Origin of the sequence: Streptomyces sp. NPDC048255 (assembly GCF_040652415.1) — a bacterium.
Taxonomy (GTDB): domain Bacteria; phylum Actinomycetota; class Actinomycetes; order Streptomycetales; family Streptomycetaceae; genus Streptomyces.
The window spans coordinates 1-57,671 of the sequence record NZ_JBEZMA010000046.1 but is presented as its reverse complement, the minus strand read 5'-3'; the positions used below and the strand labels follow the sequence as shown (position 1 = coordinate 57,671).

General features: G+C 72.4%; 45 protein-coding genes and 1 pseudogene (1 of these 46 running past the window's edge). 33 read left to right on the top strand and 13 right to left on the bottom strand.

Annotation, left to right across the window (positions count from 1 at the left end; translation table 11 throughout):
• Positions 1-2,073 carry the 5' portion of a hypothetical protein gene (locus tag AB0D94_RS28350; RefSeq protein ID WP_362057091.1) on the bottom strand. 372 nt of this gene lie to the left of the window's left edge, so the window shows 2,073 of its 2,445 coding nt (coding positions 1-2,073); it begins with the start codon at positions 2,071-2,073; its stop codon lies beyond the left edge, outside the window.
• 39 nt (positions 2,074-2,112) lie between these two features.
• Positions 2,113-2,838, bottom strand: a complete 726-nt coding sequence (locus AB0D94_RS28345) for a PQQ-binding-like beta-propeller repeat protein (RefSeq protein ID WP_362057088.1) — start codon at positions 2,836-2,838, stop codon at positions 2,113-2,115.
• Between the two features lie 232 nt (positions 2,839-3,070).
• On the opposite strand from AB0D94_RS28345, the gene AB0D94_RS28340 reads away from it, so the two are divergent.
• The 10 genes from AB0D94_RS28340 to AB0D94_RS28295 all read left to right on the top strand — a co-directional run bounded on the left by AB0D94_RS28340 (position 3,071) and on the right by AB0D94_RS28295 (position 15,213).
• Entirely contained in the window at positions 3,071-3,208 is a 138-nt protein-coding gene (locus AB0D94_RS28340) for a hypothetical protein (protein ID WP_362057085.1), read from the top strand.
• Positions 3,209-3,480: 272 nt separating this feature from the next.
• Positions 3,481-3,819: a hypothetical protein gene (locus AB0D94_RS28335; protein WP_362057082.1), complete on the top strand. Its 339-nt coding sequence runs from the start codon at positions 3,481-3,483 to the stop codon at positions 3,817-3,819.
• A gap of 747 nt (positions 3,820-4,566) precedes the next feature.
• Positions 4,567-6,534, top strand: coding sequence for an acyl-CoA dehydrogenase family protein (locus AB0D94_RS28330; RefSeq protein ID WP_362057079.1), 1,968 nt, complete (start codon positions 4,567-4,569; stop codon positions 6,532-6,534).
• A gap of 67 nt (positions 6,535-6,601) precedes the next feature.
• Positions 6,602-7,948: a hypothetical protein gene (locus AB0D94_RS28325; protein WP_362057076.1), complete on the top strand. Its 1,347-nt coding sequence runs from the start codon at positions 6,602-6,604 to the stop codon at positions 7,946-7,948.
• A gap of 20 nt (positions 7,949-7,968) precedes the next feature.
• Positions 7,969-9,222 carry a 1-deoxy-D-xylulose-5-phosphate reductoisomerase gene (gene dxr / locus AB0D94_RS28320; RefSeq protein WP_362057073.1) on the top strand — a complete coding sequence of 418 codons (1,254 nt, stop codon included), beginning with the start codon at positions 7,969-7,971 and terminating at the stop codon, positions 9,220-9,222.
• The gene (locus tag AB0D94_RS28315) at positions 9,219-10,520 is read left to right on the top strand and encodes a site-2 protease family protein (protein WP_362057070.1); all 1,302 of its coding nucleotides are present in this window, start codon (positions 9,219-9,221) and stop codon (positions 10,518-10,520) included. Before dxr ends, AB0D94_RS28315 begins: the two co-directional genes overlap by 4 nt.
• A gap of 175 nt (positions 10,521-10,695) precedes the next feature.
• A complete protein-coding gene (gene ispG / locus AB0D94_RS28310; RefSeq protein WP_362057067.1) occupies positions 10,696-11,853 on the top strand; it encodes a flavodoxin-dependent (E)-4-hydroxy-3-methylbut-2-enyl-diphosphate synthase in 1,158 nt (385 codons plus the stop codon).
• 142 nt (positions 11,854-11,995) lie between these two features.
• On the top strand, positions 11,996-12,841 hold the full coding sequence (locus AB0D94_RS28305; RefSeq protein WP_362057064.1) for a GNAT family N-acetyltransferase: 846 nt from the start codon (positions 11,996-11,998) through the stop codon (positions 12,839-12,841).
• Positions 12,842-12,900: 59 nt separating this feature from the next.
• Complete coding sequence (locus tag AB0D94_RS28300) at positions 12,901-13,473, top strand: GNAT family N-acetyltransferase (RefSeq protein WP_362057061.1); 573 nt, start codon at positions 12,901-12,903, stop codon at positions 13,471-13,473.
• Between the two features lie 42 nt (positions 13,474-13,515).
• On the top strand, positions 13,516-15,213 hold the full coding sequence (locus AB0D94_RS28295; protein ID WP_362057058.1) for a proline--tRNA ligase: 1,698 nt from the start codon (positions 13,516-13,518) through the stop codon (positions 15,211-15,213).
• A gap of 79 nt (positions 15,214-15,292) precedes the next feature.
• Here AB0D94_RS28295 and AB0D94_RS28290 read toward each other — a convergent pair whose 3' ends face one another.
• The 4 genes from AB0D94_RS28290 to AB0D94_RS28275 form a co-directional block, all read right to left on the bottom strand.
• Complete coding sequence (locus AB0D94_RS28290) at positions 15,293-16,297, bottom strand: SPFH domain-containing protein (RefSeq protein ID WP_362057055.1); 1,005 nt, start codon at positions 16,295-16,297, stop codon at positions 15,293-15,295.
• A gap of 98 nt (positions 16,298-16,395) precedes the next feature.
• Positions 16,396-17,298 carry an aminoglycoside phosphotransferase family protein gene (locus AB0D94_RS28285; RefSeq protein ID WP_362057052.1) on the bottom strand — a complete coding sequence of 301 codons (903 nt, stop codon included), beginning with the start codon at positions 17,296-17,298 and terminating at the stop codon, positions 16,396-16,398.
• Positions 17,299-17,378: 80 nt separating this feature from the next.
• Positions 17,379-17,822 (bottom strand): ferritin-like domain-containing protein, encoded by a 444-nt coding sequence (locus AB0D94_RS28280; protein ID WP_362057050.1) that lies wholly within the window; start codon positions 17,820-17,822, stop codon positions 17,379-17,381.
• On the bottom strand, positions 17,819-18,385 hold the full coding sequence (locus AB0D94_RS28275; RefSeq protein WP_362057047.1) for a hypothetical protein: 567 nt from the start codon (positions 18,383-18,385) through the stop codon (positions 17,819-17,821). Before AB0D94_RS28275 ends, AB0D94_RS28280 begins: the two co-directional genes overlap by 4 nt.
• A 157-nt stretch (positions 18,386-18,542) precedes the next feature.
• Here AB0D94_RS28275 and rimP point away from each other — a divergent pair, with 157 nt between their 5' ends.
• From rimP to AB0D94_RS28225, 10 genes and pseudogenes are all read left to right on the top strand, one after another.
• Positions 18,543-19,040 (top strand): ribosome maturation factor RimP, encoded by a 498-nt coding sequence (gene rimP / locus AB0D94_RS28270; protein WP_362057044.1) that lies wholly within the window; start codon positions 18,543-18,545, stop codon positions 19,038-19,040.
• Between the two features lie 2 nt (positions 19,041-19,042).
• A complete protein-coding gene (nusA, locus tag AB0D94_RS28265; protein ID WP_362057041.1) occupies positions 19,043-20,041 on the top strand; it encodes a transcription termination factor NusA in 999 nt (332 codons plus the stop codon).
• A gap of 179 nt (positions 20,042-20,220) precedes the next feature.
• Complete coding sequence (locus AB0D94_RS28260) at positions 20,221-20,508, top strand: YlxR family protein (protein WP_362057038.1); 288 nt, start codon at positions 20,221-20,223, stop codon at positions 20,506-20,508.
• A gap of 151 nt (positions 20,509-20,659) precedes the next feature.
• Positions 20,660-23,776, top strand: coding sequence for a translation initiation factor IF-2 (gene infB / locus AB0D94_RS28255; RefSeq protein ID WP_362057035.1), 3,117 nt, complete (start codon positions 20,660-20,662; stop codon positions 23,774-23,776).
• 185 nt (positions 23,777-23,961) lie between these two features.
• Complete coding sequence (locus AB0D94_RS28250) at positions 23,962-24,255, top strand: DUF503 domain-containing protein (RefSeq protein ID WP_030651158.1); 294 nt, start codon at positions 23,962-23,964, stop codon at positions 24,253-24,255.
• A gap of 28 nt (positions 24,256-24,283) precedes the next feature.
• Positions 24,284-24,733: a 30S ribosome-binding factor RbfA gene (gene rbfA / locus AB0D94_RS28245; protein WP_362057031.1), complete on the top strand. Its 450-nt coding sequence runs from the start codon at positions 24,284-24,286 to the stop codon at positions 24,731-24,733.
• A complete protein-coding gene (gene truB / locus AB0D94_RS28240; RefSeq protein ID WP_362057028.1) occupies positions 24,730-25,638 on the top strand; it encodes a tRNA pseudouridine(55) synthase TruB in 909 nt (302 codons plus the stop codon). The genes rbfA and truB overlap by 4 nt, the downstream gene beginning before the upstream one ends.
• A 420-nt stretch (positions 25,639-26,058) precedes the next feature.
• Positions 26,059-27,033: pseudogene (locus AB0D94_RS28235) on the top strand (serine protease); the annotation flags it as partial.
• A gap of 1,032 nt (positions 27,034-28,065) precedes the next feature.
• Entirely contained in the window at positions 28,066-30,471 is a 2,406-nt protein-coding gene (locus AB0D94_RS28230) for a hypothetical protein (RefSeq protein ID WP_362057106.1), read from the top strand.
• Between the two features lie 133 nt (positions 30,472-30,604).
• Positions 30,605-31,561: a bifunctional riboflavin kinase/FAD synthetase gene (locus tag AB0D94_RS28225; RefSeq protein ID WP_362057025.1), complete on the top strand. Its 957-nt coding sequence runs from the start codon at positions 30,605-30,607 to the stop codon at positions 31,559-31,561.
• A 99-nt stretch (positions 31,562-31,660) separates the two neighbouring features.
• Here the strand turns inward: AB0D94_RS28225 and AB0D94_RS28220 are convergent, their stop codons facing one another.
• The 3 genes from AB0D94_RS28220 to eccE all read right to left on the bottom strand — a co-directional run bounded on the left by AB0D94_RS28220 (position 31,661) and on the right by eccE (position 36,591).
• The gene (locus AB0D94_RS28220) at positions 31,661-34,492 is read right to left on the bottom strand and encodes an SCO5717 family growth-regulating ATPase (RefSeq protein ID WP_362057022.1); all 2,832 of its coding nucleotides are present in this window, start codon (positions 34,490-34,492) and stop codon (positions 31,661-31,663) included.
• 132 nt (positions 34,493-34,624) lie between these two features.
• Positions 34,625-35,323 carry a hypothetical protein gene (locus AB0D94_RS28215; protein ID WP_362057019.1) on the bottom strand — a complete coding sequence of 233 codons (699 nt, stop codon included), beginning with the start codon at positions 35,321-35,323 and terminating at the stop codon, positions 34,625-34,627.
• Positions 35,320-36,591 (bottom strand): type VII secretion protein EccE, encoded by a 1,272-nt coding sequence (gene eccE / locus AB0D94_RS28210; protein WP_362057016.1) that lies wholly within the window; start codon positions 36,589-36,591, stop codon positions 35,320-35,322. Before eccE ends, AB0D94_RS28215 begins: the two co-directional genes overlap by 4 nt.
• A 258-nt stretch (positions 36,592-36,849) precedes the next feature.
• Between eccE and eccB the strand changes: the two genes are divergently transcribed.
• From eccB to AB0D94_RS28190, 4 genes are all read left to right on the top strand, one after another.
• Positions 36,850-38,430, top strand: a complete 1,581-nt coding sequence (gene eccB / locus AB0D94_RS28205) for a type VII secretion protein EccB (protein ID WP_362057013.1) — start codon at positions 36,850-36,852, stop codon at positions 38,428-38,430.
• 212 nt (positions 38,431-38,642) lie between these two features.
• Positions 38,643-39,740, top strand: coding sequence for a type VII secretion-associated serine protease mycosin (gene mycP, locus AB0D94_RS28200; RefSeq protein ID WP_362057103.1), 1,098 nt, complete (start codon positions 38,643-38,645; stop codon positions 39,738-39,740).
• Between the two features lie 214 nt (positions 39,741-39,954).
• The gene (locus tag AB0D94_RS28195) at positions 39,955-40,302 is read left to right on the top strand and encodes a hypothetical protein (protein ID WP_362057010.1); all 348 of its coding nucleotides are present in this window, start codon (positions 39,955-39,957) and stop codon (positions 40,300-40,302) included.
• Positions 40,303-40,344: 42 nt separating this feature from the next.
• The gene (locus AB0D94_RS28190; RefSeq protein WP_362057007.1) at positions 40,345-40,653 is read left to right on the top strand and encodes a WXG100 family type VII secretion target; all 309 of its coding nucleotides are present in this window, start codon (positions 40,345-40,347) and stop codon (positions 40,651-40,653) included.
• 76 nt (positions 40,654-40,729) lie between these two features.
• Here AB0D94_RS28190 and AB0D94_RS28185 read toward each other — a convergent pair whose 3' ends face one another.
• Positions 40,730-40,975 (bottom strand): DUF397 domain-containing protein, encoded by a 246-nt coding sequence (locus AB0D94_RS28185; protein ID WP_362057004.1) that lies wholly within the window; start codon positions 40,973-40,975, stop codon positions 40,730-40,732.
• A 129-nt stretch (positions 40,976-41,104) separates the two neighbouring features.
• Entirely contained in the window at positions 41,105-45,058 is a 3,954-nt protein-coding gene (eccCa, locus tag AB0D94_RS28180) for a type VII secretion protein EccCa (RefSeq protein ID WP_362057001.1), read from the bottom strand.
• Between the two features lie 219 nt (positions 45,059-45,277).
• On the opposite strand from eccCa, the gene eccD reads away from it, so the two are divergent.
• The 6 genes from eccD to AB0D94_RS28150 all read left to right on the top strand — a co-directional run bounded on the left by eccD (position 45,278) and on the right by AB0D94_RS28150 (position 52,416).
• A complete protein-coding gene (eccD, locus tag AB0D94_RS28175; protein WP_362056998.1) occupies positions 45,278-46,783 on the top strand; it encodes a type VII secretion integral membrane protein EccD in 1,506 nt (501 codons plus the stop codon).
• Between the two features lie 182 nt (positions 46,784-46,965).
• Positions 46,966-47,253, top strand: a complete 288-nt coding sequence (gene rpsO / locus AB0D94_RS28170) for a 30S ribosomal protein S15 (protein WP_031143997.1) — start codon at positions 46,966-46,968, stop codon at positions 47,251-47,253.
• Between the two features lie 304 nt (positions 47,254-47,557).
• Positions 47,558-49,789 (top strand): polyribonucleotide nucleotidyltransferase, encoded by a 2,232-nt coding sequence (locus tag AB0D94_RS28165; protein ID WP_362057100.1) that lies wholly within the window; start codon positions 47,558-47,560, stop codon positions 49,787-49,789.
• Positions 49,786-51,165 carry a pitrilysin family protein gene (locus AB0D94_RS28160; RefSeq protein ID WP_362056994.1) on the top strand — a complete coding sequence of 460 codons (1,380 nt, stop codon included), beginning with the start codon at positions 49,786-49,788 and terminating at the stop codon, positions 51,163-51,165. The genes AB0D94_RS28165 and AB0D94_RS28160 overlap by 4 nt, the downstream gene beginning before the upstream one ends.
• A 42-nt stretch (positions 51,166-51,207) precedes the next feature.
• Complete coding sequence (gene dapB / locus AB0D94_RS28155) at positions 51,208-51,960, top strand: 4-hydroxy-tetrahydrodipicolinate reductase (RefSeq protein ID WP_362056991.1); 753 nt, start codon at positions 51,208-51,210, stop codon at positions 51,958-51,960.
• A gap of 3 nt (positions 51,961-51,963) precedes the next feature.
• A complete protein-coding gene (locus AB0D94_RS28150; RefSeq protein ID WP_362056988.1) occupies positions 51,964-52,416 on the top strand; it encodes a hypothetical protein in 453 nt (150 codons plus the stop codon).
• A 46-nt stretch (positions 52,417-52,462) separates the two neighbouring features.
• Here AB0D94_RS28150 and AB0D94_RS28145 read toward each other — a convergent pair whose 3' ends face one another.
• Positions 52,463-53,023, bottom strand: coding sequence for a PH domain-containing protein (locus AB0D94_RS28145; protein WP_362056985.1), 561 nt, complete (start codon positions 53,021-53,023; stop codon positions 52,463-52,465).
• A gap of 48 nt (positions 53,024-53,071) precedes the next feature.
• Positions 53,072-53,311: a hypothetical protein gene (locus AB0D94_RS28140; protein WP_266940725.1), complete on the bottom strand. Its 240-nt coding sequence runs from the start codon at positions 53,309-53,311 to the stop codon at positions 53,072-53,074.
• Positions 53,312-53,590: 279 nt separating this feature from the next.
• Here AB0D94_RS28140 and thyX point away from each other — a divergent pair, with 279 nt between their 5' ends.
• The 3 genes from thyX to AB0D94_RS28125 all read left to right on the top strand — a co-directional run bounded on the left by thyX (position 53,591) and on the right by AB0D94_RS28125 (position 57,231).
• Complete coding sequence (gene thyX / locus AB0D94_RS28135) at positions 53,591-54,331, top strand: FAD-dependent thymidylate synthase (protein WP_362056980.1); 741 nt, start codon at positions 53,591-53,593, stop codon at positions 54,329-54,331.
• Positions 54,332-54,531: 200 nt separating this feature from the next.
• Positions 54,532-55,431: a 4-hydroxy-tetrahydrodipicolinate synthase gene (dapA, locus tag AB0D94_RS28130; RefSeq protein ID WP_362056977.1), complete on the top strand. Its 900-nt coding sequence runs from the start codon at positions 54,532-54,534 to the stop codon at positions 55,429-55,431.
• A gap of 114 nt (positions 55,432-55,545) precedes the next feature.
• Complete coding sequence (locus tag AB0D94_RS28125) at positions 55,546-57,231, top strand: ribonuclease J (protein WP_362056974.1); 1,686 nt, start codon at positions 55,546-55,548, stop codon at positions 57,229-57,231.
• Positions 57,232-57,671: the final 440 nt, after the last annotated feature.

Genomic DNA, 57,671 nt, shown 5'->3' with positions numbered 1-57,671 from the left:
GGTCAGCGGGCTGGGACCGGTGATCCCGACGCGTTCCCAGGCGGGGGTCGTCGCGGTGCCGTCGGTGGTACGGAAGACCATGCCGTTCATGTGGCCCACCCACACATGGTTGGAGTCGCCGGGGGCCACCGCGATCGCGCTGATCTTCGATCCCGTGCTGGGTTTGATCGCGTCCCAGCGGGGACCGGAGGTGAAGGTGGTCGGCTGCTTGGCGTTGTTCGTCCGCCACAGCGACAGACCGCCCGCGAGAATCCGGTTCTCGTTGTTCGGGTCGAGGACGAACGGTGCGATGAAGAGGGCGCCGGCGTTGCCGTTCATGGCGTCCGTGATGCGGAACGGCACCGGCTTCCAGACCCATCCCTGCCCGGGGACGAACACGTTCCCACTGATGAAAGTGGCACCGAACTCGTCGTTGGAGGTGGCGCCGTCCGTATTGCGATGGAGCTGCAGATTGGTGTACTCGCCGTAGAAGACCTTCGGGTTCGTGGGGTCGGCGGCGCACCAGCCCCCGTCGCCGCCGAAGAACTGCTGCCAGCCCTGGGGGCCGAGCGCGGGGTCGAAGACGAGCGAGCCGTTGTCCTGCGCACCACCGATGATCTTGCCGCTTCCCAGGTGTCCCGCGCCGCCGTAGAACTGGGTGACGCCGTAGTTGTTGACCAGCTCCGTCCAGCCGGTGATGAACGGGGGCCGCGGCTCACTTCCCACCACGGCCAGGTCGGCCGCCTTGTAGACCCCGCCGTCGTTGGCGAAGAACACGGTCCTGTTGGTGACACCGTCGTACGACGGGTGGGAGACGATGGCGTGCTGATCCGCGTGGACCGAGCGGGGCTCGGACCAGGTGCTGATCTCGGCCAGATGATCACCGCCGTCCGTGCTGCGCCACAGGTTGATACCGCCGACCAGCACCAGATCCGAGTCGGTGGGGTCCCCCGCCCAGATGGTGTTGTCGTACCACCCCTGGTCATTGGCGAGATAGTCCGCCACCACACCGTCCGGGGACAGGTTTCGCTGACGCCGGTAGGTCGCGCCGCCGTCCTGCGACCGCCATATCTGGCCCGTGGTCATCTGCACGGACGCGTACACGATGTCGGAGTCCTGGGCGGCGTAGGCGAGCTCGACGCGCCCCATCCACGGGCCGCCGGACGCGAGCTGCCAGCTCATGCCACCGTCCCGGCTGAACCAGGCGGCTCCGTCCTGCAGCGCCCCCGCGACCGCCTTCTTGCTGTCGGACGGGTCGAAGCGGACGTCGCCGAGGGGGACGTCGAGGACCTGGGTCCATGTCGCCCGCGCCGGGTCGGCGCACCGGAAGAGCCCGGTCGAGGTGGCCGCGAGGAGGACCTTCCCGGACTGCGACACCGCGATCCGGCTGACGAACTGGAAGTCCGGGGTCTGCGTCGCAAGGATCGGCGTCCAGTCGACGGCGTTCGTCGTGACGAAGATGCCGTTGCCCCGGATGGCGTCGATGTTCCGGAACGCCTCGCCCGTGCCCACGTACATCGTGGCGGGAGCGGAGGGGTCCATCGCGATGCAGCCGCAGGCGAGGTTCTCCAGGAAGTCGTCCACGGGCTGCCAATCGGTGCCGCCGTTCTTGGTGTGCCACACGCCGCCGCCGGCGCTGACGGCCCACATCTTGAGCGGTTGCTGAGGATGGATCACCAGTCCGCGGGTGCGTCCACCGATGTTGCCGGGGCCGATCCACTCCCAGGCGGCCAGCTGCATCCCCGCCGTGGGGGCCGGGCCCCCACGGGTCCGGTGGCCGTTGGGACCGGTGGGCACGCCGGCGGTCACCGCCCCGGTGGACACACGCGCCAGCAGCGTCTCGGCCTGCCGGAACGCCTGGGCCAGCGCATGAGGTTTGACTGTGCCGTCGTCGCCGCGCTCCTGATCGACCCGGAACAGCCCACGCGCCGTCGGCATGTCGGGCTGGTCGAGACGGCGCAGGCACTTGCGCACCGCGCCGTCCGACAGGGTCTCCAGTGTGGCGTTGGTCGTTCCCCGGGCCTCGCGCAGCAACTGCACCTGCGCCACGGTGATGTGCTTGGTCTCTGCGAGCTCTTCGTCCGAGATGGTCATGGCATGCCCCTGGTAGGGATGGTTCGTGCGGGGGTCGGGCTAGGGCCGGAGCTTGGGCGCCCGCCGTGTCGTCGTGTGGTCCACCTCCACCGCCCATCGCACCGCGGCCGTCGGCGGGTCCACCGCCCGCAGGACGACTGCCCCGGAGTCCGGCTCGAAGGCGAGCTCGAGCCACTGGTCGCCGACCTGGCTGCGGTCCAGGACATCGGCGGCGGCCGGCGGTACGGGCGCCTGGGCCCCGGCGTCCAGCGCCTCGGCCTCCGGCGCGCTCAGGGACCCGGCGGCCTCGGCCTCCGGCAGGGCGTCCACGGAAGGGGCCGCGACATCGACGCGCAGGACGCCGCGCGCCTCGCGCGCGGCTGCGGCCAGGACCTGCGGGCTGGGCGCGGCGCCGCCGCGGTACGAGCCGCGGGCGTGCCAGTGGATCAGCACCGCGTCCGCGGCCTCGTCCGTCTCGGTGCGCAGAGTGAAATCAGGTGTGTCGTCGAGGGTGCACCGCACCCAGGACTCCAACGAGATTGGCTCCGATTCCCAGCGGTCCTGCCCGGTCACGGCGTCGAGCAGTACGACGGCCAGCGCCGGGGACGGTGTGATCCGCACCGCGACGACCGTGCCGGCCAGCAGTGCGCAGGGCCGCAGGCTCGGCGCGTGGTGCCACAGCACGGCGCCGTTCGTCAGGTCCAGTGCCACCAGAGCACCTTCCTGATCGTGTACGACGGCTTGCCTGCCATCCGCGTCGACGACGCCGCGCGGGACTCTCGCCATCCGGCCCCCAGGTGGGACATCGTCGGAATCAGCCAGGGCTCTTTTTCATGGTCCCTCCGGGCGGGGCGCGCGGCAAATGGGATCACGGCCGTTCGCCCCGGATCCCCCCGCCCCGCTTGATGGTTGACGCTTGTACGGCTGGCGCCTGTTGGGCGAGGCGGTTCCCGGTCGGGCCCCCAGGGAACGGACCGCTCCTTCGGGTCATATGACGGTTCGTCAAGGTGCGCAGCGAGTGCGGCGAGGCAACGTCGCCCTGCTCTCGTGCGGCACGCTGTTCTCGGCGGTACGCATCCCGGCCGCGCTCGTCGAGGCGGCGGCCAAGAGCAGTGACGCCGCGGTCATCGACCGTACCTGGCCGGCGCCTTGTTGAACGGACCGGTCATCTGCGACCGCTACGTGAGCTGGTACTACGCCCTCGTTCGGGGACCACGGGCGGAACGTGAAGCCGTGGGATGCCGATTGCGCCGCCACCGACCTCCATGTGACGGAGAGCAGCGACTCCGGCAAGGGCCGGCCGCTCGGATCGACCGCAGATCGGTGAGCGGTACCAGCGAGATGGCCGACCGGGAGGCAGAGGGCTCACCGCACGCCCCTCCGGGCAGCTCTGCCGTTGCCCGCCCGATGACTGCCTGGCTAGACGCTATGGCGTTACGAGAGACCCGGCGCGAGAGCAGGTGCGCCGGGGTGGCCTTGATGGAGCGGTACCTCGAAGCCCTTGGGCTGGGCCCGACGTACACGACGAGAGCCGGCATCGAGTACCGCACGCTCCCTGAAGGGCTGGGCTGGTGTCAGGTGCTCTACGCACCGGAGGAGGCCTGGCCACCCGGTGCGGACTTCTGCGTCGTCGTGCGCTGGCACCCGGGCAAGGCGTTCCGCCGGGACAGCCGGACCGGAGCCGTCCCAGCCGGCGCCGAAACGCACTGGAAGGAGCGCACGCAGGCGACGGTGTCGGCCCCTGGGTGGGGTTTGTGGCGGCGGTGACCGCCGCGAGCACCGCGTCTGCACGCACAAGAGGACATCCTCGTGTGGCACCTGGAGCAGGGCGAAGTGCGGCAGTGGCGGCCGCCGTTCGGCGCCTGGGCAGGTGCGGCCGCTGCCCGACCCCACTGCGATCAGCTGGGCTACCGATATCCGGCGCGCGACCCTGTCCGGCTCGTCGCCGCCGCCCTCGACGCCGCCTGTAGCCAGCGCGACGTCCACGCGGTAGGGACGGTGACCACGACGGACGCCCTGCCGGTCCTGTGGCCCCCGTTCGCGGAAATGTGCGTACGCGTGCTGTGGCAGCCGGACGCGCGCTTTCAGCGCCTTCCTGACGGCACGGTCCCTGCCGGGGCCGAAGACCACTGGTCCGACGGCCTCCGATACGTCCGGCAGGACCTGGAGGCCGCTGGACAACGTCCGCCAGGCCGAGCGACCTACGTCTCCGGCCTTGGACGACGACGCCGGCCTCCGCAGCTGTTCCCGGCCGCGTTCCCGTCCGTGTTCCCACGGGAACACGCTCGGCTGAGTGAGCGGGAAGATGCGGACGGGTGAGGGAGGATTCGGCCAGATGCGCGAATCGTCCGCGCAGGTCAGAGCAACATCGCAGGTCAGAGACGGTCTGAGTAACGCACTGTGCGGGGGCTCCGGCCGTCCCCTTTTCCCCGTCGCCCAGAACGGGTACGACTCACAGGTAGCACCGGCCGGTAGGCCGGTACCACCGACTCCGGCGGCGAGGTGAGCCCCCTCATGTCCGCAACACAGCCCGCACAGCCCGTACAGCCCAGCGGCACGCAGCCCAAGGTGACCGAGCGCGAGGCACGACAGGTCGCGGAAGCGGCCCGGGAACAGGACTGGCGCAAGCCCAGCTTCGCCAAGGAACTCTTCCTGGGACGGTTCCGGCTCGACCTGATCCACCCCCATCCGCTCCCCGCCGACGAGGACGTCCGGCGGGGCGAGGCCTTCCTGGCCCGGCTGCGGGAGTTCTGCGAGACCTCGATCGACGGGGCCCGCATCGAGCGCGAGGCGAAGATCCCCGACGAGACCGTGCGCGGGCTCAAGGAGCTCGGTGCGCTCGGCATGAAGATCGACCCCAAGTACGGGGGCCTCGGCCTCACGCAGGTCTACTACAACAAGGCGCTCGCCCTCGTCGGCTCCGTCAGCCCCGCCATCGGCGCCCTGCTCTCCGCCCACCAGTCGATCGGCGTGCCCCAGCCGCTGAAGATGTTCGGCACCCAGGAGCAGAAGGACGCCTACCTGCCCCGCTGCGCCACCACCGCCATCAGCGCCTTCCTGCTCACCGAGCCGGACGTGGGCTCCGACCCCGCGCGCCTGGCCACCACGGCCGTTCCCGACGGGGACGACGCGTACGTCCTCGACGGCGTGAAGCTGTGGACCACCAACGGGGTCGTCGCCGACCTCCTCGTCGTCATGGCCCGGGTGCCCAGGAGCGAGAACCACCGGGGCGGGATCACCGCCTTCGTCGTGGAGGCCGACTCCCCGGGGATCACCGTCGAACACCGCAACGCCTTCATGGGGCTGCGCGGCCTGGAGAACGGCGTCACCCGCTTCCACCAGGTCAGGGTCCCCGCCGGCCAGCGGATCGGCGCCGAGGGCGCCGGCCTGAAGATCGCCCTGACCACCCTCAACACCGGCCGGCTCTCGCTCCCCGCCATGTGCGTCGGCGCCGGGAAGTGGTGCCTGAAGATCGCCCGCGAGTGGTCGGGCGTCCGCGAGCAGTGGGGGCGGCCCGTCGCGCGGCACGAGGCGGTCGGCGCCAAGATCTCCTTCATCGCCGCCACCACCTTCGCCCTCGAAGCCGTCGTCGACCTCGCCTCCCAGATGGCCGACGAGGACCGCAACGACATCCGCATCGAAGCGGCCCTCGCCAAGCTCTACGGCTCCGAGATGGCCTGCCTGATGGCCGACGAACTCGTCCAGATCCGCGGCGGCCGCGGCTTCGAGACCGCCGAGTCCCTCGCGGCCCGCGGCGAGCGCGCCGTCCCCGCCGAACAGATGCTCCGCGACCTGCGCATCAACCGGATCTTCGAGGGCTCGACGGAGATCATGCACCTGCTGATCGCCCGCGAGGCCGTCGACGCCCACCTGTCGGTCGCGGGCGACCTCATCGACCCCGAGAAGCCCCTGGGCGACAAGGCGAAGGCGGGCGCCCGCGCGGCCGGCTTCTACGCCCGCTGGCTGCCCAAACTGGCCACCGGAGCCGGACAGGTCCCCGGCACCTACCGGGAGTTCCACCCCGGCGGCCACCCCGACCTCGCCACCCACCTGCGCTACGTGGAGCGCAACGCCCGCAAACTGGCCCGGTCCACCTTCTACGCCATGTCGCGCTGGCAGGGCCGCATGGAGACCAAACAGGGCTTCCTCGGCCGGATCGTCGACATCGGCGCCGAACTCTTCGCGATGAGCGCCGCCTGCGTCCGCGCCGAGCACCTGCGGGCCAAGGGCGAGCACGGCCGCGAGGCCTACCAGCTGGCCGACGCCTTCTGCCGGCAGTCCCGGATCCGCGTCGAGGAGCTCTTCGGGCGGCTCTGGACCAACACCGACGACCTCGACCGCACCGTGGTCCAGGGCGTCCTGTCCGGCACCTACACCTGGCTGGAGGAAGGCGTACTCGACCCCTCGGGCGACGGCCCGTGGATCGCCGACGCCACCCCCGGCCCCTCCACCCGGAAAAACGTCCACCGCCCCCTTCGCTGAACCGTCCCTGACCTGCGATCATCGCCGCACGCCGGACAGGCGTAGGCGCGCGGCGACGGGGAATCGGATGCATGTGGACGCGGACCGGGAGAGCAGGCGGCTGGCCTGGTGCGTGGCGCTGCTGCTGCGCCACGCACCGGACACCGTCGCGACAGGGCTGCTCGGCCGCCTCGACGCGGCCACCCGCCGCTACCTCTGCCGCGACGAGTACCTACCGGCCCCCGTCGTCACCCTGCTGCTGCGCCACGGCAGCGACGAGGACCGCCGCACCATCGCCCGCAACCCGCAGGTGCTCGGCCGCCCGCTGCCGGGCCTGCCCGGCCCCGCGCGGTACGCCGCCCGGCCCGGCCCCGCGCCCGCGCTGCTCGCCACCCTCGGCGCCGAGCTGGGCCGCGAGGCCGGGCCGGGGACTCCGCCGCTGACCGGCGCGGAGCTGATCGCCCTGCTGCGGCGGCACGGCAGCCGCCGTCCCCGCGTGCCGCTCGACGTGCTCGCCCTCCCGCACGCGCTCGACCCCGAGGTCCTGCTCCGCGAGCACGCCCGCTGCCCGCTGCCGCCCGGCTCGGTCGAGGCCCTGCTGCTGGTGGCCGGACTGGACCGGCGGGTCTGCCTGGCGCTGCTCGACACGCGCGCGCAGGACTCGTACGGCCCCCACTGGCACCGGCCCGCGGTGCGCGCGGTCCGGACCGGCGCCCTCACCTTCGACGAGCTCGCGGCGTCCGTGGCCCCGGCCCACCGGACCCTGCTGCTCGGCCAGGCGCACGGCACCGGCCGGCTCGCCTGGAACCTGGCCGAGTGGGCCGGGATGCGCTCGGCGCTGTACCGGGTGCTGCGGCCCGCGCTGGGCGACGACCCGCGGCTGTGGGCCGAGCTGCAACGGCACGCCCCCGGCTTCTCCGGAACCCTGCCCGAACTGGCGGCCGCGGTGGCGGCCGGGACCGTGCCCGCGGCCGGGCCGCCACCGGACGGGGACGGCCAGGACCTCGCCCGGGCCGTCGAGGCGCTGGCCCCCGGCTCCCCGGAGCCCGTCGGCGGCGTGCAGCGCGAGCTGGCCCTGGCCAGCCTCGCCGTGCCCAATGCCATGGGCGACCTGCGCGAGGACGTCCGGTGGGTCCGCGACTGCCTCGACCGCGGCCTGCTCACCGGCACCGACGTGATCGGGCACAAGGCCCCCGCCGCCTGGGCGCTGGACGAGGACCACTGGCTGGGCGACGTGGACCACCCCGACCGGCACGACCGGCCGCAGGCGGTCCTCGCCGCCCGGGCCGAGGCGGACCGGCTGTTCGCCGACGCCCTCGGCACGGACGCCGACGCCTGGTGGGGCGCCGCCCGCTCGCTGCCGGAGTTCGCCGGTACGCTCCCCGAACTGCTCGCCGGAGTCGTTCACGGGGACTCCGTGTCCAACCGCTCCTGACTTGCGGCAACAATGGGGGCATGAGCGACCGCCAAGCCCCCCTTGCCGATCCGCACGTCCTCTTCGACGCGTCGGCGGGCATCCGGGACATCGTCATCCTCGGGTCCACCGGGTCCATCGGCACCCAGGCCATCGACCTCGCCCTGCGCCACCCGGACCGGTTCAAGGTGACCGCGCTGTCCGCGGCGGGCGGGCGGGTCGGGCTGTTGGCCGAGCAGGCCCGACTGCTGCGGGTCGACACCGTGGCCGTGGCCCGCGAGGACGTCGTGCCGGCCCTGAAGGAGGCCCTGAGCGCCCAGTACGGCCCGTCCGAGGCCCTGCCCGAGATCCTGGCCGGTCCCGACGCGGCGACCCAGGTCGCGGCCTCCGAGTGCCACACCGTCCTCAACGGCATCACCGGCTCCATCGGCCTCGCGCCCACCCTCGCCGCCCTGAGGGCGGGCCGGACCCTGGCCCTCGCCAACAAGGAGTCGCTGATCGTCGGCGGCCCGCTGGTCAAGGAGCTCGCGAAGCCCGGCCAGATCATCCCGGTGGACTCCGAGCACGCGGCGCTCTTCCAGGCGCTCGCCGCCGGGACCCGGGCCGATGTGCGCAAGCTCGTGGTCACCGCCTCCGGCGGGCCCTTCCGCGGCCGCACCCGCGCCGAGCTCGCGGGGGTCACCGTCCAGGACGCCCTGGCCCACCCCACCTGGGCCATGGGCCCGGTGATCACCGTCAACTCGGCGACCCTGGTCAACAAGGGGCTGGAGGTCATCGAGGCCCACCTGCTCTACGACATCCCCTTCGACCAGATCGAGGTCGTGGTCCACCCGCAGTCCTACGTGCACTCCATGGTGGAGTTCACCGACGGCTCCACCCTCGCCCAGGCCACCCCGCCGGACATGCGCGGCCCCATCGCGATCGGCCTCGGCTGGCCCGAGCGGATCCCGGACGCGGCCCCTGCCTTCGACTGGACCAAGGCGTCGACCTGGGAGTTCTTCCCGCTGGACACCGAGGCTTTCCCCGCGGTGGACCTGGCGCGGCACGTGGGTACTCTCGGCGGCACGGCCCCGGCGGTGTTCAATGCGGCGAACGAGGAGTGCGTAGAGGCGTTCCTGGCCGGTCGGCTGCCGTTCACAGCAATCATGGATACGGTCTCTGCCGTGGTCGATGAGCACGGGACGCCGGACGCGGGAACTTCCCTCACCGTTCCGGACGTCCTCGAAGCGGAGACCTGGGCCAGGGCCCGGGCACAGGAGATGGCGGCTCGCGCCGCCGTGGAGGCGGGCGCATGACGATACTGCTGACGGCGATCGGCGTCGTCATTTTCGTGATCGGGCTGCTGTTCTCCATCGCCTGGCACGAGCTCGGCCACCTCTCCACGGCCAAACTCTTCGGGATCCGGGTACCGCAGTACATGGTGGGCTTCGGCCGGACCCTCTGGTCGCGGAAGCGGGGCGACACCGAGTACGGGATCAAGGCCATCCCGATGGGCGGCTACATCCGCATGATCGGGATGTTCCCGCCCGGTGAGGACGGCAAGGTCACCGCCCGTTCGACCTCGCCGTTCCGCTCGATGATCGAGGACGCGCGCTCGGCGGCGTACGAGGAGCTCCAGCCCGGCGACGAGACGCGGCTCTTCTACACGCGCAAGCCGTGGAAGCGCGTGATCGTGATGTTCGCCGGCCCCTTCATGAACTTGGTGCTCGCGCTGGCGATCTTCTTCGGCGTGTGGATGACCTTCGGGATCAACCAGACGACCACCCAGGTCGCGACCGTCTCGCCGTGCGTCATCAAGCAGAGCCAGAACCGCGAGGTCTGCAAGGACGGCGACCCGGCGGCCCCGGCCAAGGCGGCCGGACTCCAGGTGGACGACCGGATCGTCGCCTTCAACGGCCGCGGGGTGGCCGACTGGAGCGCCCTGCAGGAGAAGATCCGCGACACCGTCGGCCCCGCCACCGTCACCGTCGTGCGCGACGGGCGGGAGTTGGTCCTCCCGGTGAACCTGATCCCCAACCAGGTCGCCAAGACGGACGGCCACGGCGGGTACGTCAAGGGCGAGTACGTGACGGCCGGCTGGCTCGGCTTCACGCCCCGGAGCGAGATCGCCGCGCTGTCCTTCGGGCAGTCCGTGGACCACATGGCCGAGATCGTGGACAACAGCGTGCAGGGGCTGATCCAGCTCCCCGCCAAGGTCCCCGCCCTGTGGAACGCGGCCTTCAACGGCGCCGAGAGGGAGCCCGACTCCCCGATGGGCATCGTCGGGGCGGCGCGGATCAACGGGGAGATCGCCACCCTGGACATCCCGGCCGAGCAGCGGATGTCGATCATGCTGAACGTCCTGGGCATGTTCAACCTCTCCCTGTTCCTGTTCAACATGCTCCCGCTGCTGCCGCTGGACGGCGGACACATCGCCGGTGCCCTGTGGGAGTCGGTCCGGCGCAAGGTCGCACGGCTCTTCCGGCGCGCCGACCCGGGCCCGTTCGACGTGGCGAAGCTGATGCCCGCCGCGTACGTGGTGGCCGGGGTCTTCGTCTGTTTCACCCTGCTCGTCCTCGTGGCGGACGTGGTGAACCCGATCAAGATCACCTAGCCGCGGACCGGCGTACTGCGCGCGTTCAGGGGCCGGGCACGCATCGTGCCCGGCCCCCTACGTTCGGGTGGCACACCCGTCCGGATGCGTGGGGGCGGCGGGGATTGGCGTAATCTCGGAGCCTGGAGCCCGCCGATCTCGGGACCTTGATCCACACCTTGGGGTTGCACAGCAGATGACTGCCATCTCTCTCGGAATGCCGGCCGTGCCGACGAAGCTTGCCGACCGCAGGGTCAGCCGCAAGATCCAGGTCGGTTCCGTGGCCGTCGGTGGCGACGCACCCATCTCGGTGCAGTCGATGACCACCACCCGTACCTCCGACATCGGCGCCACGCTCCAGCAGATCGCAGAGCTCACCGCCTCCGGCTGCAACATCGTCCGGGTGGCCTGCCCGACCCAGGACGACGCCGACGCCCTCGCCGTCATCGCGAAGAAGTCGCAGATCCCGGTGATCGCGGACATCCACTTCCAGCCCAAGTACGTGTTCGCCGCGATCGACGCGGGATGCGCCGCTGTCCGCGTGAACCCGGGCAACATCAAGCAGTTCGACGACAAGGTCAAGGAGATCGCCCGGGCCGCCAAGGACGCGGGCACCCCGATCCGGATCGGCGTGAACGCGGGCTCGCTCGACGCCCGGCTCCTGAAGAAGTACGGCAAGGCCACCCCCGAGGCGCTGGTCGAGTCCGCGCTGTGGGAGGCCTCCCTCTTCGAGGAGCACGGCTTCAGCGACATCAAGATCTCGGTCAAGCACAACGACCCGGTCGTGATGGTCAACGCCTACCGCCAGCTCGCGGCCGCCTGCGACTACCCGCTGCACCTGGGTGTCACCGAGGCGGGCCCCGCCTTCCAGGGCACCATCAAGTCGGCCGTCGCCTTCGGCGCGCTGCTCTCCGAGGGCATCGGCGACACCATCCGCGTCTCCCTCTCCGCCCCGCCGGTGGAGGAGATCAAGGTCGGCATCCAGATCCTGGAGTCGCTGAACCTCAAGCCGCGCCGCCTGGAGATCGTCTCCTGCCCGTCCTGCGGCCGCGCCCAGGTGGACGTGTACAAGCTGGCCGAGGAGGTCACGGCGGGCCTGGAGGGCATGGAGGTCCCGCTGCGCGTCGCGGTCATGGGCTGCGTCGTCAACGGCCCGGGCGAGGCCCGCGAGGCCGACCTGGGTGTGGCCTCCGGCAACGGCAAGGGCCAGATCTTCGTGAAGGGCGAGGTCATCAAGACCGTCCCGGAGTCGAAGATCGTGGAGACCCTCATCGAAGAGGCGATGAAGATCGCCGAGCAGATGGAGAAGGACGGCGTGATGTCCGGCGAGCCCACCGTCGCCATCGGAGTCTGAGTCCTCAGGGACCGTGCGGCCCGGCCCCGTCCCCCCATCCGGGGGGCGGGGCCGGGCCTTTTTTGTGATCCGTGGGACGCGGCAACCTCCAGCGACGCCGGGTACAGTGCGGAGACCAGCAGACTTGTACGGTGAGGCCCCAGTGTTGACGCAGACCACCACCCGGGTCCTTGAGCCCAGTGATCTCGACGCCGCGCTCGAAGTCCTCGGACGCGAGCCGGTGGCGAACGCCTTCGTCACCTCCCGGGTCCAGGTCGCCGGACTCGACCCGTGGCGCCTGGGCGGCGAGATGTGGGGCTGGTACGCGGGCGGCGAGCTCCGCTCCCTCTGCTACGCCGGCGCCAACCTGGTCCCCGTCTGCGCCGGACCCGACGCCGTGCGCGCCTTCGCCGACCGGGCCCGCCGCACCGGCCGCCGCTGCTCCTCCATCGTCGGCCCCGCCGACGCCACCCGGCTGCTGTGGCAGCTCCTGGAGCCCAGCTGGGGACCGGCCCGCGACGTCCGCTCCCGCCAGCCGCTCATGATCATCGAGGAGCCGTCCGCCACGGTCCGGGCCGACCCGCTGGTCCGCCGGATCCGCAAGGACGAGATGGACCTGATCATGCCCGCGTGCGTGGCCATGTTCACCGAGGAGGTCGGCATCTCGCCGATGGCCGGTGACGGCGGGCTGCTCTACCAGGCCCGGGTCGCCGAGCTCGTCGGCAGCGGCCGCTCCTTCGCCCGCGTCGAGGACGGCAAGGTCGTCTTCAAGGCGGAGATCGGCGCCGCCACCGCACGGGCCTGCCAGATCCAGGGCGTGTGGGTCGACCCCGAGTTCCGCGGCCGGGGCCACTCCGAGAGCGGGATGGCCGCCGTCGTCGCGTACGCCCTGCGGGACGTGGCGCCCGTGGTCAGCCTCTACGTCAACGACTACAACACCGCCGCGCTGGCGGCCTACCGGCGGGTCGGCTTCCGCGAAGTCGGCGCCTTCATGAGCGTCCTCTTCTGACCGGACACCAGATCCCGCCGCCATACCCGAGCGCCCCTACCCCGCAGTAAGGTCGCCGCATGCTGCCAATCCCCGGGGGCGAAGACCCCGTCCGCCCCGCCGGCCTCCAGATCGGCCCGCTCGACCTCGCCGCCCGCGTGGACGAGGCCCTGCGCGTGCAGGCGGTCGCCTTCGGCCTCAGCGAGGAGGAGGTCGGCATCCGGCGCTACATCGTCCAGCGCCACATGTCCTGCGGCGGTGCCCGCGCGCTCGGGGCGTTCACCGAGGACGGGGCGCTCACCGGGTTCGTGTACGGGATGCCGAACGACCGGAGCTACTGGTGGTCCACCATCGTCGAGCCCTACCTGCGGGCCGACGGCCACGAGGGCTGGCTCGACGGCTCCTTCGTCATCACCGAACTCCACGTCCACCCCGGCTTCCAGGGCCACGGCGTCGGCCGCGCCCTGATCACCCGCATCACCGACAGCGCCGCGGAGCCGCGCTCGATCCTCTCCGCCATCGACACCGACAGCCCGGCCCGCCGGCTCTACCGGGCCCTCGGTTACACGGACCTCGCCCGCCGGGTGCACTTCCCGAGTGCGAGCCTCCCGTACGCCGTCATGGGCGCGCCGCTGCCGCTGCGAAGGCCCTGAATTCGGTTCCGGGGCTCCGAGCGGCCCCGGTAACCTCCCGGTATGTCAACGCAACACGTGCAGCGCATGTCCCGTCTCATGGCCAAGACCCTCCGCGAGGACCCCGCCGACGCGGAGACCGTCAGCCACCGGCTCCTCGTCCGCGCCGGTTACGTCCGGCGCAGCTCGGCCGGGGTGTGGACGTGGCTGCCACTGGGCAAGCGGGTGCTGGACAACGTCTCGCGCATCGTCCGCGAGGAGATGGACGGGATCGGCGCCCAGGAGGTGTTGCTGCCGGCGCTGCTGCCGAAGGAGCCGTACGAGGTCAGCGGGCGCTGGTCGGAGTACGGCGACCTGCTGTTCCGGCTCCGGGACCGCAAGGGCGCGGACTACCTGCTCGGCCCGACGCACGAGGAGATCTTCACCCTGCTGGTGAAGGACCAGTGCACGTCCTACAAGGACCTGCCGGTCATGCTGTACCAGATCCAGACCAAGTACCGCGACGAGGCACGGCCCCGGTCGGGCGTGCTGCGCGGGCGCGAGTTCCAGATGAAGGACTCGTACTCCTTCGACGTGTCCGAGGAGGGGCTCGAGGAGTCGTACCGGCTGCACCGCGAGGCGTACGTCCGGATCTTCGAGCGGCTCGGGCTGGACCACCGGATCGTGTCCGCGGTGTCGGGCGCGATGGGCGGCTCGGCCTCGGAGGAGTTCCTGGCGCCCGCGGCGGCCGGCGAGGACACCTTCGCGGACTGCCCCTCCTGCTCCTACGCGGCCAACACGGAGGCAGTGACCTTCGCGCTGACCCCCGTGGCGGGCGAGCACCCGCCGCTGGAGGAGGTGGACACCCCCGACACCCCGACGATCGAGACCCTGGCGGCCCACCTGGGGGTCCCCGCCTCGGCGACCCTGAAGAACCTCCTGGTGAAGGTGGACGGCGAGATCGTGGCCGTCGGCGTGCCGGGCGACCGGGAGGTGGACCTCGGCAAGCTGGGCGAGCACCTGGCGCCGGCGGTCGTGGAGCTGGTGACGGCGGAGGACTTCGAGGGCCGCACCGACCTGGTACGGGGCTACGTGGGCCCGCAGGGCCTGGAGAAGGTCCGCTACCTGGCCGACCCCCGCGTCGCCCCCGGCACCTCCTGGGTCACCGGGGCCAACCGGGCGGACACCCATGCCCGCAACGTGGTCTGCGGCCGCGACTTCGAGGTGGACCAGTACCTGGACGTGGTGGTCGTGGAGCCGGGCGACCCCTGCCCCTCCTGCGGTGCGGGCCTGCGGCTCGACCGGGCCATCGAGATCGGGCACATCTTCCAGCTGGGCCGCAAGTACGCGGACGCCTTCGGGCTGGACGTGCTGGGCCGCGAGGGCAAGCCGGTCCGCGTGACCATGGGCTCGTACGGCATCGGCGTCTCGCGCGCGGTGGCGGCGCTGGCCGAGCAGACGGCCGACGAGCGCGGGCTGTGCTGGCCGGCGGCGGTGGCCCCGGCCGACGTCCACGTGGTGGCGGCGGGCAAGGCGGTCCCGCTGGCACTGGCCCAGGAGGCGGCCGACGCCCTGGCCGCCGCGGGGCTGCGGGTCCTGCTGGACGACCGGCCGGGGCTGTCCCCGGGCGTGAAGCTCACGGACGCGGAGCTGATCGGCGTGCCGTGGATCCTGGTGGCGGGCCGCCGTTCGGCGGAATCGGTGGTCGAGCTGCAGAACCGCGCCTCGGGCACCCGCGAGGAGCTCCCGCTGTCGGAGGCCCTCGCCCGCCTGACGCGGTAGTTCTCCAGCCCGTCCGGCGTCCGAGGAACGGGTCCGGGCAGAGCCCGGGGCGGGTGGGGGACGAGCTCCGCCCGGCGGCCTACCCGCGAGGCCCGTCCGGGTCCGGCGGGGGCGGCGGGGGCGGCGGCGGAGCGTCCAGGTACAGGCCGTCGGCCGGGCCGCCCAGCGCGGCCGGCGGCGCCTCGCCCGGAGCCAGGCCCGCCGGGTCCGGCGGCGGAGCGTCCAGGGACGGGCCGGCGTCCGGCGTGTCCTCGACCGCGGCCGGCCCGGGGCCCTCGGTGGCCGGACCGGCCGTGGCCGGGTCCTCGTGCCCGGCCGGCGCCGCGGGCGCGGCGCGTTCCAGGAAGCGCAGGAGCTCCACCGGGAACGGCAGGACCAGGGTGGAGTTCTTCTCCGCGGCCACCGCCACCACCGTCTGGAGCAGGCGCAGCTGGAGCGCCGCGGGCTGGTCCGCCATGACCTCCGCCGCCTCCGCCAGCTTGTGCGAGGCCTGCAGCTCCGCGTCCGCGTTGATCACCCGGGCGCGGCGCTCGCGGTCCGCCTCCGCCTGCCGGGCCATCGACCGCTTCATGGTCTCCGGCAGGGACACGTCCTTGATCTCGACCCGGTCGATCTGCACGCCCCAGCCCACCGCCGGGCTGTCGATCATCAGCTCCAGGCCCTGGTTGAGCATCTCGCGGTTGGAGAGCAGGTCGTCCAGGTCGGACTTGCCGATGATCGACCGCAGCGAGGTCTGCGCCATCTGCGAGACGGCGAAGCGGTAGTCCTCCACCGCCACGATCGCGTTCGCGGGGTCGACGACCTTGAAGTACACGACGGCGTCCACCCGGACCGTGACGTTGTCCCGGGTGATGCCCTCCTGGGCCGGCACCGGCAGCGTCACGATCTGCATGTTGACCTTGTGAAGACGGTCCACGACCGGGACGATCACGGTGAAGCCGGGTCCCCGGATCTCATCGCGCAGCCGACCGAAGCGGAACACCAGGCCCCGCTCGTACTGCTTCACCACCCGGGCGGCGGCGCCCACGTAGAGCGCGACGCCCGTACCGGCGGCGATCACCGCTGTCAGCAGTTCTTCGACCATGACGGCCCCCTGCCGGACATCCGTATGTACTTACGGTATGCCCCGGGGGGTGTCTGGTCGATCAGGCCGGATCGGCCCGGCCTGATCGACCAGACCCCCTACAGCCAGGCCGCGAACTCCAGCAGCAGCTCCGCGTCCCGGCGCCGCCCGGCGGCCAGCGCCCGGTTCCCCGACTCCACGGCCCGGAACACCGTCCAGCCCCGCAGCCGCTCCCGGTCCACCTCCAGGGCGTCGGCCAGCTTGTTGACCCGGCGCCGGGCCCCCGCCGCCCCCGCCGAGGAGGCGACCTGGTCCTCCAGCCGGTCCCGGACCAGCCGGGCCAGGTCGTACGCCCGCTCCCCGGTCAGCGGGTCCGGGCCCACCGTCAGCCACGGCGCCCGCTCGCCCGCCAGCACCTTGCCCTGCCGGAAGTTCCCGTGGAGCAGGAGCTCCTCCGGCGGCGCGGCCACCAGCTCGTCCCGGAAGGCGAGGGCCGCGTCGGCCAGGGACCGGACCTCCGCCGGAGCCGCCCGCAGCGCCTTCGCCTGGCGCTCCGTACGCTGCGCCACCGTCTCCCAGCGCTGCCCGGCCGCCGGCGCCACCCACAGCCTGCGCAGCGTCCCGCAGGCCTCCAGCAGCGCCTTCGCCTCCGGCAGCGACCTCAGCGAGACCTCCGGGTGCAGCCGCTCCAGCAGCAGCGCCCCGTCCTCCTCGTGATGACGGCTGTCGAGGACCCGTACGGCCCCGAACCCGCCCCAGTGGGCCAGCGCGGCCAGCTCCCGCTCCGGGTGGGCGTGCGGCGGCGCGAGCTTCAGCGCGGCCGGGGTCCCGTCGGCGTACCGGACGAGGACGACCAGACTGCTGCGTCCGCCCGGGGCCTGCACCCGCTGGGCCTCCACCCCGCGCCGGGCCAGCGCTGCCTCGGTGAGCCCGGGCAACTGCCCCAGCCAGTCCGCGTCCTGCGCCGATTCCGGCAGCTCGCCGAGCGCCCGTACAAGCCGCTGCGGCGGTTCGAAAGCCATGCGTGCGTGGTCCCTTTCAGCTGTGCGGGGCCCCTGGGGAGTGTCCGGCGGAACAGGGCCGGACACTCCGTGTGCCGCCCTCAGCGCTTTTCCGTGAGCCCAGGGAAGGCTACGCCGACACCGCGCCAGCGTGCCGCGCGCACGGCCGAGGCGCTCAGCGCGTCGGCCGCCATGCGGCGCAGCGGGCCCTCCGCCGCGCGCACCAGATCGGAGTACGCGCCCGCCACCCGGTCCTCGATGTCGGCGGCCAGCCGCGCGGCGTCGGCGGGGGTGCGCACCTCGAACGGCAGGGCGTACGCCGCCTCCGCCGGACGGGGCGCACCGCCCAGCTCCCGCACGGTCCGGGCGAGCGCGTCCCGCCGGGCGAGGTGGCCGCTGTAGGCCTCGCGGGCCTCGGTCGTACGGGCGGCGTCGGTCCGGGCGCCGATCACCCCGTAGCCGTACGCGGCCGCGTGCTCCGCGGCGAGGGCGGCCTGCGCGGCTTCCAGGGCCCCGCCGGCGGCGGCGGGCGGTTCGGGCTTCACGGCTTGGCTCCGGGGGTCGAGGTCAGCAGGTACGCGTGGACGGCGCCGCAGGCGGCCACCGAGGCCAGCATCCGGGCCAGCTCCCCGGGCGCGCCCGCCAGGTCGATGGTCCGTGCCTCGGCCAGGCTCCGCTCTGCGTCCGCGAGGGCGCTCAGGGCGTCGGCCGGCTTCGGCGGCACCGGCTCGGCACTCGCCACGGGCGCTCCGGCCGAGGTCACGCCGGTGGGGGAGGGGGAACCCGGGGGCGAGGCCGAGGGCGAGCCCGGGACGGGGCCCGGGGAGGCCAGGGCCGCCGCGTGCGCCGCGACGGCCGTGCGCAGCGGCGCGAGGCGCTGGGCCAGGGCCGGATGGGCGGTGGTGGTGGCGTCGTAGCGTTCCAGCAGGCGCGCACTGTCACGGACGGCCGCCTCCCGCATCCGCCGTTCGAGTGGAACCGCGGATTCGGTGCCGGAGCCGGGCGAATCCCCGTCGGAGCACCCGGTGAGCAGCGCGGCGCCGGCCGCACCGGCGGCGCCGGCGAGCAGGCTCCTGCGCGAGGGCCTCGATGGCAGAGTCCAGGGCACGGCGACGTCCTCGGGGGTGATGGCGGGGCAGGGTGTGATCACGGTACCCGGGGCCCCGCCCCGAGGGCGGACGGCAACACCCTCCGCGACCGGATACCCTTTGACCTGACACACGACGGAAAACCACAACAGCACACGCGGCCGAGGAGTCACCCGGATGAGCACCACCCAGAGCGACAGGCTGCGCGGACTGCTGGAGCCGCTCGTCGCCGCCAAGGGACTGGACCTCGAGGAGATCGAGACGTCCAAGGCGGGCAAGCGCCGGATGCTGCGCATCATCGTGGACTCCGACGAGGGCGTGGAGCTGGACGTGTGTGCCGAGCTGAGTCGCGAGGTCTCCGACCTGCTCGACGAGACCGACGTCATGGGTGAGGACGAGTACGTCCTCGAGGTGAGCTCGCCGGGCGCCGACCGCCCGCTGACCGAGCACCGTCACTACGTACGGGCGACGGGCCGTCTCGTGAAGTTCCAGCTGGCCGAGGACGGGGAACTGATCGCCCGCATCCTCGGCGTGGACGACGAGGGCCTCGACCTCGAAGTCCCGGGCGTGAAGGGCCGCAAGGCGACCGCCCGCCGTATCGCATTCACCGACATCGCCAAGGCGCGTGTCGAGATCGAGTTCAACCGCAAGGACAAGAAGGAAGAGGAGGCGTAGCCGTGGACATCGACATGAGTGCCCTGCGGGGTCTGGTCCGGGAGAAGGAGATCTCCTTCGACCTGCTCGTCGAGGCGATCGAGTCGGCCCTCCTCATCGCGTACCACCGGACCGAAGGGAGCTTCCGCCGCGCCCGCGTAGAGCTGGACCGCACCAACGGTCACGTGGTCGTGTGGGCGACGGAAGACCCGAGGGATCTCGAAGAGGGCCAGGAGCCCAAGGAGTTCGACGACACCCCGTCGGACTTCGGCCGGATCGCCGCGACGACCGCCAAGCAGGTGATCCTCCAGCGTCTGCGCGACGCGGAGGACGACCTGACCTTCGGCGAGTTCGCGGGCCGTGAGGGAGACGTCATCACCGGCGTCGTCCAGCAGGGCAAGGACCCCAAGAACGTCCTGGTCGACATCGGCAAGCTGGAGGCCATCCTGCCGGTGCAGGAGCAGGTCCCCGGTGAGGAGTACACGCACGGCCTGCGCCTGAAGGCGTACGTCGTGCGGGTGGCGAAGGGCGTCCGCGGTCCGTCCGTGACCCTCTCGCGCACCCACCCCAACCTGGTGAAGAAGCTCTTCTCGCTGGAGGTCCCCGAGATCGCCGACGGCAGCGTCGAGATCTCGGCGATCGCCCGTGAGGCCGGTCACCGCACCAAGATCGCCGTACGGTCCACCCGCTCGGGCCTCAACCCGAAGGGCGCCTGCATCGGCCCGATGGGCAGCCGCGTGCGCAACGTGATGGCCGAGCTGCACGGCGAGAAGATCGACATCGTCGACTGGTCGGACGACCCGGCGGAGATGGTCGCGAACGCGCTGTCACCCGCCAGGGTGAGCGAGGTCGAGGTCGTCGACTGGGACACCCGCTCCGCCCGGGTGACCGTGCCCGACTACCAGCTGTCGCTGGCCATCGGCAAGGAGGGCCAGAACGCCCGCCTCGCCGCGCGGCTCACCGGCTGGCGCATCGACATCCGTCCCGACACCGAGCAGCCTTCGGACCGGGACGGGGAATAAACCGCTACCGGCCGGGCTTACCGGACGGTAGACAGGAGTCACGACTGCCGTGCCGCCGCGACCGTAACCGGTCCCGGCGGCGGGCCGTGACACAGCAGATCAAGACAACACGACAGCCGTTCGATCTTTCGCCCGCAACTTGTCGGGGGAGAGGTCGGTGCGGGGAGGTAGACTTAGGCGTGTCTGGCCGGACGCAAGCCCGCGCATGCCCCGAACGCACCTGTGTGGGGTGCCGGGAGCGAGCGGCCAAGAGCGATCTGCTGCGCATCGTGGCGATCGGGGACGAATGCGTCCCCGATGCGCGCGGTACGCTGCCCGGCCGGGGTGCCTACGTGCACCCTGCCGTGGTCTGCCTCGACCAGGCGGTCCGCCGCCGCGCGTTCCCCCGGGCCCTCCGGTCCGCCGGACCGCTCGACACGGAGGAACTGCGCAAAGCCCTGGCCGTCACGGCCGAGGCGACACCGTAAGAAGTAAGAGAACGGCACGGGAAATCCGTGCGGTCAGGTACCTCGCGAGTTGGAAGTAGGTCGAGATTGCGATGAGCACTCGATGAGTACGCGATGAGTACGCCCATGAAGTAGCGACGGTCCGGCGTAACCCGGACCTAAAAGGAGCGAAGTGGCTAAGGTCCGGGTATACGAACTCGCCAAGGAGTTCGGGGTGGAGAGCAAGGTCGTCATGGCCAAGCTCCAAGAACTCGGTGAATTCGTCCGTTCGGCGTCCTCGACGATCGAGGCGCCGGTTGTACGCAAGTTGACTGACGCACTGCAGGGGCCCGGCGGCAACGCCGGCAAGTCCGCTGCGAAGCCCGGCGCGCCCCGCAAGGCCGCGCCCGCCAAGCCCGCGGCGCCCTCCCCGGCCGCCGCGGCACGTCCTGCTGCCCCGAAGCCCGGCGCACCGGCCCCCAAGCCGGCCGCCGCAGAGGCTCCGGCCGTCAGCGCCCCGGTGACTCCGGCCGCATCCGGCCCGCGTCCCGGTCCGAAGGCTCCGGCCGCCCCGAAGCCCGCTCCGGCGGCTCCCGTGGCGACCGAGTTCTCCGCGCCTCCGGCGGCCCCGGCCGCCCCGGCGCGCACCGAGCGTCCCGCCGCCGCGGCCCCCGGCCCCCGTCCGGCGCAGCAGCGTCCGGCGCAGGGCGGCCAGTCCGGCGCCCGTCCCGGCGCCCCGCGCCCGGCCGGCGCCACCCCGGGTGCCCAGGCCCAGCGTCCGGCCGGTGCCCAGGCACCGCGTCCCCAGGGCGCCCGTCCGGCGGGTCCCCGTCCGGGCAACAACCCCTTCACCTCTGGTGGCTCCACCGGCATGGCGCGCCCGCAGGCGCCCCGTCCGGCCGGCGCTCCCCGTCCCGGTGCCCCCGGCGCCGGCGGCGGCCAGGGTGCTCCCCGTCCGCAGGGCGGTCCCGGCGGCGCTCCGCGTCCGCAGGGCCAGGGCGCTGGTCGTCCGACCCCCGGCGGCATGCCCCGTCCGCAGGGCGGCGCCCCGCGTCCGGGTGGTGCCCCCGGTGGTAACCGTCCGAACCCGGGCATGATGCCGCAGCGTCCCGCTGCCGGTGGTCCCGGTCCCCGTCCCGGTGGCGGCCCCGGTGGCCGTGGTCCCGGTGCGGGCGGTCCGCGTCCCGGTGGCGCAGGTCGTCCCGCGGGCGGCGGCTTCGCCGGCCGTCCGGCCGGTCCGGGCTCGCGTCCCGGCGGTGGCGGTGGCGGCTTCGGCGGCCCGCGTCCCGGTGGCGGCGGCTTCGGCGGCGGTCCGGCCGGTGCAGGCGGCGGCGGTCGTCCCGGCTTCGGTGGACGTCCCGGCGGTCCCGGTGCCCGTGGTGGCACGCAGGGTGCGTTCGGCCGTCCCGGTGGTCCGGCCCGTCGTGGTCGCAAGTCCAAGCGTCAGAGGCGCCAGGAGTACGAGGCCATGCAGGCCCCGTCCGTCGGCGGCGTGATGCTGCCTCGCGGCCAGGGCGAGACCGTTCGCCTGTCGCGCGGTGCCTCCCTCACCGACTTCGCGGAGAAGATCAACGCCAACCCGGCGTCGCTCGTCGCCGTGATGATGAACCTCGGCGAGATGGTCACTGCCACGCAGTCCGTCTCCGACGAGACGCTCGAGATGCTGGCCGGCGAGATGAACTACGTCGTCCAGATCGTCAGCCCGGAGGAAGAGGACCGCGAGCTCCTCGAGGGCTTCGACATCGAGTTCGGCGAGGACGAGGGCGGCGAGGAATACCTCATGCCGCGTCCGCCGGTCGTGACCGTCATGGGTCACGTCGACCACGGTAAGACCCGACTGCTCGACGCCATCCGCAAGACGAACGTCGTTGCGGGCGAGGCCGGTGGCATCACGCAGCACATCGGTGCGTACCAGGTCTCCACCGAGGTCAACGACGAAGAGCGTCGCATCACCTTCATCGACACCCCGGGTCACGAGGCGTTCACCGCCATGCGTGCCCGTGGTGCCAAGTCGACCGACATCGCGATCCTCGTGGTCGCGGCCAACGACGGCGTCATGCCGCAGACGATCGAGGCGCTCAACCACGCCAAGGCCGCCGGCGTCCCGATCGTCGTCGCGGTCAACAAGATCGACGTCGAAGGTGCCGACCCGGTCAAGGTGCGCGGTCAGCTCACCGAGTTCGGTCTGGTCGCCGAGGAGTACGGCGGCGACACGATGTTCGTCGACATCTCCGCCAAGCAGGGTCTGCACATCGACTCCCTGCTGGAGGCCGTCGTCCTCACCGCCGACGCCTCGCTCGACCTCCGCGCCAACCCGGAGCAGGACGCTCAGGGTATTGCGATCGAGTCCCACCTCGACCGCGGCCGCGGTGCCGTTGCCACCGTCCTCGTCCAGCGCGGTACCCTCCGCGTCGGCGACACGATGGTCGTGGGCGACGCCTACGGCCGAGTGCGCGCCATGCTCGACGACAAGGGCAACAACGTCGAGGAAGCGGGTCCGTCGACCCCCGTCCTGGTCCTGGGTCTCACCAACGTCCCCGGCGCCGGCGACAACTTCCTCGTCGTCGACGAGGACCGTACGGCCCGTCAGATCGCCGAGAAGCGTGCTGCGCGTGAGCGCAACGCCAACTTCGCCAAGCGCGTCCGTCGTGTGTCCCTCGAGGACCTCGACTCCGTGCTCAAGGCCGGTCTGGTCCAGGAACTCAACCTCATCATCAAGGGCGACGCGTCCGGTGCGGTCGAGGCTCTCGAGTCCTCGCTGCTCCAGCTCGACGTCGGTGAAGAGGTCGACATCCGGGTCCTGCACCGCGGTGTGGGTGCGGTCACCGAGTCCGACATCTCGCTGGCGATGGGCTCCGACGCCATCGTCATCGGTTACAACGTCCGTGCGGCCGGCCGTGCCGCGCAGATGGCGGACCGCGAGGGCGTCGACGTCCGCTACTACTCGGTGATCTACCAGGCCATCGAGGAGATCGAGGCGGCCCTGAAGGGTCTCCTCAAGCCGGAGTACGAAGAGGTCGAGCTCGGTACGGCGGAGGTCCGCGAGATCTTCCGCTCGTCCAAGCTGGGCAACATCGCCGGTGTCCTCATCCGGTCCGGCGAGGTCAAGCGCAACACCAAGGCGCGGCTCATCCGCGATGGCAAGGTCATCGCGGAGAACCTCACCATCTCCGGTCTGCGCCGCTTCAAGGACGACGTCACCGAGATCCGCGAAGGCTTCGAGGGCGGTATCAACCTCGGTTCCTTCAACGACATCAAGATCGACGACGTCATCGCGACGTACGAGATGCGCGAGAAGCCCCGCGCGTAAGCGCGAGGCGGTTCGCACCGTGTCGTAACTCGTAACACCGGGGCCGGTCGGCGGAATATCCGTCGATCGGCCCCGGCCGTTGCGTGTACGGTTCTGGTGACCCGGCCGCGCGAGCGCCGGGTGATCCTTCCGGGCGACGGCCCGGCAGGCCACCGAACCCGCACCGGCGGGATATCCGGAACTGCATGTACGTGGGGACTCTGTCCTTCGATCTGCTCCTCGGCGACGTCCACTCGCTGAAGGAGAAACGCTCCGTCGTCCGGCCCATCGTTGCCGAGCTCCAACGCAAGTTCTCCGTGAGCGCGGCCGAAGTGGGTGACCAGGACCTGCACCGGAGGGCCCGTATAGGGGTCGCTCTGGTGAGTGGGGACGCGGGGTTCCTCTCGGACGTACTGGACCGCTGCGAGCGGCTGGTCGCGGCGCGTCCGGAAGTGGAGCTGCTGTCCGTACGACGGCGCCTCCACGGTGATGAAGACTGATAGCAAGACATAAGAAGGAGACGGACCAGTGGCCGACAATGCGCGGGCGAAGAAGCTGGCGGACCTCATCCGGGAGGTGGTGGCCGAGAAGCTGCAGCGTGGTGTCAAGGACCCCCGCCTCGGTACGCACGTGACCATCACGGACACCCGGGTCACCGGCGACCTGCGGGAGGCCACGGTCTTCTACACGGTCTACGGCGACGACGAGGACCGGGCCAGCGCGGCAGCGGGCCTGGAGAGCGCCAAGGGCGTACTGCGCTCCGCGGTCGGCCGGGCGGCGGGAACCAAGTTCACGCCCACCCTGACCTTCGTCGCGGACGCCCTCCCGGAGAACGCAAAGACCATCGAGGACCTCCTCGAAAAGGCGCGCACCTCCGACGCCCAGGTGCGTGAGGTCTCCTCCGGCGCCCAGTACGCCGGCGAAGCCGACCCGTACAAGAAGCCGGGCGACGACGACGAGGACGCAGCCGCGGAATGAGCACCAACGCAGGGAAGACTCCGGACGGCCTTGTCATCGTCGACAAGCCGTCCGGCTTCACTTCGCACGACGTGGTCGCCAAGATGCGCGGGATCGCCAAGACCCGCCGCGTCGGCCACGCCGGCACGCTCGACCCGATGGCGACGGGCGTGCTGGTCCTGGGCGTCGAGAAGGCCACCAAGCTCCTCGGCCACCTCGCGCTCACGGAGAAGGAGTACCTCGGCACGATCCGCCTGGGCCAGAACACCCTGACGGACGACGCCGAAGGCGAGATCACCTCCTCCACGGACGCCACCGGGGTCACCCGGGACGCCGTGGACGCGGGCATCGCCAAGCTGTCGGGCGAGATCATGCAGGTCCCGTCCAAGGTCAGCGCCATCAAGATCAAGGGCGTGCGCTCCTACAAGCGGGCCCGGGACGGCGAGGACTTCGAGATCCCGGCCCGGCCGGTGACCGTCTCCTCGTTCCAGGTGTACGACATGCGCGAGGCCGAGGCCGAGGACGGCACCAAGGTCGTCGACCTCGTCGTCTCCGTCGTCTGCTCCAGCGGTACGTACATCCGCGCGCTGGCCCGTGACCTGGGCGCCGACCTGGGCGTCGGCGGGCACCTGACCGCGCTGCGGCGCACCCGGGTGGGCCCGTACAAGATCGACCGGGCCCGGACGCTGGACCAGCTCCAGGAGGAGCTGACCGTCATGCCGATCGGCGAGGCGGCGGCCGCGGCCTTCCCGCGCTGGGACCTGGACGCCCGGCGGGCCTCGCTGCTCACCAACGGCGTGCGGATCGAGATGCCGGAGGCGTACGAGCCCGGCAAGGCGGTCGCGGTCTACGGGCCGCAGGGGCAGCTGCTCGGGCTCGTGGAGAGCAAGGGCGGGAAGGCGAAGTCCCTCGCGGTCTTCGCCTGATTCCGGGCACTCGGTTGCTGGTTGCTGGTTGCCGGTTGCCGGTTGCCGGTTGCCGGTAGCCGGTAGCCGGTAGCCGGTCGTCGGCACCCGGTGCTCGCGGCGCGGCACCCGCGGGGCGGCGTCCGGGTAGCCGCCGTGTCCTCGACGTGGAGCGGTGAGCGCACATGGACTGCTGCTCACCGCTCCACGACCCCCCTCGGGTAGGTCTCTATCCACCCGGACCCCCGGATTCACCCGTCTGAGCAGGCGCTCGGAGTGAATGGAGGGAGCGTAGGGGGGCGCGTTCGTGATGCGTGCTTTTCGCGCTGATCTTCACCTGCCTACCGTCGTGTGGACGGGGCGTGGCGGGGGAGTGGTGCGGCTGTGGCGACGGACGGGGTCGGTGAGACCGGCGGGGCCGGCGGGGCCGTGGGAGTCGCCGTGGTCGGCGGCGGAGCGGTGGAGCTCGTCAGGATCTGTGATCCCGCAGGGGTGCCGCGCGGCAGCGGATTCCTCGCGGACCGCGAGGGAACGGTCGTCACCGGCCGCGACGCCGTCGACGGACTGACCCGGGTACTGCTGCACGGGCCCGGACCGGCCGGGCGGACCTGGCTGGCCGGGCCCGAGGACGTGACCGTGCTGCCGGGGATGGCGCTGGCGCTCGTACGGACCGACGGACTCGGGATGCGGCCGCTTCCGGTGGCGGTGCGGGAGCCGATCGCCCCGGGGGCCTACGTACGGCTGGCCGCGCGGGGCTGGCGGCAGGCGCGGGTGCTGGGCGGCGCGGAGGTCGGTTACCCGGCGGCGGACCGGGCCCGAGTGCTGCCGGCGGGGCTGGCCGTGGAGCTGGCGATCGGCACGGACGGGCGGGACGCGCTGCGGCTGGGCGGAGAGGCCTGCGGGGGTCCCGTGCTGGACGCCGGAACCGGAGCGGTGCTCGCGGTTCTGGGCACCGCTCTGCGGGCGGAGCACCGGTCCGGGGACTTCGCGGTGGCCCTGCGGGCAGCGGCCGCGGCCGACCCGGAGGGCCCGCTGGCCGCGCTGCTGGAGCGCAATGCCGCGACCGTGCCGGGCTACGGGGCGGACCTCAACCTCGCCGGCGTGCTGGCACTGACCGCGACCACGCGGGGCGCGGCCGTCCGCCCGGGGGAGACCGTGCCCGAGCCCGTGGAGCGACCGGCGATCGCCGCCGAACTGGCCGCCTTCACCTCGGCGGACCGCCCCGTCCTCGGCCTGGTGGGAGAACCGGGCACCGGCCGGACCACGGCCCTGGCCGCCCTGACCGCCAGGCGGGCCGGGGACGCCCGTCCGGCGCCGACCCTGTGGCTGCGCGGGGCGGACCTGCGGGGCGGAGACGGCTCGGTCGCCGACGCGGTGACGCGTGCGTTGGCGGAGGCGGCCCGGACGCTGGCCGCGGACCTACCGGCGGGGACGGCTGCCGCGCCGGAATCCCCCGGACCCCTGGCGGCCCGGACGGTGGCGCCGGACCTACCGGCAGGGGCGGCTGCCGCGACGGGAACCTCGGGACCCCTGGCGTCTCCCGGGCCCTGCGCGTCGTCGGGGCCCTGCGTGTCTTCGGGACCGCTGGCGTCTTCGGGACCGCTGGCGTCTTCGGGACCGCTGGCGTCTTCGGGACCGCTGGCGTCCTCGGGACCCCTGGCGTCCTCGGGACCCCTCGCGTCCTCCGGGCCCTGCGCGTCCGACACGCCCCCCGCGCCCTCTGGAATCTTCCGGTCCCGATCTTCTGAACCCCCCGGGTTCTCTGAACCCCCCGGGCCTTCCGGACCCTCCCGGCCGCTCGGAGCGGCAGGGCCCTTCGGAGCCTCTGGATCCTCCGGACTCTCGGGATCCCTCGGAGCGGCAGGATCCTCCGGGTCCTCCGGGTCCTCCGGACCCCTCGGAGCGGCAGGGCCCTTCACGCCCTCCGGGCCCTTCACGTCCTCGGGACCCTTCACGTCCTCTGGGCCCTCTGGACCCTCTGGACCCTCCGGACCCTCCGGACCCTCCGGACCCTCCGGACCCTCTGGACCCGCCGGGCCCTTCGAGTCCGGCACAGCACCGGACCGGGCCGTGGGCCCTGCTTCGGCCCCGGGTGCCGACCCTGCTTCGGCCCCGGGCGTCGGCCCCGCCCCGGCGCCGGGTGCCAGGCCGGGGGCCGGGAGCCTCGGGGGGTGGGCGTCGCTCGACCCGGCCGGGGTCGGGCCGGCGCGGGGCCCGCGGGAGGTGGCCGCTGTGCCCGGGGCAGGGGCCCAGGCCCACGGCTGGGGGGTGCCGGGGGAGCATGCCCGGGAGGTGGCCGCTGTGCCAGGGGCAGGAGCAGGGGCAGGAGCAGGGACAGGGGCCGGGGCGCAGGCCCACGATTCGGGGGTGTCGGGGGAGCACCCCCGGGAGGTCAGCGCTGCGCCCGGGGCAGCGACAGGGGCCGGGGCTCAGGCCCACGGGCTTGGGGTGTCGGGGGAGCACGCCCACGGGCAGGGGCTCGCAGAGCGGGTGGCACGGCTGGGCGCGGCGGCCGGGCGGGCCCTGCTGGTCGTGCTCGACGCCCCGGAGGAGATGCCGCCCGAGCTGGCGCACCGGCTGGGCCCGTGGAGCGCGGCCACCGCGGCGTGGCTCCGCGCGACCGGGGCCCGCATGATCGTCGCCGCCCGGCCCGAGCACTGGGAACGGGCCGGGGCCCTGTACCCGCCCGGGGCCCTGCACGGCCCGGCCCGCCCGGCCCGGCGGCTGCCGCCCGCCCTCCTGGTCGGCGACCTCACCCCGGCCGAGGCCGAGACCGCCCGGGCCCGGCTCGGGGTGCCCGCCGGCGCCGTGCGCGAGGCCGACGCCCGCCATCCGCTCACGCTGCACCTGCTCGCCGGGATCCGCGCGGCCGGGGTCACCGAGGGCCGCCCCGGCCGTGACGAGGTCTTCGCCGCCCACCTGGACCTGGTCTGCCTGCGCGCGGCGGTCCGCGTCGCCGCGGCCGGCGCCGGCACCGTCGGGGTCCACGGCCCCGGGGTCCGGCGGCTGGCGGCGCGGGTGGCGGGACGGGTGCACGAGGCGGCCCGCCGGTGCCTGGGGCCCGGTCGGGGCCGGCTGGACCGGGCCTCCTTCGAGGAGCTGTTCCCGTGGCGCACCGGGTGGGCCTCCGCCGTGCTCGCCGAGGGGCTGCTGGTGCCCGCCGGGTCCGGCTACCGCTTCGCCCACGAGGAGCTGTCCGACTGGATCCAGGCCTGCCACCTGGACGTCCCGACGGCCCTCGGCTCCCTCGTCAACCGCCCCGCCGAAGCGGCGCAGCCCGTGCCCCGGCACCGGATCGGGCCCGTCCTGGAAGCTTTGCGCAGGCTGCCCCCGGACGAGCTGGGCCGGGCCCTCATGGAGCTGGTCCACCGCCTCAACGGTTTCGCCGAGGAACCCCCGGAGACCGCCCCCGGCGGCCACGACCGGGTGTGGTGGGCCGGCCGGCTCCTGCGGGAGAGCCTCCTGCGGGCGCCCGATGCCCGGCCGCACCTCCCCGTGCTGCACGCCCTCGCCGAACACGTGGCCCGGGCCGGACCCGGGGAGTTCGGCGGGTGGTTCTGGAACCGGCTCCGGCTGCCCGAGCACGACCGCCTCGACCTGCTGCGCCGCCTGCTGCCCGGCGACCCCGCCGAGGCGGTCCCCGGCGACCGCTACCTCGACGCCGCCGCCCGCCGCCTCGTCCGCGACCCGAGGCTCGCCCAGCCGTTGCTCTGCGGCTGGTTCACCGACGAGCGCCGGCTGCGCGGCCGCCCCGGAGCCACCGTGGCCGCCGCCGCGCAAGCCCTGCTCCACACCCATCGCCGCCTCGCCGTGGACGACCTGACCGAGGCGCTCGTGGCCGCCGCGCACCCGCGCGCCGACGAGCTGCTGGCGGTACTCGCCGAGGAGGAGCCCTCCGCCCTGTGCCGGGCCGTGGACCGCTGGGCCCACGACGAACGGCCCGGGCGCCGGGTCGCGGCCGCCGTGTACGGGCAGGCCACCGCCCCGCACGTGCGCACCCCCGCCGACCGCGACCTGCTGCGCTACGCCGCCCAAGCGCTGCTCGCCCGCCCCGCCGACGCCGCCCTGCACGGCAGCGCGCTGGCGGTGCTGCTGCGCGACCCGCAGGTGCGCGGCCGGTACCTGCCCGAGGCCCTCGCCTGCTTCCGCGCCCCCGGGTGCGGCTCCCGCCTCCCCGCGCAGACGCTGGTGGCGGCCCTGCCCGTACTGCCGGACCAGGACGCGGTGTTCGCCGTGCTGCGGGAGCGGGCCGACGGGGAGGTGCTGCGCGCCCTGGCCGCGCTGACGACGCCGGGGCTGGCCCGGCGCGCGGGCGACCTCGTACGGGAGCACCTGGCGCGCCGCCCCGAGGACGCCCCGCACGCCGCCGCCTTCGTGGACCGGCGCCTCGAACAGGGCCCGGCAGCGGCCCCCGTGCTGCGCCCGCTGGTCCTGGACCTGCTCCGGTCCGCCCCGGCGGCGGTCCGGTCAGCGCTGGCCCGGGTCCTGGCCGCGCCGGGCGGCGAGGCCTCGTACCCGCTGCGGAGCGAGCTGGCCGACGTACTGCTGCGCGAGGAGGCCGATGCCGAGGTGCTCGACGCGTTCCTCGGGGCCGTGGCGGCCGGGGTCGGCGTACGGCCGCCCGGCCGGACCCGGGAGCTGCTGCGGCGCACCGGCCGGCAGCTGATGCGGGCTCCGGGCGGGCCCGCGGTGTTCGAGCGGCGGACGGTGGAGCTGGCCCGGAGCGACCCGGCCTTCGGGGCGCTCGTGGCCCGCTGGCTGGCGGAGGCGGGCGCGGAGGCGGCGGCGCTGCTGGGACCGAGCGCCCGCCGGACGGTGGAGACGCTCAGCTCGGCGGCCCCGGACGTGACCTGAGATGACGGCCCCGGCCCCGGCCGCGGGCGGGCGAGACGCCGATGCGGGGCCCCGGCCACCGGCATGGCAGTCTTAGACCTGCAATCGGCAATCAGTTCAAGGACTACACAGGTTCGGGCGAGGAGCGGTCACAGTGCAGCGCTGGCGTGGCTTGGAGGACATCCCCCAGGACTGGGGACGCAGCGTCGTCACCATCGGCTCGTACGACGGTGTGCACCGGGGTCATCAGCTGATCATCGGGCGGGCCGTGGCCAAGGCCGGCGCGCTGGGCGTCCCGTCCGTCGTCGTCACCTTCGACCCGCACCCGAGCGAGGTCGTCCGCCCCGGCAGCCACCCGCCGATCCTGGCTTCCTACGACCGGCGCGCCGAGCTGATGGCCGGTCTGGGTGTGGACGCCCTGCTGGTCCTGCCGTTCACGGCGGACTTCTCGCAGCTGTCCCCGGCCGACTTCATCGTGAAGGTGCTCGTCGACAAGCTGCACGCGCGCGCCGTCATAGAGGGCCCGAACTTCCGCTTCGGCCACCGCGCCGCCGGGAACGTCGACTTCCTCCGTGAGCTGGGCTCCACCTACGACTACGAGGTCGAGGTCGTGGACCTGGTCGAGCGCGGCGAGGCGGGCGGCGGCGTGCCGTTCTCCTCGACCCTGGCGCGCCGGCTGGTCGCCGAGGGAGACATGGAGGGCGCCGCCGAGATCCTGGGGCGGCCGCACCGGGTCGAGGGCGTCGTGGTGCGCGGCGCGCAGCGCGGCCGCGAGCTCGGCTACCCGACGGCGAACGTCGAGACGCGCCCGCACACCGCGATCCCCGCGGACGGGGTGTACGCGGGCTGGCTGACGGCCGACGGCGAGCGGATGCCCGCGGCGATCTCGGTGGGGACGAACCTGCAGTTCGACGCCACAGAGCGGACCGTGGAGGCGTACGCGATCGACCGCGTCGGGCTGGACCTGTACGGCATGCACGTGACCGTCGACTTCCTCTCCTACGTGCGGGGGATGGCGAAGTTCGACTCGCTCGACGGGCTGCTGGACGCCATCGCGGACGACGTGAAGCGGGCGCGGGTGCTGACGGACGCGTACGACGCGGAGCGCTGACGCTCCACCGGCTGCCGGCAGCAGGGAACGGATGAGGGCCCGTACTGCCCCGGATCACGGATCCGGGACGGTACGGGCCCTCCTCGCTGTCGCTCCGCGTCAGCCGAGGCGCGGGTCCCGCGGGGGCTGCGGCGGCTGCTGCGGGTGTTGCTGCGGGTGCTGGCCCGGCTGCGGAGCCGGGGGCTGCCAGGGCTGGCCGGGCTGCGGGTAGGGCTGGCCGTAGGGCTGCTGGGGCTGCGGCTGCTGCGGCGGCTGCTGGTACCCGGGCTGGTAGCCGGGCTGCCCCTGGGGCTGCCCGTAAGGCTGCTGCTGAACCGGCGGCTGGCCGGGCTGGGGCTGCTGAGGCGCTCCCCAGTGGCCCTGCTGGCCCTGCTGCTGGGCCCGGACGAAGTCCTCGGCCACGAGGGCGGAGAGGTTGAAGTAGGCCTCGCGGGTCTTGGGCCGCATCATGTCGAGGTCCACCTCGGCGCCGGCCGCGAGGTGCTCGTCGAAGGGCACCACGACGACTCCCCGGCAGCGGGTCTCGAAGTGCTGCACGATGTCTTCGATCTTGATCATCTTGCTCGTCTCGCGGACGCCCGAGATGACGGTGAGGGAGCGGGAGACGAGGTCGGCGTACCCGTGGGCGGAGAGCCAGTCGAGCGTGGTGCTGGCGCTGCTGGCGCCGTCCACGGACGGGGTCGAGATGATGATCAGCTGATCGGCCAGGTCCAGGACCCCGCGCATGGCGGAGTACAGCAGACCGGTGCCCGAGTCGGTGAGGATGATCGGGTACTGGCGGCCCACCGTCTCGATGACGCGCCGGTAGTCCTCGTCGTTGAAGGTGGTGGAGACGGCCGGGTCCACGTCGTTGGCGATGATCTCCAGGCCGGACGGGGCCTGCGAGGTGAACCGCCGGATGTCCATGTACGAGTGGAGGTACGGGATCGCCTGGACGAGGTCCCGGATCGTGGCGCCGGTCTCGCGGCGGACGCGGCGGCCGAGGGTGCCGGCGTCCGGGTTCGCGTCGATGGCCAGGATCTTGTCCTGGCGCTCGGTGGCGAGGGTGGCGCCGAGGGCGGTGGTGGTCGTGGTCTTGCCGACGCCGCCCTTGAGGCTGATGACGGCGATCCGGTAGCAGGACATCACCGGCGTGCGGATCAGCTCGAGCTTGCGCTGGCGCTCCGCCTCGGCCGCCTTGCCGCCGAAGCGGAACAGGCCGCCGCCGGGGGCGCCGCCGCTGTTCTTGGGCTTCTGCTTGTTGCGCAGCAGGCGGTCGGAGGACAGCTCGACGGCGGCCGTGTAGCCGAGCGGAGCCCCGCCGGTGGGCTGGCCGGCCGGGTAGCGGGGGTCGTGGGGCTGGGGCGGCTGAGGTTGCTGCTGCTGAGGCTGGTGCTGCTGAGGTCCGGCGGACCAGGGCGCACCCCCGCGCGGGTCGAACTGCTGCTGGGGGGCCTGGGGAGCCTGCGGCTGCGCGGGCGCGGGCGCCTGGGGCGGGAAGCCGTACCCGTCCGGGGGCTGGGGCTGCGCCTGTGCCTGGGGCTGCGGGGGCGCGGGCGGGAACCCGTACCCGTCCTGGGCCTGCGGCTGCGGCTGTGCGGGTGCGGGCGCCTGGGGCGGGAAGCCGTACCCGTCCGGGGCCTGTGCCTGGGGCTGCGGGGGCGCGGGCGGGAAGCCGTACCCGTCCGGGGCCTGCGACTGGGGCTGCGGGGGCGCGGGCGGGAAGCCGTACCCGTCCGGGGCCTGCGACTGGGGCTGCGGGGGCGCGGGCGGGAAGCCGTAGCCGTCCTGCGTACCCGAGACCGCGAACGCGGGCGGCGGCGGGGGCAGTTCGCCACCGGATCCCGCGAACGGGGTCGGCGCCTGGCCGGCGGGGAAGAGGGGCGTCCCGTCGGCGGGGGTGTCGTGCGGAGGGACGGAGCCCTTCAGCGGCTCGGGACCGGCCGGTGCGGCGCCGGTTCCCTCGAAAGGGGTCTCCGCGGCGGAACCGGACGCGGGCGTACCCGCGCGCTCGGACCCGGCCTCCGCCTGAACGGCGTCCCCTGGGGCCGCCTCGGCTGCGGCTTCGGCCGGGGCGGGCGCGGGCGGGGCCGCGTACGGCGCGGGGCTCGGCTCGGCCGGGCTCGGGGTCGCGTACGGGTCCTGGGGTACGGCGTCGGCCTGAACCGGGGCCGCGTAGGGCGCGGGCGCGGCGTCGACGGGGGCAGGCGGGGTGACCGGCGCGGCCGGAGCCGCGTACGGCGCGGCGGGTACGGGTTCGGCCGCTGCCGGCGGGGTCACCGGGGCGGGCGGGGCCGCGTACGGCGCGGGGCTCTGCTCAGCCGGGCTCGGGCTCGCGTACGGGTCCTGCGGTACGGCGTCGGCCTGAACCGGGGCCGCGTACGGAGCGGGCGCGGCATCGACCGGTGCCGGCGGGGCCACCGGCGCGGCCGGAGCCGCGTACGGCGCGGGGCTCGGCTCAGCCGGGGCCGGGCTCGGGCTCGCGTACGGGTCCTGCGGTACGGCGTCGGTACGGAGCGGAGCCGCGTACGGCGCGGCCGGCACACCGTCGGCCGGAGCCGGAGCCGGAGCCGGAGCCGGAGCCGGAGCCGGAGCGGGAGCCGGAGCCGGAGCCGGAGCCGTGGGCGGTGCGGCCTCGGCGGGGAGGGGGGTCGGGGCGGGCGCCGCCGAGAACGGCGTGGGCAGGCCCGCACCGTCCGACGGGGTCCGCGGCGCCGGCGGAGCCGTCCGCATCGTCGGGGGCGAGGCCACGTCCGACGGGCGGTGCGGCTCGAACCCGCTGCCCTCCGGGAGCCCCGGCACCGACGCGGCCGGAGCCGCACCCTGGGTGTACCAGGCCGGCGGGGTGTAGTCGATGGTGAACTCGCCCGTCAGCTCGGGCTCCGCGTCGGACTGATCGTCCGTCGGGACGTCCCACGTCCCGCCGCGCCTCTCGTTCCGATCGCCGTTCACTGGTCCTCCTGGTCTGTCGAACACCGGTCCGGCGCCCACCTCGACGCCGCGCCCGCACTCAGCCTAATCGCGCCCGCGCCGCGCATGTCCGCGCCCCGTCCGCCCGCGCCTCCGGCAGGCCCCGCCACCGGGTCAGTCGATGCGCCGCGACGGGCCCAGCAGGCCCGTCTCCGCTTCCGTGCCCTGTGTCATCACGAACTGCCGGTCCCGCTGGTTGCACCACAGCGTCACCCCGTCGCCCAGGGTCGGCAGGGAATCCACCGCGGGCCGCGGCAGATTCATCAGGCGGCCGATCTGCTCGGCCTCGTCGGGGGACACCCGCTGCACGCCCACCAGCGAGGACTGCTGGAGCAGCCGCGGCGCCGTCGGGCTCAGGTACGGCAGCAGGGTCAGCACCGACTGCCACGGCCCGGCCACGACACGGCCGCGCGGCGGCCGCATCCCGCAGTCGCGGACCACCAGCACCGGGCTGCCCGCGGACGCGCCCTGCGGCGGCACCCGGCCCACCTCGTGCAGGGTGACGCACTGCTGCCCGCCGCCGGCCGCCTGGGCCAGCCCCGACCACGCCTGGCCGCGCCCGGTCTCCACCGCGACGCGCGCCCCGGTGGCCGCCGCGCGCAGCGCCAGCACCTGGGCCGTCCACAGGCCGCCGATGAGCGTCACCTCGTACGGCGTCGGCCGGTTGATGCCGAGCACCGCCGGGCGGCCCTCGGCGTCCACGCCGATGACGACCCCGTCGTCCCCGACGGGCAGTGCCAGCGAGTCCAGGTCGGCCGCGGGCACCACATGCCGCTCCCGCCGGGGCCCGACCAGCCCGAATCCGCCCCTCATCGCGCCCCTCCCAGCGGCAGCGAAGCCAGCAGCCCCGGTACCTGTTCGCGGTCGAGCCGCACCAGCCCCGCCTTCACTCCCCGGGCCGTCCGCTCCAACTCGCGGCGGGCCGACACCAGTTCCTCGTCGCTGCGCCCGGTCACCCGGACGTGTCCGGTCAGCGTCACACCGTGCCGCTCCGCCCGGGCCATCGTCAGGCTGAAGTTCGTCGCCAGCGCGGGCAGTGAGGTAAGCAGCGCCACGAACTGAGGCAGCGCCGCCCCGGCGCCGCCCAGCTGCGGCCAGCGGCCTATCCAGTACGTGGTGTGCCGGCGGTCGTCGCAGCGCCAGGTCCGCGGGGTCTCCTCGGTACGGCGGCCCGTGCTGGCCGACCGCCCCGCCTGGGTGATCGCCATCGGGTTCGCGCACGAGGAGGTCGCCAGCGCGGCCGTCAGCTCCTGCTCCGTCAGCACGGTGGCCCTGAACCCGGCACCGGCCAGCCGGCTCGCCAACTGGTCGGCGGCCCGCACCACACAGCGCTGCGCGCCGCCCAGGCCGCCACCGCGCGCGGCGACCGCCTCGGGGCACAGCTCCGGGTCGAGCTTGAGCGCGATCCAGGTCAGCCGCACCGCCGGGGTGCCGGTCCGGGCCTGGAGCGGCGCGTAGTTGCGGGTGGCCATCGACTGGGCGGGCAGATGCGGGGCGGGCGCCGGCTGGGTGTGCTGCACCAGCTGCGCGGACTCCAGCCGGATGCCGTCCACTTCGAGGATGTCCCGGACCACCGCGAGGGGCAGCGGCCTGGCCGCCCGGTCGGGCCGCAGCGCGGTGGCGTCCGTGTCCACCTGGACGACCGCGGTCAGGAAGGTCCCGTCGCCGATCATTCCGACGGGCCGCCGGTCACGGTCGCTGAAGGTGAGCGTGCGCAGCGCCGGATCGGCCTCGACCAGCGGGGCCAGCCCGGGCTCGGTGCCCGTCGGCACGGCCAGGGACGCGGTCCGGCGCCGCCGCGCGCGCATCGCGAGCGCGCTGCCGATCCACTCGGGCAGGGAGCGCTGGTGCCGGCGTACGACCGCGAGCAGGACGAGCACGACCGCCAGCACACCGGCCGGGACGAGCAGCAGCGGTTCGATCACCCAGGCCACCAGCAGGGCGGCGGCCGCGACCTGGAGGAGTACGAGCTGTTGCAATCGGAACGGACCGAACCGCCCCGGACTCGACTTCGGATGCGGCGTCACCCCGCCGCGTGCGGGTGCGGCCGTGCCGGTGGCCGGCTCCGTCGCAGTGGCCATCACTCGCGCACCTCACCTTTCCGGGGCCAGGCCCCGTGAGTCCCGGCGCTGCGCGACACCCGCCGCACCGCTCCGGAATCTCCCCAATCCACCCCAACAAGCCCTGACTGCCCTGGTCCGGAGGGCGCTGAGCGGCAACCTCACCCTACCCGGCCCGTGCATACCGTCCGTCAAGAGGCATAGTAGGTGCCCGGTCCGACAATCGAGGCCCGGGGACCGTACTCACCTACCGGGCCGTGCGGGGAGAAACAGACGGTCATGGCATCACGACGTGATGAGCTCAACGCGTACACCTTTGCGAAGCGGCGCACGGTGGCCGCGTTCCTCCAGCCCTCCGCCACGGGAACCGAGGAGGGCGCGCCGCGGCCGCTGCGCGCGGTCCTGCCCGGGGTGGTCATCGGGGCGCTCGTGCTCGCCGGGTTCGGCGCCTGGGGCATGTTCAAGCCCACGGCGCCCAAGGGCTGGGCGGAGCCCGGCACCCAGGTGATCGTCGGCAAGCAGTCGACGACCCGCTACGTGGTGCTGACGACCAAGGTGAACGGCAAGGACCAGACCCGGCTGCACCCGGTGCTCAACCTCTCCTCCGCCCGACTGCTGCTGGACCCGCAGAAGTTCAAGGTGATCCAGGTCGACGACAAGGTGCTGGACGCGGGCAAGCCGCCGCGCGGCCCCATCATCGGCATCCCGTACGCCCCCGACCGCCTCCCCGCCAAGGCGGACGCCGGCAAGGCCAAGCGCTGGGCGGTCTGCCAGCAGCCGGGCGGCAACGGCCACGGGGTACAGACCGCCACCTTCGTCCTCGCCGACCGCGAGGCGGGCCTGATGGACGACAGCCGCAAGGTCACCGACACCCAGTCGCTGTACGTCCAGAGCACCGGCGCGGGCAAGGAGCGGTACCTCGTCGACGCGACCGGTACGAAGTACAAGTTCCCGGAGGGCACGCCCGCCGCGGGGACGATGACCACCGCCCTGGTCGGCACCGGCGCCGCGCCGCAGCAGGTCACCGAGCAGTGGCTGGCCACTCTCAACTCCGGTGACGACCTGGCCTTCCCGCAGCTGCCCGGCAAGGCGGGCACCAACGCGGACGTCAAGGGCCTGGTCACCGCCGACAACAAGGTGGGCATGGTGCTCACGGCGCAGACCGGCGCCGGCACGCAGTACTACGTGGTGCTGCCCGGAAAGGTCGCGCCGGTCTCCGAGTTCGTCGCCTGGCTGCTGATCTCGGCGCCCGCGACCGACGGCCTCAACATGCACGGCAAGGCCCGGGAGATCGACCTCCAGTCCCTCAACCCGGACGCCACCCCCTTCCTCGGCGAGGTCCGGTGGCCGCAGAAGAAGGCGGAGCGCATCAACCAGAGCGCACCCGCCGGCGGTGCGGGCGCGACCGGCGGAGGAAGCCGCGACACCGTCTGCAACGTGCTGCGCGCGGTCGACGGGCAGGGCAACCAGACCCTGAGCACCTGGGCCGGCACCGGATTCCCCATCGACATCACGGCCAGCGGCACGAGCGCCTACGTCACCCCGGGCTCGGGCCTGCTCTACACCCAGGTCCAGGGCAAGCAGACCACGGCCGGCGGCTCGCTCTTCCTGGTCACCGACACCGGCCTGCGGTACGCCGTCCAGGCCAACGGCGACAGCGACGCCGAGCAGTCGAAGATCGGCGCACCCGACCAGCAGGCGAAGGGGTCCACGGACGCCCGGCCCGAGGCGAGCCAGGCCCAGATCCGGCTCGGCTACGGAGGCACCGTACCGGCCATGGTGCCCATCGCCTGGTCGGAGTTCCTCTCCAAGGGGCCCCGCCTGGACACCAACTCCGCCCGCCAGCCCCAGGGTTCGTGACGATGCCGCTGCTCAAGCCTGTGGACAGGCCCGCACCCCTGCCGGGGTCCCGGGCCGCCTTTCGCACCCCGGCGCGCGCCGCGCTCCTCACCGCCGCCCTCGCCCTCGTCGTGCTCTCCGGCACGACCGGAGCCGCCGCCGCTGCCGAGGGCGCCCCGCCGCCGCCCCCGTACGGCCTGCGGCTCGCGGGCGCGGGCGAATGCACCTTCCCCATGAAGAAGCAGATCGCGGACCGCCCCTGGGCGCTCCAGAGGCTCCTGCTCGACGCGCTCTGGGCGCAGACCAAGGGCAAGGACAAGAACGGCAAGAGCGTCCGGGTCGCGGTCATCGACACCGGTGTCGACCGCGCCAACCCGCAGCTCAGCGGCGCCCTCGACACCGGCGCCGGCAAGGACCTCGTCGACCCCAAGGGCGGCGACGGCACCACCGACACCGTCGGCCACGGCACCAAGGTCGCCGGGCTGATCGCGGCCCGCCCGCAGGAGGGCACGGGCTTCGTCGGCCTGGCCCCCGACGCCACGATCATCCCCATCCGGCAGAACGACGGGCAGGGCAAGGGCAACGCCCTCTCCCTGAGCCAGGCGATCGACCACGCCGTGGCCCAGGGGGCCCAGGTGATCAACATCTCCCAGGACACCGACGTGCCGCTGTCCGCGGACTCCGAGCTCGCCAAGTCGGTCCAGAAGGCCATCGACGCCAAGGCCGTGGTGGTGGCTTCGGCGGGCAACGACGGCCTCAGCGGCGAGAAGCGCAAGACCTACCCGGCGGCCTTCCCCGGCGTACTGGCGGTGGCCGCCTCCGACCGCAACAACGAACGGGCCGCGTTCTCCCAGCCCGGCGACTTCGTCGGAGTCGCCGCGCCCGGCGTCGACATGGTCTCCACGGTCCCCGGCTTCGGCCAGTGCATCGACAACGGCACCAGCTTCTCCGCGCCCTACGTCGCCGGCGTGGCCACCTTGCTGCGCGCCGAGCACCCGGACTGGTCCCCGCAGCAGATCGTCTGGCAGATCCAGAACACCGCCGAACGCTCCGTCAAGGGCCGTGACGACTACGTGGGCTGGGGCGTCGTCGACCCGGTGCGCGCCGTCAGCCAGGACCACGAGGCCCCCAAGGCCCCCGTCCCGGACCCCGGTCCGCCCCCCGCGGCCGCACCGCAGGCCGCGCCCCTGCGGCTCACCGAGACGGCCCAGGAACGCGAGGAGCGTTTCGGCACGTACGCTCTGGGGATCGGAGCCGTCCTCATCGCCGTCATCGCCGGGACCGCCACGGTCGTCCGGGACGCCCGCAGACGCGGGCGCCGTTTGCAGTGAACAGTCACAGTTCATCAACGGAACCGGCCTGCCGGTGTTGGGCCATGTGGATGAACTGGCTAGAGTGACAGCAGGCTTCACGAATGTGATCGGGGGATCGCGTGAAGCGGAGGGGGATGCCCGGGCAGCGCGGTTCGACGACGCGCCCGGGAGTGTCCGCTCCGCCGCGCAATCCGCCGGTTCCGCCGGCGAATTGATATGTGAGGAGCATTCGGTGACGAACGACACCAACAACTTCGGACTTGCCGACGATCCGGTCGTCCAGGCCAAGAACAAGATCTCCGAGACAGCCAACGCCGTCACCAGGCAGTCCCGCGAGCTGGCCGACATCCTCGCCACCGTGAGCGCGGGCTGGACCGGTGTGGGTGCCTCGGGGTTCGTCTCGGCCCAGACGACGGTCAACGAGGACCACGACGCCATCCGTCAGCTCCTCGGGATCCTGCACAACGCGGTGTCGCAGACGAAGAACCTCAGCAACGCCCAGGACGACGAGGTGCGTGCGGCGTTCAACGCCGTCAAGGCCAACGCGGGCGGCAACGGCTCCGGCCTCAACGCCATCTGACGTACGTCGCTTACCAGTTAGCCCAGCGCGAAGGAGTAGAGCATGGCTGCCAACGACGGTCACACCAAGGTCCAGTACGAGAGCGTCCAGGCCATGGCCAACCGCATCCGCCAGGTCTCCAAGAACATCGTGGAGGACCTGAAGGAGATGGAGCAGGCCGTGAAGGTCGTCACGGACACCTGGGACGGTCAGGCCCACGCGGCGTACGAAGACCTCCAGCGGAAGTACAAGGGCAAGGCCGACCACATGAAGGCCCAGCTCGACCAGGTCGCCACCCTCATCGAGCGCGGCAAGGCCGACTACCGCGCCACCGACGTGAAGGCCTCGCGCCTGTTCACCGAGGGCTACTGAGCCCGGTCCCACGTCCCGCACGTGAAGAAGGGGCGCGCCCGTACCGGGCGCGCCCCTTCCGCGTACCGCTCGGCCCTCAGGGCTCCTGCCGCTCCAGGTCGAACTCCCCGTCCCTGGCGCCGAGTACGAAGGCCTCCCACTCGGCCGCGGTGTACCGCAGCACGGTGTCCCGGTCCAGCGAGGACCGCATCGCCACCGCGCCCTCGGGGAGGTGGGCGATCTCGACCCGCTCCTCCTCCGGGCTGGTCCCGGGCGGGCCCTCCCACTCGACGCCGCTGATGTCGAGCGCGTACAGCTCGTCCTTCTCCTGCTGGGTGCCCATGTGCGGCCTTTCCCTCGGTGGCGCGGTCTTCACCACCGAGTATCGGTGCTGACGAGGCGCACCGGGCGGGTTTCCGCCCGATGCGCCTCCCGGCCCGCGCCACCCGGCGCGAGCCCTTCCGGCCGGGTCCTACATCCCCGGCATGCGCCCGAGCTGCACCAGCGACGTGCCCCGCCTGCGCGAGGCGAAGTAGCCCCGGCCCGGCGGCATCGGACGCGGCCGCACATTGCCGACCAGGTCGCCCTCGGACGGGTCGCCGGACAGCACCAGGCCCTGCGCGCCCAGCTCCTTGATCCGCTGCATGAAGGGCTCGTACAGCGAACGCGAGGCACCCGCCGAGTTGCGCGCGATGATGAAGCGGACGCCCGTGTCCCGGGCGAAGGGCAGGAACTCCACCAGCGGCGCCAGCGGGTTGCCCTGGCTGGTCGCCACCAGGTCGAAGTCGTCGATGATGATGAACACGTCCGGGCCGGTCCACCAGCTGCGGTCGCGCAGCTGCTGCGGAGTGACGTCGGTCGGCGGCTGCCGCCGGGAGAACACCCCGCCCAGCGCCTCCATGTGCATCTGCAGCGAGCTCGCCATCGGCGCGTACTCCAGCAGGTGCTCCTCCGGCAGCGCCCCGAGCAGGCTCCGCCGGTAGTCGCCCACGACCAGGCGGGCCTGGTCCGGGGTGTAGCGCTCGGCGATCTGCTGGGCGATGAGCCGCAGCAGGTTCGTCTTGCCCGACTCGCTCTCACCGAAGACGAGCAGGAAGGGGTCGGAGTCGAAGTCGACGAACACCGGCTCCAGGGCCGTCTCGTCGATGCCGATCGCGATCCCGCGCCCTGCGTGGTCCCCGCCCCGGGGCAGCTGGTCGGCGTGGAGCAGCCGCGGCAGCAGCCGCACGCCGGGGGCCGAGGCCCCCGTCCAGTGCTGCTTGACCGCGGAGACGAACGCGGCCGTGCCCTCGGACACGTCCTGCGCCTCGTGCGAGCCGTCGATCCGCGGCAGCGCGCCCAGGAAGTGGAGCTTCTCCGGTACCTGGCCGCGGCCCGGCATCCCCGGCGGCACGTTCGCCGCGACCTTGCGGTCGAACTCCGAGTCCATGACGTCGCCCAGGCGCAGCTCCAGCCGGCTGAGCATCTGGTCCTTGAGTGCGGGCCGCACCTCCATGTACCGCGCCGCGGTGATCACCACGTGGATGCCGTAGCCCAGACCGCGGGCCGCGATGTCCGTGACGACCTGGTCCAGGCCGTCGTACTCGTTGCGGAAACCGCCCCAGCCGTCGATGAGCAGGAAGACGTCGCCCCACGGCTCGCCGGGCAGCTCGCCCGCCGCCCGCCGCCGCCGGTAGGTGCCGATGGAGTCGATGTTGTTCGAACGGAAGAACTCCTCGCGGCGGTTGAGGATGCCCCCGACCTCCGCGACCGTACGCCGCACCCGCTCCGGGTCCAGCCGCGAGGCGATCCCGCCCACGTGCGGCAGCTCGGCCACCGAGGACAGGCTGCCACCGCCGAAGTCCAGCCCGTAGAACTGCACCTCGCGCGGGGTGTGCGTCAGCGCGAAGGAGGCGATCAGCGTCCGCATCAGCGTCGACTTGCCCGACTGCGGACCGCCCACCACCATCATGTGGCCCGCCGCGCCGGAGAAGTCCCGGTACAGCACCTCGCGCCGCTGCTCGAACGGCTTGTCGATGAGGCCGAGCGGTACGACGAGCCCGCCGGGCCGCGTGTACCCCTCCGCGTGCAGACCGCGCTCCGCCGACGGCGCCAGCGCGGGCAGCAGCTGGTCCAGCGGGGGCGCCTGGTCGAGCGGCGGCAGCCACACCTGGTGCGCCGGCACCCCCTGCCCCTCCAGCCGGGCCACGATCACGTCCAGCACCGTGTCCGCGAGGGCGTCGTCCTCCCGCGTCGACTGCGCCGCCAGGTACGCCGGGTCCGGGGCCGCGTACACCACCGGCACCGGGGCCGCCGTGAACAGCGCGGGCCGCCGCTCCACCGGGAACAGGCCCACCGACAGGTCCGGCCCGCCCGAGCGGTAGGTGCCCGAGACGTACGCCGCCTTGAAGCGGGTCATCTCGTCCGTACCGAACTTCAGGTAGCCCGAACCGGGCACCGACGGCAGGTGGTAGGCGTCCGGCACGCCGATCGCCGTGCGCGACTCGGCCGCCGAGAACGTCCGCAGACCGATGCGGTACGACAGGTAGGTGTCCAGCCCGCGCAGCTTGCCCTCCTCCAGGCGCTGCGAGGCCAGCAGCAGGTGCACGCCCAGCGAACGGCCGATGCGGCCGATCTGGATGAACATGTCGATGAAGTCGGGCTTCGCCGTCAGCAGCTCGCTGAACTCGTCGATCACCAGCACCAGCGAGGCCAGCGGCTCCAGCGGGGCGCCGGCCGCGCGGGCCTTCTCGTAGTCGTGGATGTTCGCGTAGTTGCCCGCCGAGCGCAGCAGCTCCTGCCGGCGCTGCAGCTCACCGCGGATGGAGTCGCCCATCCGGTCCACGAGCGTGAGGTCGTCCGCCAGGTTCGTGATGACCGCCGCCACGTGCGGCATCTGCCCCATGCCGGTGAAGGTCGCACCGCCCTTGAAGTCGGCGAGCACGAAGTTCAGCGTCTCCGAGGTGTGCGTGACCGCCAGGCCCAGCACCAGGGTGCGCAGCAGCTCCGACTTGCCGGAACCGGTCGCGCCCACGCACAGGCCGTGCGGGCCCATGCCCTCCTGCGCGGCCTCCTTCAGGTCCAGCATGACCGGACCGCCGTCCTCGCCGACGCCGATCGGCACGCGCAGCCGCTCGCCGGCCGACCTCGGCCGCCAGGTCCGCGCCACGTCGATCGAGGCCGCGTCGCCCAGGTTCAGCAGATCTGTGAAGTCCAGGTTGGCCAGCAGCGGCTCGTCGTCGTCCCCGCCGCCGGTGCGCAGCGGCGCCAGCTGCCGGGCCAGGGCCTCCGCCGCGGGCAGCGACAGGGTGTCCGGGACGCCCTCGTACGCGATCCCCGCGCCCGACTCCAGGCGCAGCCGGCCCGGCCGCACCACGACCGACAGCCCGCCGCGCGGCTCGTCCAGCTCGCCCGCGACCACCTCGACGATCGTGACGCCCTGCAAGCCCTCCGCCGCGGCGAACGCCGAGTCCGGCGGCACCATCCCGCCGTCCAGTACGACGACCAGGTGCGGCTGGTCCAGCACCGGGGACACCTCCCGGCTGAACCGGGGCCGTCCCTCCAGCCGGGGACCCAGCAGCGCCTCCAGCTCACCCAGGTCGTCGCCGCACAGCCGCTTCGTACCGGCCCCGTCGACCTGCCCGGGAACCTGCGTGTGCGGCAGCCACTTCGTCCAGTCCCACGAGGGCGCCGCACCCGGCGCGGCCACCACGGCCACCACCAGGTCCTCGGGCGAGTGCAGCGTCGCCAGCTGAGCCACCAGCGCCCGCGCCGTCCCGCGCGCGGATTCCGGTTCCCCGGACACCGTCACGTGGTAGAACGCCCGCAGCGACAACGCCACCGGCAGCCCGTCCAGCGAGGAGTGCACCCGCAGGAAACGCTGCATCGCACCCGCAGTCAGCGGCTCCAGCTCGTCCACCGGCGCGGTGTCCGGCGCCACCAGCGGCGTCGCCAGCCGCTGCGGTCCCAGCCCCAGCCGGGCCTGCCCGAAGTCCCCGTCGCCGACCCGCCGCTCCCACAGGCGCGAACCCTCGGCGACCACCGACCACAACTGCTCGGGGGCCGGGTGCAGGTACAGCTGCGCGTCGCGCTGCGAGCGCGCGGTCCGCCGTACCTGACGGCGGGTCTGCGCCAGGTACTTGAGGTAGTCCCGGCGCACGTCGGCCATTTGCCCCTGCGCACCGCGACGGAAGCGCACCAACTGGGCGACGACCATGGCCACCGTCGACACCAGCATCAGCACACCCATGATGCGCATGAACGGCGCCGCACCCGGCATGAAGAAGAAGACGACCGAAGAGCCCATGCCGAGCATCGGCAGGAGCTGCATCAGCATGCCCTCCTGCTGCCCCCGCGGAAGTTCCGGCGGTGCCTCCAGCCTCAGCTCCTCCGAAGGAACTTCGGGCGGCAGGGACCGTGGCGGGCGTTTGACGACGATCTGGCTCACCGGAGCATCAATCCCTCGAAAACGGACGGGACGTCGCAACCGGCGCCCCCAAGTCCCGGACACGGAGGGGGTCTCCTCCATGCGACGGTGATCCTACTTGCCGACAGTCGGTCATACGCCCGGTAGGGTGGCGCCGCGCAGCATGCGCATCCGCGAATCCGGTGTAGGACACACCGCGTCCGGTGCGCCAACCAGTCTTCAACCAGGGGGGTCACACAGGTGAGTACGGCCGCAACGACGGGCTTCTGCAGGGTCACCGTCGTGGCCCCCGACAGCCGGATCGACGTCGCCCTCCCCGAGGACATCGCCGTCGCCGACGTCTACCCGGAGCTGCTGCGCCTCACCGGCCAGACCCAGCCCGTCGGCGCCCCCACCGGCTTCCACCTGGTCCGCCGCTCCGGCGCCGTCCTCGACGGCGCCCGCACGCTCGCCGCCCAGCAGGTCCTCGACGGCGAGGTGCTCAGCCTGCGCCCCTTCGCCGAGTCCCTGCCGCCCGCCGTCTTCGACGACGTCTCCGACGCCGTCGCCTCCGCCGTCGTCCGCGACCGGCACCGCTGGAGCGACGACATGCTGCGCGGCGCGGGCCTGGCCGGCGCCGCGGTGCTGCTCGTCCTGCTCGGCTTCGTCCTCTGGTACGCCGACCCGGTCCGCCACGACATGCACGGCCTGCCCGGCATCATCGCCGGGGCCGCGGGCGTCCTGCTCACCGCCGTCGCCGGAGTGCGCGCCCGGGTCTACCGGGACCGCGGCTCCGCCGTGGCCCTCGGCCTCGGCGCCCTCCCGCACCTGCTGATCGCCGGCTCCGGCATCGTCGCGCCCGCCGCGGGCCACGGACCGGGCCGGCTCCAGTTCCTCCTCGGCTGCGTCTGCGTACTGATCGCCTCCGTCGCGCTGGTCGCGCTCACCCCCAGCGGGGACGCGCCCTTCGTCGCGGCCACCTTCCTCGCCGCCACCGGCACCCTGGCCACCTTCCTCGCCATCGCCGCCGAGGCCTCCGCGACCGCCACCGCCGCCGTCTGCGCGCCCGTCGCCATCGGCCTCCTGGCCTTCCTGCCCGGCCTCTCCGCCCGCTTCGCCCGCCTGCCCATCGGCTACGCCGCCCCGCAGAGCGCCACCGAGGAGTACGAGACCCCGGACCGCTACGACACCGAGCCGTACGGTGACCCGTCCGGCTCCGACCAGCACGACCAGGGCGCCACCCTCGACGCCGAGGCCATCGCCGCCCAGGCCCGCCGCGGCCACGAGATGCTCCTCGGCCTGGTCGGCGGCTGCGCCGCCGTCGCCGTCGGCTCCGCCGCCGTCCTCGGCTTCTCCGACAACACCTGGGGCCGGCTGCTCGCCCTGGCCACCGGCCTCGCCATGCTGCTGCGCGCCCGGCTCTTCCGCTACACCTCCCAGGTCGTGTGCGCCCTGGTCGCCGGCCTCGCCGCCCTCGGCCTGCTGATCCTGGGCCTGGCCCTGAACCCGCCGGCCGAGCTGGTCCAGGCCCTGGTCCTGGACCACGACCGCAGCGGCCTGGACCTCCGTACGATCTGGCTGTCCGCCGCCGTCACCGCCGGCGCGGCCCTCCTCGCCGGAATTGCGCTGGTCATTCCCCGCAAGGGTCTGTCACCCTTCTGGGGGCGGCTGCTCGACCTCACCGAGGCGGCCGTACTGCTCAGCCTGGTGCCCCTGGCCCTGGCCGTGCTCGACGTCTACTCCAGGGCCCGCGCTCTCACCAGCTGAGACGTGGGGCAGCGGCAGCCTGGTACGCTGTGTGACGGCCGTTTGTGTACGCGCCTCCGGATCCTTCTCGAAGGGTCTGTGGACTGCGCTCAGCGGACCCCGCCTCCCGAGTCACGGAAGATCCCCAGAGAATTCGACCTGGGGCACTCGGTGGCACTGAAGACCTAAAACGAGGAGTACGCGTGCCGCTCGACGCCGCTACGAAGAAGCAGATCATCAGCGAGTTCGGTGCCAAGGAGGGCGACACCGGCTCTCCCGAGGTCCAGGTCGCGATGCTGTCCCGCCGCATCTCGGACCTGACCGAGCACCTCAAGACGCACAAGCACGACCACCACTCCCGTCGTGGTCTGCTGATCCTGGTCGGCCAGCGTCGCCGCCTGCTGCAGTACCTGGCCAAGAAGGACATCCAGCGCTTCCGTACGCTGGTCGAGCGCCTCGGCATCCGCCGCGGTGCGGCCGGCGCCAAGTAACACGCCGTGAAGGGAGCGGTTCCCACATCCGGGGGCCGCTCCCTTTGCTGTACGTGCGGACAGGACCGGACCCTTTGTAGTCTGGATAGGACGCACGTGCCCGTCTGAGAAGACGTGCACAACTGAAGAGGAGGAGCGCCCTCCCTACGCCGCCGGTCCTCGGTAGTGGCACCCGGAATGCCCCAGCGGGCACCGAACCGGGTGCTTCGATCGAAGACCGGCCCCCAGGCCAGGAGCGCTTCTCCGCAACCGTCCGCCGCCACACGGGCTGCGGACGGAGACGACGAAAATGGAGAAAACGCTAGTGGAGAACGAGACCCACTACGCCGAGGCCGTCATTGACAACGGTTCCTTCGGCACCCGCACCATCCGCTTCGAGACGGGCCGTCTGGCCCGCCAGGCCGCCGGCTCCGCCGTTGCCTACCTGGACGACGACACGATGGTGCTTTCCGCGACCACCGCGTCGAAGAAGCCCAAGGACCAGCTCGACTTCTTCCCCCTGACGGTGGACGTCGAGGAGCGGCAGTACGCCGCGGGCAAGATCCCCGGCTCCTTCTTCCGCCGCGAGGGCCGCCCCTCCGAGGACGCGATCCTCACCTGCCGCCTGATCGACCGCCCGCTGCGCCCGTCCTTCAAGAAGGGCCTGCGCAACGAGATCCAGGTCGTCGCCACGATCATGGCGCTCAACCCGGACCACCTGTACGACGTCATCGCGATCAACGCCGCGTCCGCGTCCACCCAGCTGGCCGGTCTGCCCTTCTCCGGCCCGATCGGCGGCGTCCGCGTCGCGCTGATCCGCGGCCAGTGGGTGGCCTTCCCGACGCACACCGAGCTCGAGGACGCCGTCTTCGACATGGTCGTCGCGGGCCGCGTCCTGGAGGACGGCGACGTCGCGATCATGATGGTCGAGGCCGAGGCCACCGAGAAGACCATCGCCCTCGTCAAGGGCGGCGCCGAGGCGCCGACCGAGGAGATCGTCGCCGCGGGTCTCGACGCCGCGAAGCCGTTCATCAAGGTCCTCTGCAAGGCCCAGGCCGACCTGGCCGCCAAGGCCGCCAAGCCCGAGGGCGAGTTCCCGGTCTTCCTGGACTACCAGGACGACGTGTACGAGGCCCTCTCGGCCGCCGTCAAGGGCGAGCTCTCCCAGGCGCTGACCATCCCGGGCAAGCAGGACCGCGAGGCCGAGCTGGACCGCGTCAAGGAGCTGGCCGCCGACAAGCTCCTCCCGGCCTTCGAAGGCCGCGAGAAGGAGATCTCCGCCGCCTACCGCAGCCTGACCAAGGCCCTGGTGCGCGAGCGCGTCATCAAGGACAAGGTCCGCATCGACGGCCGCGGGATCACGGACATCCGTACCCTCGCCGCCGAGGTCGAGGCCATCCCGCGCGTGCACGGCTCGGCGCTGTTCGAGCGTGGCGAGACCCAGATCCTGGGCGTCACCACCCTGAACATGCTCCGCATGGAGCAGCAGCTGGACACCCTCTCCCCGGTGACCCGCAAGCGCTACATGCACAACTACAACTTCCCGCCGTACTCCGTCGGTGAGACCGGCCGCGTGGGCTCGCCCAAGCGCCGCGAGATCGGCCACGGCGCGCTCGCCGAGCGCGCGATCGTGCCGGTCCTCCCGACCCGCGAGGAGTTCCCGTACGCGATCCGCCAGGTGTCCGAGGCCCTCGGCTCCAACGGTTCGACGTCCATGGGCTCGGTCTGCGCCTCCACCATGTCGCTGCTGAACGCCGGTGTGCCCCTCAAGGCCCCCGTCGCCGGTATCGCCATGGGTCTGATCTCGCAGGAGATCGACGGCAAGACGCACTACGTCGCCCTCACCGACATCCTCGGTGCGGAGGACGCCTTCGGCGACATGGACTTCAAGGTCGCCGGCACCAAGGAGTTCGTGACCGCGCTCCAGCTGGACACCAAGCTGGACGGCATCCCGGCCTCTGTCCTGGCCGCGGCCCTCAAGCAGGCCCGCGACGCCCGCCTCCACATCCTCGACGTGATGATGGAAGCGATCGACACGCCGGACGCCATGTCCCCGTTCGCCCCGCGGATCATCACCGTCAAGATCCCGGTGGACAAGATCGGTGAGGTCATCGGCCCCAAGGGCAAGATGATCAACCAGATCCAGGAGGACACCGGCGCCGAGATCACGATCGAGGACGACGGCACCATCTACATCGGTGCCTCCGACGGCCCGGCCGCCGAGGCCGCCCGCGCCACGATCAACTCGATCGCCAACCCGACCATGCCGGAGGTCGGCGAGCGCTACCTGGGTACGGTCGTCAAGACCACCACCTTCGGTGCCTTCGTCTCCCTGATGCCCGGCAAGGACGGCCTGCTGCACATCTCGCAGATCCGCAAGCTCGCCGGTGGCAAGCGCGTGGAGAACGTCGAGGACGTGCTCGCGGTCGGTACCAAGGTCCAGGTGGAGATCGCCGAGATCGACCAGCGCGGCAAGCTCTCCCTGATCCCCGTGATCGACGGCGAATCTGCAGGTGACGCCGACAATGACGCTGACAAGGACGACTCCGACAAGTGATGTCGCGTAGTTCCCGTGTGACGGCCCGCCCCTCTTCGGAGGGGCGGGCCGTCGCCCGTACCCAAACCCTCCTCAAGGGGCAGAACGGCATCGGCACCGTCCGGCGCACGGTCCTCCCCGGCGGACTGCGCATCGTCACCGAGACGCTGCCCTCCGTCCGCTCCGCCACCTTCGGCATCTGGGCGCACGTGGGCTCCCGCGACGAGACGCCGACGCTCAACGGTGCCACGCACTACCTGGAGCACCTCCTCTTCAAGGGCACCGGAAAGCGCAGTGCCCTCGACATCTCCTCCGCGATCGACGCGGTCGGCGGAGAGATGAACGCCTTCACGGCGAAGGAGTACACCTGCTACTACGCACGCGTGCTCGACACCGATCTGCCGCTGGCCATCGACGTGGTCTGCGACATGCTGACCGGCTCGCTGATCCGCGAGGAGGACGTCGACGCCGAGCGCGGAGTCATCCTCGAAGAGATCGCGATGACCGAGGACGACCCGGGCGACATGGTCCACGACCTGTTCGCGCAGACCATGTACGGGGACACGCCCCTGGGCCGCCCCGTCCTCGGCACCGTCGACACGATCAACGCGCTCGGCGCCGACCGGATCCGCCGCTTCTACAAGAAGCACTACGACCCGACCCACCTGGTCGTGGCCGCGGCCGGCAACGTCGACCACAACAAGGTCGTACGGCAGGTCCGCGCCGCCTTCGAGAAGGCCGGGGCGCTGACCCGCACAGACGCCGAGCCGATCGGCCCGCGCACCGGCACCAAGCGCATCCGCACCTCCGGCCGCGTCGACCTGGTCAACCGCAAGACCGAGCAGGCCCACGTGGTCCTCGGCATGCCCGGCCTGGCCCGCACCGACGAGCGCCGCTGGGCGCTGGGCGTCCTGAACACCGCCCTCGGCGGCGGCATGTCCTCCCGCCTCTTCCAGGAGGTCCGGGAGAAGCGCGGCCTGGCCTACAGCGTGTACTCGTACACCTCCGGCTTCGCCGACACCGGCCTCTTCGGCGTGTACGCGGGCTGCCGGCCCAGCCAGGTCCACGACGTGCTCCGGATCTGCCGCGACGAGCTCGACAAGGTCGCCTCCGACGGGATCAGCGACGACGAGATCAAGCGGGCCATCGGCCAGCTCTCCGGCTCCACCGTCCTCGGCCTGGAGGACACCGGCGCGATCATGAACCGCATCGGCAAGAGCGAGCTGTGCTGGGGCGACCAGATGTCCGTCGACGACATGCTGGCCCGGATCGCCGCGGTGACCCCGGACGACGTCCGCTCGGTCGCGCAGGATGTACTGGCCCAGCGCCCCTCGCTCGCGGTGATCGGCCCGCTCAAGGAGAAGCAGGCCGCCCGCCTCGACGAAGCGGTCGCCTAGTTCCGTACGCAGGTAAGTCTGTGCTGGATTAAGGACACGAATATGAGCAAGCTGCGCGTGGCAGTCCTCGGTGCTCAGGGTCGCATCGGCGCCGAGGCCGTCAAGGCGGTCGAAGCCGCCGAGGACATGGAGCTGGTGGCGGCCCTCGGCCGCGGCGACAAGCTGGAGACGCTGGCCGAGGCCGGCGCCCAGGTCGCGGTCGAGCTGACCACCCCCGCCTCGGTGATGGGGAACCTGGACTTCCTCATCCGCCACGGCATCCACGCGGTGGTCGGTACCACCGGCTGGACCGAGGACCGCCTCGCGCAGCTGAACTCCTGGCTGGACGGCTCCCCGGAGACCGGTGTGCTCATCGCCCCGAACTTCTCCATCGGTGCCGTCCTCACCATGAAGTTCGCCGCCCAGGCCGCCCGCTACTTCGAGTCCGTCGAGGTCGTCGAGCTGCACCACCCGAACAAGGTCGACGCCCCCTCCGGCACGGCGACCCGTACGGCCCAGCTCATCGCGGCCGCCCGCGCCGAGGCCGGCTGCGCACCGCAACCCGACGCCACCGCCACCGCCCTCGACGGGGCCCGCGGGGCGAACGTCGACGGGGTGCCCGTGCACGCCATCCGCCTGCGCGGCCTGCTGGCCCACCAGGAGGTCCTCCTCGGCGGCGAGGGCGAGACCCTGACCATCCGTCACGACTCCCTGCACCACAGCAGCTTCATGCCGGGCATCCTGCTCGGTACGCGCCGCGTCGTGCGGACCCCCGGCCTCACCTTCGGCCTCGAACACTTCCTCGACCTGGGCTGAGCCATGCGCGCGAAGATCACGTACTTCCTCACGGCCGCCGTCCTGGCCGTCTACTTCGTCCTGGCCGGCAGCCGGGGCCTGCTGCTGATCCAGCAGGGCACCTGGCTGACCGTCACCTTCGGCGTGGCGGTGCTGATCCTGCCCGTCATCGGCGTGTGGTTCCTCTGGAAGAACACCCGGTTCGTCACCAAGGCCAACCAGCTCGCGACCGAGCTGGAGGCGGAGGGTGCGCTGCCCGTCGACGAACTGGAGCGGGACCAGTACGGCCGGATCCTGCGGGATTCCGCCGACGAGGTCTTCGCGCGCCGCAAGGCCGAGACGGAGGACGCGCCGGGGGACTGGCGCAGCTGGTTCCGCCTCGCCGTCGCCTACCACGACGCCCGCGACACCCCGCGGGCCCGCAAGGCCATGCAGCGGGCCATCGCCCTGCACGACGCGGAGCCCGTACGGGTCTGATCCCCGTACGGGCTCGCTGTCCTGCTCCGCTCCGGCGGCCCGTGGCTCAGGCGGGCAGCGGCCGGTACTCGTCGGCCCAGGCCTCGACCGCGTCCGCGGCCCGGTCGAAGGCCTCGGTCCGCGACAGGAAGTCGGCGTTGTGGTCGGTCAGCAGCACCGGCAGCTCCGCTCCGCCGCGCCCGGCTGCCGTCAGCGCCTGCCCCTGCACGGTCCTCGGCAGCCCGAGCCAGCGCACGGGCTGCTGCACGGTGCGGACCTCACCGATCTCGCTCCACGCGATCGAGCGGGTCCTGAAGAGCCCGACCCGGCGCAGCCCCCTACGGCTCACCCAGACGCCCGCGCGCAGTATCTGCACGGCGGCCCCGATGACGGCCAGCGCGGCGGCCAGGCAGCCGCCTGCGCCCGCCCAGGTGCCCGCGAAGGCGATGATCATCGTGGCCAGCAGCATGAAGGCGGACAGCAGGAGCAGCATCGCGGCGATGGCCACGCGCCAGGGGCCGGGCCGGTAGGGCCGTCGCCAGCGGTCCCGGTCGTCGTGGGCCAGTACCTCGTCGCCGGCGTCATCCGTGTCGAAGACGCCGTCGGCCGTCAGGAAGGGCAGGGGCACGGCTGGACCTCACTCACATGCACGTTCGGTTGGGCTGTGCCCGTGAGGCTACCGCCCCTCGGACGCCTCCGACTGCTGCGACTTCTCGGATGCCTTGCTCGGCTGCAGTGCGGGCATGCCGAAGAGCAGCGAGCCGACGAGCCCCGCCACCACGGTCAGTCCGACCAGACTACGGGCGGCGATCTGGGTCTTGCTCAGACTCTCGCGCGGCGGCGGAGTGACGTTACTGCGGAATCGGTCGGCCTCGGCGACGAAGGCGAACGGGACGGGTTCGCGCCGGCGGAACATGGGAGCGACTCTCCTCACGGTCAGGGCCCTGGGGCGGCGGTGGCATGGCGGCGGGGGGTGTGCGTGCGTCTGCTGAGTAGGACGTACGAGTCACTCAATCGGTGCCGGAATTCGGGACATTAACCAAAATTCATGGCGACGCGTCAGCTGCTCGGGTGGCGGCGCGGGGGAGCGCGGCGGGGACTGCGGCCGGGAGGCGGTCTGCGGCTGCGCGGCGGGCGGTGGAGGGCGACGTAGAGTGGGCGCGCCCCAGGTAACGCACGTTTGGAAGGACCCCCGGTGAGCGAGACCGCCGCTTCAGATCTGAAACCCAGCTTCCGCAGTGATGTGACGGTGGAGCTGGTGAAGCACTCCGCCGCCGACTCCGACGTGCTGTGGGCCGCCCGCGTGTCCACGGCCGGCGAGCAGTCCCTGGAGGAGCTGCAGAAGGACCCGGAGCGGTCCAAGGGGCTCATCAACTACCTGATGCGGGACCGCCACGGCAGCCCCTTCGAGCACAACTCGATGACCTTCTTCATCAGCGCCCCGATCTTCGTCTTCCGCGAGTTCATGCGCCACCGCGTGGGCTGGTCGTACAACGAGGAATCGGGCCGCTACAGGGAGCTCCAGCCGGTCTTCTACGTCCCGGACGCCGAGCGCAAGCTCGTCCAGGAGGGCCGTCCCGGCAAGTACGTCTTCGTCGAGGGCACCGAGGCGCAGCAGGAACTCACCGGCCGCGTCATGGAGGACTCCTACCGCCAGGCCTACGAGGCCTACCAGGAGATGCTCGCCGCGGGCGTGGCCCGCGAGGTTGCCCGTTCGGTCCTGCCGGTCGGTCTTTTCTCCTCGATGTACGCCACCTGCAACGCCCGCTCGCTCATGCACTTCCTCGGTCTGCGCACGCAGCACGAGCTCGCCGCGGTCCCGTCCTTCCCGCAGCGGGAGATCGAGATGGTCGGCGAGAAGATGGAGCGGCACTGGGCCACGCTCATGCCGCTCACGTACGCGGCCTTCAACGGCAACGGCCGCGTTGCCCCGTAAGGCCCGGTACACCCGCGGCGTACTGATGTGCTGCGCCAAGTCCTAAGTGTCCGTATTGCGGCGTTTCGTAAAGTTCATCTAGGCTGATCAAACGGACCCGGCACTGCTTGAACCCCCGAGCAGGCAGTGCCGGTGTCCAACACTCTGTTGACGTCCCCCGAGGGGACACCGCGGGCATGGCAGCGAGTAGCGTGTTACCCATGGCTCCGATCTCGACTCCGCAGACCCCCTTCGGGCGGGTCCTCACCGCTATGATCACGCCGTTCACGGCGGACGGCGCACTCGACCTCGACGGCGCGCAGCGGCTCGCCGTCCACCTGGTGGACGCAGGCAACGACGGCCTGATCATCAACGGCACCACCGGTGAGTCGCCGACCACCACCGACGCGGAGAAAAACGATCTCGTACGAGCCGTCCTCGAAGCCGTCGGAGACCGCGCCCACGTCGTCGCGGGCATCGGCACCAACGACACCCGGCACACCCTGGAGCTCGCCCGACAGGCCGAGCGCACCGGCGCGCACGGCCTGCTGGCCGTGACCCCCTACTACAGCAAGCCTCCGCAGGAGGGCCTCTTCCGGCACTTCACGGCGATCGCCGACGCCACCGGGCTGCCGGTCATGCTCTACGACATCCCCGGCCGCAGCGGTGTCCCGATCGACACCGAAACTCTCGTCCGGCTGGCCGAGCACCCCCGTATCGTGGCCAACAAGGACGCCAAGGGCGACCTCGGCCGCGCCAGCTGGGCCATCGCGCAGAGCGGCCTGGCCTGGTACTCGGGTGACGACATGCTGAACCTGCCGCTCCTGTCGGTCGGCGCGGTCGGCTTCGTCTCCGTGGTCGGCCACGTGGTCACCCCCGAGCTGCGCGCCATGCTGGAGGCCCACCTGGGCGGAGACGTCCAGAAGGCCGCCGAGATCCACCAGAAGCTGCTCCCGGTCTTCACCGGCATGTTCCGCACCCAGGGTGTGATGACCACCAAGGGCGCACTGAACCTGCAGGGCCTGCCCGCGGGCCCGCTGCGGCTCCCGCTGATCGAGCTGACCGCCGAAGAGACGGCTCAGCTCAAGCGCGATCTTGCCGCCGGCGGGGTACAGCTCTGACAACAGACTTCACAACTGAATAAGCACGACCGAAACAGACAAAAGCAAGAGCACGAATGACATACACGCCACGTGCCTTCCGAGGTACGTGGCGTGTGTGGTGAGGAGACACTTTTGAGCCATCCGCATCCTGAACTCGGTCCGCCGCCGAAGCTGCCCAAGGGCGGCCTGCGGGTCACCCCCCTGGGTGGCCTCGGCGAGATCGGCCGCAACATGACCGTCTTCGAGTTCGACGGTCGCCTGCTGATCGTCGACTGCGGCGTCCTCTTCCCCGAGGAGGAGCAGCCGGGCATCGACCTGATCCTGCCGGACTTCACGTCCATCCGGGACCGGCTCGACGACATCGACGGCATCGTCCTCACGCACGGCCACGAGGACCACATCGGCGCCGTCCCCTACCTCCTCCGGGAGAAGCCGGACATCCCGCTGATCGGCTCCAAGCTGACGCTGGCCCTCATCGAGGCGAAGCTCCAGGAGCACCGCATCCGCCCCTACACCCTCGAGGTGAAGGAAGGCGAGCGCGAGAACCTCGGCCCCTTCGACTGCGAGTTCATCGCCGTCAACCACTCCATCCCCGACGCCCTGGCCGTCGCGATCCGGACCCCCGCGGGCCTGGTCGTCGCCACCGGCGACTTCAAGATGGACCAGCTGCCGCTGGACAACCGCCTCACCGACCTGCACGCCTTCGCGCGTCTGAGCGAGGAGGGCATCGACCTCCTCCTCTCCGACTCGACGAACGCCGAGGTCCCGGGCTTCGTACCGCCCGAGCGCGAGATCTCCAACGTCCTGCGCACGGTCTTCGCGAACGCCCACAACCGGATCATCGTGGCGAGCTTCGCCAGCCACGTGCACCGCATCCAGCAGATCCTCGACGCCGCCCACGAGTACGGCCGCAGGGTCGCCTTCGTCGGCCGCTCGATGGTCCGCAACATGGGCATCGCCCGTGACCTGGGCTACCTGCGGGTCCCGCCGGGCCTCGTCGTGGACGTCAAGACCCTCGACGACCTGCCGGCCCACGAGGTCGTCCTGGTCTGTACGGGTTCCCAGGGCGAGCCGATGGCGGCCCTGTCCCGCATGGCCAACCGCGACCACCAGATCCGGATCGTCCCCGGCGACACCGTGATCCTGGCGTCGTCCCTGATCCCGGGCAACGAGAACGCGGTCTACCGCGTGATCAACGGCCTGACCCGCTGGGGCGCCAACGTCGTGCACAAGGGCAACGCCAAGGTGCACGTTTCCGGCCACGCCTCCGCGGGCGAGCTGCTGTACTTCTACAACATCTGCAAGCCGCGGAACCTGATGCCGGTCCACGGCGAATGGCGCCACCTGCGCGCCAACGCCGAGCTCGGTGCCATGACGGGCGTCCCGAAGGACCGCATCGTCATCGCCGAGGACGGCGTGGTCGTCGACCTGATCGACGGCAAGGCCCGGATCTCCGGCAAGGTCCAGGCCGGCTACGTGTACGTGGACGGCCTCTCGGTCGGCGACGTCACCGAGGTCCACCTCAAGGACCGCCGGATCCTCGGCGAAGAGGGCATCATCTCGGTCTACGTCGTGGTGGACAGCACCACGGGCAAGGTCGTCAGCGGCCCGAGCATCCAGGCCCGCGGCTCCGGCATCGAGGACTCCGCCTTCGCGGCCGTCCTGCCGAAGATCGAGGAAGCCATCGCCCGCGCCGGCGCCGACGGCGTGGCCGAGCCGCACCAGCTCCAGCAGCTCATCCGCCGCACGATGGGCAAGTGGGTCTCGGACGGCTACCGCCGCCGCCCGATGATCCTCCCGGTCGTCGTCGAGGTCTGACCCTCGCCGTAGCGACCTCACCGGAGCGGGGCAACCGGATTTGCATCCGGGGGCCCCGCTCCAGTACGTTTACGTCTCCACCCCGCACGGCACCCCGGCACACACGTGTGCCCGGACGGGTCATGCGGGCGGGTGGGAATCATGACCCAGGGAGACCTGATAAAGTCTGATCCGCCCGAAAGGGAAAGGCCTTCCGAAGGCCATCGGAATTCCAATCCAGTCGACTTCTTCCAGAAGCAGACACGGAAAAGAATCTGATAGAGTCGGACTCGCCGGAAAGGGAAACGCGAAAGCGGAAACCTGGAAAGCGAAACCCGCTTCGACCGGGAATCGGACACGAAAGAGTCTGATAGAGTCGGAAACGAAGAACGAAGCCCGGAGGAAAGCCCGAGAGGGTGAGTACAAAGGAAGCGTCCGTTCCTTGAGAACTCAACAGCGTG

Bases quoted from the DNA above. Each gene is read 5' to 3' on its own strand.
- AB0D94_RS28345 (WP_362057088.1), bottom strand. From the start codon at position 2,838: ATGGCGAGAGTCCCGCGCGGCGTCGTCGACGCGGATGGCAGGCAAGCC.
- AB0D94_RS28335 (WP_362057082.1), top strand. From the start codon at position 3,481: ATGGCGTTACGAGAGACCCGGCGCGAGAGCAGGTGCGCCGGGGTGGCC.
- AB0D94_RS28330 (WP_362057079.1), top strand. From the start codon at position 4,567: ATGTCCGCAACACAGCCCGCACAGCCCGTACAGCCCAGCGGCACGCAG.
- AB0D94_RS28325 (WP_362057076.1), top strand. From the start codon at position 6,602: ATGCATGTGGACGCGGACCGGGAGAGCAGGCGGCTGGCCTGGTGCGTG.
- dxr (WP_362057073.1), top strand. From the start codon at position 7,969: ATGAGCGACCGCCAAGCCCCCCTTGCCGATCCGCACGTCCTCTTCGAC.
- AB0D94_RS28315 (WP_362057070.1), top strand. From the start codon at position 9,219: ATGACGATACTGCTGACGGCGATCGGCGTCGTCATTTTCGTGATCGGG.
- ispG (WP_362057067.1), top strand. From the start codon at position 10,696: ATGACTGCCATCTCTCTCGGAATGCCGGCCGTGCCGACGAAGCTTGCC.
- AB0D94_RS28300 (WP_362057061.1), top strand. From the start codon at position 12,901: ATGCTGCCAATCCCCGGGGGCGAAGACCCCGTCCGCCCCGCCGGCCTC.
- AB0D94_RS28295 (WP_362057058.1), top strand. From the start codon at position 13,516: ATGTCAACGCAACACGTGCAGCGCATGTCCCGTCTCATGGCCAAGACC.
- AB0D94_RS28290 (WP_362057055.1), bottom strand. From the start codon at position 16,297: ATGGTCGAAGAACTGCTGACAGCGGTGATCGCCGCCGGTACGGGCGTC.
- AB0D94_RS28285 (WP_362057052.1), bottom strand. From the start codon at position 17,298: ATGGCTTTCGAACCGCCGCAGCGGCTTGTACGGGCGCTCGGCGAGCTG.
- rimP (WP_362057044.1), top strand. From the start codon at position 18,543: ATGAGCACCACCCAGAGCGACAGGCTGCGCGGACTGCTGGAGCCGCTC.
- AB0D94_RS28250 (WP_030651158.1), top strand. From the start codon at position 23,962: ATGTACGTGGGGACTCTGTCCTTCGATCTGCTCCTCGGCGACGTCCAC.
- truB (WP_362057028.1), top strand. From the start codon at position 24,730: ATGAGCACCAACGCAGGGAAGACTCCGGACGGCCTTGTCATCGTCGAC.
- AB0D94_RS28215 (WP_362057019.1), bottom strand. From the start codon at position 35,323: ATGAGGGGCGGATTCGGGCTGGTCGGGCCCCGGCGGGAGCGGCATGTG.
- eccE (WP_362057016.1), bottom strand. From the start codon at position 36,591: ATGGCCACTGCGACGGAGCCGGCCACCGGCACGGCCGCACCCGCACGC.
- eccB (WP_362057013.1), top strand. From the start codon at position 36,850: ATGGCATCACGACGTGATGAGCTCAACGCGTACACCTTTGCGAAGCGG.
- mycP (WP_362057103.1), top strand. From the start codon at position 38,643: ATGAAGAAGCAGATCGCGGACCGCCCCTGGGCGCTCCAGAGGCTCCTG.
- AB0D94_RS28190 (WP_362057007.1), top strand. From the start codon at position 40,345: ATGGCTGCCAACGACGGTCACACCAAGGTCCAGTACGAGAGCGTCCAG.
- AB0D94_RS28185 (WP_362057004.1), bottom strand. From the start codon at position 40,975: ATGGGCACCCAGCAGGAGAAGGACGAGCTGTACGCGCTCGACATCAGC.
- dapB (WP_362056991.1), top strand. From the start codon at position 51,208: ATGAGCAAGCTGCGCGTGGCAGTCCTCGGTGCTCAGGGTCGCATCGGC.
- AB0D94_RS28150 (WP_362056988.1), top strand. From the start codon at position 51,964: ATGCGCGCGAAGATCACGTACTTCCTCACGGCCGCCGTCCTGGCCGTC.
- AB0D94_RS28140 (WP_266940725.1), bottom strand. From the start codon at position 53,311: ATGTTCCGCCGGCGCGAACCCGTCCCGTTCGCCTTCGTCGCCGAGGCC.
- dapA (WP_362056977.1), top strand. From the start codon at position 54,532: ATGGCTCCGATCTCGACTCCGCAGACCCCCTTCGGGCGGGTCCTCACC.